Source organism: Phocaeicola sartorii JCM 17136 = DSM 21941 (assembly GCF_054653615.1).
Window position 1 is genome coordinate 807,025 of sequence record NZ_BAAIFW010000005.1, and the last position, 57,671, is coordinate 864,695.

The 57,671-nt window shown below is 44.4% G+C and carries 43 protein-coding genes and 1 tRNA gene (1 of these 44 running past the window's edge); 18 read left to right on the forward strand and 26 right to left on the reverse strand.

Annotated elements, in window-relative coordinates; translation table 11 throughout:
- The first annotated feature begins 754 nt into the window (after window positions 1-754).
- Complete coding sequence (gene hisS / locus ACYQ0C_RS03540; RefSeq protein ID WP_016278289.1) at window positions 755-2,119, forward strand: histidine--tRNA ligase; 1,365 nt, start codon at window positions 755-757, stop codon at window positions 2,117-2,119.
- Window positions 2,120-2,323: 204 nt separating this feature from the next.
- Here the strand turns inward: hisS and hydF are convergent, their stop codons facing one another.
- From hydF to ACYQ0C_RS03560, 4 genes are all read right to left on the reverse strand, one after another.
- Window positions 2,324-3,514 carry a [FeFe] hydrogenase H-cluster maturation GTPase HydF gene (hydF, locus tag ACYQ0C_RS03545; RefSeq protein WP_016278290.1) on the reverse strand — a complete coding sequence of 397 codons (1,191 nt, stop codon included), beginning with the start codon at window positions 3,512-3,514 and terminating at the stop codon, window positions 2,324-2,326.
- Between the two features lie 62 nt (window positions 3,515-3,576).
- Window positions 3,577-4,995, reverse strand: a complete 1,419-nt coding sequence (hydG, locus tag ACYQ0C_RS03550) for a [FeFe] hydrogenase H-cluster radical SAM maturase HydG (protein ID WP_016278291.1) — start codon at window positions 4,993-4,995, stop codon at window positions 3,577-3,579.
- A gap of 12 nt (window positions 4,996-5,007) precedes the next feature.
- A complete protein-coding gene (gene hydE / locus ACYQ0C_RS03555) occupies window positions 5,008-6,042 on the reverse strand; it encodes a [FeFe] hydrogenase H-cluster radical SAM maturase HydE (RefSeq protein WP_016278292.1) in 1,035 nt (344 codons plus the stop codon).
- 8 nt (window positions 6,043-6,050) lie between these two features.
- Window positions 6,051-7,517, reverse strand: coding sequence for a 4Fe-4S dicluster domain-containing protein (locus ACYQ0C_RS03560; RefSeq protein WP_016278293.1), 1,467 nt, complete (start codon window positions 7,515-7,517; stop codon window positions 6,051-6,053).
- Between the two features lie 380 nt (window positions 7,518-7,897).
- On the opposite strand from ACYQ0C_RS03560, the gene ACYQ0C_RS03565 reads away from it, so the two are divergent.
- From ACYQ0C_RS03565 to ACYQ0C_RS03585, 5 genes are all read left to right on the forward strand, one after another.
- The gene (locus ACYQ0C_RS03565; RefSeq protein WP_005842331.1) at window positions 7,898-8,170 is read left to right on the forward strand and encodes a co-chaperone GroES; all 273 of its coding nucleotides are present in this window, start codon (window positions 7,898-7,900) and stop codon (window positions 8,168-8,170) included.
- Window positions 8,171-8,211: 41 nt separating this feature from the next.
- On the forward strand, window positions 8,212-9,849 hold the full coding sequence (gene groL, locus ACYQ0C_RS03570) for a chaperonin GroEL (protein ID WP_016278294.1): 1,638 nt from the start codon (window positions 8,212-8,214) through the stop codon (window positions 9,847-9,849).
- 109 nt (window positions 9,850-9,958) lie between these two features.
- The gene (locus tag ACYQ0C_RS03575) at window positions 9,959-10,366 is read left to right on the forward strand and encodes a hypothetical protein (RefSeq protein ID WP_016278295.1); all 408 of its coding nucleotides are present in this window, start codon (window positions 9,959-9,961) and stop codon (window positions 10,364-10,366) included.
- Window positions 10,367-10,549: 183 nt separating this feature from the next.
- The gene (locus ACYQ0C_RS03580) at window positions 10,550-10,873 is read left to right on the forward strand and encodes a discoidin/SUN/FTP domain-containing protein (RefSeq protein WP_016278296.1); all 324 of its coding nucleotides are present in this window, start codon (window positions 10,550-10,552) and stop codon (window positions 10,871-10,873) included.
- A 90-nt stretch (window positions 10,874-10,963) separates the two neighbouring features.
- Window positions 10,964-11,839 (forward strand): AraC family transcriptional regulator, encoded by an 876-nt coding sequence (locus ACYQ0C_RS03585; protein ID WP_016278297.1) that lies wholly within the window; start codon window positions 10,964-10,966, stop codon window positions 11,837-11,839.
- Window positions 11,840-11,852: 13 nt separating this feature from the next.
- Here the strand turns inward: ACYQ0C_RS03585 and ACYQ0C_RS03590 are convergent, their stop codons facing one another.
- The 3 genes from ACYQ0C_RS03590 to ACYQ0C_RS03600 all read right to left on the reverse strand — a co-directional run bounded on the left by ACYQ0C_RS03590 (window position 11,853) and on the right by ACYQ0C_RS03600 (window position 13,896).
- Window positions 11,853-12,896, reverse strand: a complete 1,044-nt coding sequence (locus ACYQ0C_RS03590; protein WP_016278298.1) for an alpha-L-fucosidase — start codon at window positions 12,894-12,896, stop codon at window positions 11,853-11,855.
- A 39-nt stretch (window positions 12,897-12,935) separates the two neighbouring features.
- Complete coding sequence (locus tag ACYQ0C_RS03595) at window positions 12,936-13,241, reverse strand: hypothetical protein (protein ID WP_016278299.1); 306 nt, start codon at window positions 13,239-13,241, stop codon at window positions 12,936-12,938.
- Window positions 13,242-13,822: 581 nt separating this feature from the next.
- A tRNA-Thr gene (locus ACYQ0C_RS03600) sits at window positions 13,823-13,896 on the reverse strand.
- 148 nt (window positions 13,897-14,044) lie between these two features.
- Between ACYQ0C_RS03600 and ACYQ0C_RS03605 the strand changes: the two genes are divergently transcribed.
- From ACYQ0C_RS03605 to ACYQ0C_RS03615, 3 genes are all read left to right on the forward strand, one after another.
- Window positions 14,045-15,397, forward strand: coding sequence for an MATE family efflux transporter (locus tag ACYQ0C_RS03605; protein ID WP_016278300.1), 1,353 nt, complete (start codon window positions 14,045-14,047; stop codon window positions 15,395-15,397).
- A 35-nt stretch (window positions 15,398-15,432) separates the two neighbouring features.
- Window positions 15,433-16,014: a Crp/Fnr family transcriptional regulator gene (locus tag ACYQ0C_RS03610; RefSeq protein ID WP_016278301.1), complete on the forward strand. Its 582-nt coding sequence runs from the start codon at window positions 15,433-15,435 to the stop codon at window positions 16,012-16,014.
- A gap of 181 nt (window positions 16,015-16,195) precedes the next feature.
- Window positions 16,196-16,735 carry a beta-class carbonic anhydrase gene (locus tag ACYQ0C_RS03615; RefSeq protein ID WP_016278302.1) on the forward strand — a complete coding sequence of 180 codons (540 nt, stop codon included), beginning with the start codon at window positions 16,196-16,198 and terminating at the stop codon, window positions 16,733-16,735.
- 121 nt (window positions 16,736-16,856) lie between these two features.
- Here the strand turns inward: ACYQ0C_RS03615 and ACYQ0C_RS03620 are convergent, their stop codons facing one another.
- The 14 genes from ACYQ0C_RS03620 to ACYQ0C_RS03685 all read right to left on the reverse strand — a co-directional run bounded on the left by ACYQ0C_RS03620 (window position 16,857) and on the right by ACYQ0C_RS03685 (window position 36,537).
- Window positions 16,857-18,272 carry a Gfo/Idh/MocA family protein gene (locus ACYQ0C_RS03620; protein WP_016278303.1) on the reverse strand — a complete coding sequence of 472 codons (1,416 nt, stop codon included), beginning with the start codon at window positions 18,270-18,272 and terminating at the stop codon, window positions 16,857-16,859.
- 692 nt (window positions 18,273-18,964) lie between these two features.
- Window positions 18,965-19,465, reverse strand: a complete 501-nt coding sequence (locus ACYQ0C_RS03625) for an NUDIX hydrolase (protein ID WP_016278304.1) — start codon at window positions 19,463-19,465, stop codon at window positions 18,965-18,967.
- Between the two features lie 117 nt (window positions 19,466-19,582).
- Window positions 19,583-21,079, reverse strand: a complete 1,497-nt coding sequence (gene hutH / locus ACYQ0C_RS03630) for a histidine ammonia-lyase (RefSeq protein WP_257464078.1) — start codon at window positions 21,077-21,079, stop codon at window positions 19,583-19,585.
- Between the two features lie 34 nt (window positions 21,080-21,113).
- Complete coding sequence (locus ACYQ0C_RS03635) at window positions 21,114-21,737, reverse strand: cyclodeaminase/cyclohydrolase family protein (RefSeq protein ID WP_016278306.1); 624 nt, start codon at window positions 21,735-21,737, stop codon at window positions 21,114-21,116.
- 20 nt (window positions 21,738-21,757) lie between these two features.
- Window positions 21,758-23,002, reverse strand: a complete 1,245-nt coding sequence (hutI, locus tag ACYQ0C_RS03640; protein WP_016278307.1) for an imidazolonepropionase — start codon at window positions 23,000-23,002, stop codon at window positions 21,758-21,760.
- Window positions 23,003-23,016: 14 nt separating this feature from the next.
- Complete coding sequence (gene ftcD / locus ACYQ0C_RS03645; protein ID WP_025076918.1) at window positions 23,017-23,919, reverse strand: glutamate formimidoyltransferase; 903 nt, start codon at window positions 23,917-23,919, stop codon at window positions 23,017-23,019.
- An 82-nt stretch (window positions 23,920-24,001) separates the two neighbouring features.
- Window positions 24,002-25,999, reverse strand: coding sequence for a urocanate hydratase (hutU, locus tag ACYQ0C_RS03650; protein ID WP_016278309.1), 1,998 nt, complete (start codon window positions 25,997-25,999; stop codon window positions 24,002-24,004).
- Between the two features lie 247 nt (window positions 26,000-26,246).
- Window positions 26,247-27,278 carry a helix-turn-helix transcriptional regulator gene (locus ACYQ0C_RS03655; RefSeq protein WP_016278310.1) on the reverse strand — a complete coding sequence of 344 codons (1,032 nt, stop codon included), beginning with the start codon at window positions 27,276-27,278 and terminating at the stop codon, window positions 26,247-26,249.
- 21 nt (window positions 27,279-27,299) lie between these two features.
- Window positions 27,300-31,331 carry a type I restriction endonuclease subunit R gene (locus tag ACYQ0C_RS03660; RefSeq protein ID WP_016278311.1) on the reverse strand — a complete coding sequence of 1,344 codons (4,032 nt, stop codon included), beginning with the start codon at window positions 31,329-31,331 and terminating at the stop codon, window positions 27,300-27,302.
- A 94-nt stretch (window positions 31,332-31,425) separates the two neighbouring features.
- Window positions 31,426-31,632 (reverse strand): PDDEXK nuclease domain-containing protein, encoded by a 207-nt coding sequence (locus ACYQ0C_RS03665; RefSeq protein ID WP_235783142.1) that lies wholly within the window; start codon window positions 31,630-31,632, stop codon window positions 31,426-31,428.
- Window positions 31,622-32,023: a DUF1016 N-terminal domain-containing protein gene (locus tag ACYQ0C_RS03670; protein WP_016278312.1), complete on the reverse strand. Its 402-nt coding sequence runs from the start codon at window positions 32,021-32,023 to the stop codon at window positions 31,622-31,624. The genes ACYQ0C_RS03665 and ACYQ0C_RS03670 overlap by 11 nt, the downstream gene beginning before the upstream one ends.
- A 21-nt stretch (window positions 32,024-32,044) precedes the next feature.
- The gene (locus ACYQ0C_RS03675; RefSeq protein WP_016278313.1) at window positions 32,045-33,244 is read right to left on the reverse strand and encodes a restriction endonuclease subunit S; all 1,200 of its coding nucleotides are present in this window, start codon (window positions 33,242-33,244) and stop codon (window positions 32,045-32,047) included.
- Between the two features lie 11 nt (window positions 33,245-33,255).
- Complete coding sequence (locus ACYQ0C_RS03680; protein WP_016278314.1) at window positions 33,256-35,232, reverse strand: class I SAM-dependent DNA methyltransferase; 1,977 nt, start codon at window positions 35,230-35,232, stop codon at window positions 33,256-33,258.
- An 87-nt stretch (window positions 35,233-35,319) separates the two neighbouring features.
- Complete coding sequence (locus ACYQ0C_RS03685; protein ID WP_016278315.1) at window positions 35,320-36,537, reverse strand: S-adenosylmethionine:tRNA ribosyltransferase-isomerase; 1,218 nt, start codon at window positions 36,535-36,537, stop codon at window positions 35,320-35,322.
- A gap of 481 nt (window positions 36,538-37,018) precedes the next feature.
- On the opposite strand from ACYQ0C_RS03685, the gene ACYQ0C_RS03690 reads away from it, so the two are divergent.
- The 4 genes from ACYQ0C_RS03690 to ACYQ0C_RS03705 all read left to right on the forward strand — a co-directional run bounded on the left by ACYQ0C_RS03690 (window position 37,019) and on the right by ACYQ0C_RS03705 (window position 43,658).
- On the forward strand, window positions 37,019-40,276 hold the full coding sequence (locus ACYQ0C_RS03690) for a SusC/RagA family TonB-linked outer membrane protein (protein ID WP_016278316.1): 3,258 nt from the start codon (window positions 37,019-37,021) through the stop codon (window positions 40,274-40,276).
- A gap of 17 nt (window positions 40,277-40,293) precedes the next feature.
- On the forward strand, window positions 40,294-41,940 hold the full coding sequence (locus tag ACYQ0C_RS03695; RefSeq protein WP_016278317.1) for a RagB/SusD family nutrient uptake outer membrane protein: 1,647 nt from the start codon (window positions 40,294-40,296) through the stop codon (window positions 41,938-41,940).
- A 191-nt stretch (window positions 41,941-42,131) separates the two neighbouring features.
- Complete coding sequence (locus ACYQ0C_RS03700; RefSeq protein WP_016278318.1) at window positions 42,132-43,220, forward strand: DUF2027 domain-containing protein; 1,089 nt, start codon at window positions 42,132-42,134, stop codon at window positions 43,218-43,220.
- A gap of 27 nt (window positions 43,221-43,247) precedes the next feature.
- The gene (locus ACYQ0C_RS03705; protein WP_025018161.1) at window positions 43,248-43,658 is read left to right on the forward strand and encodes a PaaI family thioesterase; all 411 of its coding nucleotides are present in this window, start codon (window positions 43,248-43,250) and stop codon (window positions 43,656-43,658) included.
- Between the two features lie 80 nt (window positions 43,659-43,738).
- Here ACYQ0C_RS03705 and ACYQ0C_RS03710 read toward each other — a convergent pair whose 3' ends face one another.
- From ACYQ0C_RS03710 to ACYQ0C_RS03725, 4 genes are all read right to left on the reverse strand, one after another.
- A complete protein-coding gene (locus tag ACYQ0C_RS03710) occupies window positions 43,739-44,347 on the reverse strand; it encodes a histidine decarboxylase, pyruvoyl type (RefSeq protein ID WP_016278320.1) in 609 nt (202 codons plus the stop codon).
- Between the two features lie 414 nt (window positions 44,348-44,761).
- On the reverse strand, window positions 44,762-46,468 hold the full coding sequence (locus ACYQ0C_RS03715; RefSeq protein WP_016278321.1) for an acyl-CoA dehydrogenase family protein: 1,707 nt from the start codon (window positions 46,466-46,468) through the stop codon (window positions 44,762-44,764).
- A complete protein-coding gene (locus tag ACYQ0C_RS03720) occupies window positions 46,468-47,487 on the reverse strand; it encodes an electron transfer flavoprotein subunit alpha/FixB family protein (RefSeq protein WP_016278322.1) in 1,020 nt (339 codons plus the stop codon). Before ACYQ0C_RS03720 ends, ACYQ0C_RS03715 begins: the two co-directional genes overlap by 1 nt.
- A gap of 5 nt (window positions 47,488-47,492) precedes the next feature.
- The gene (locus ACYQ0C_RS03725; protein WP_016278323.1) at window positions 47,493-48,386 is read right to left on the reverse strand and encodes an electron transfer flavoprotein subunit beta/FixA family protein; all 894 of its coding nucleotides are present in this window, start codon (window positions 48,384-48,386) and stop codon (window positions 47,493-47,495) included.
- 206 nt (window positions 48,387-48,592) lie between these two features.
- Here ACYQ0C_RS03725 and ACYQ0C_RS03730 point away from each other — a divergent pair, with 206 nt between their 5' ends.
- The 5 genes from ACYQ0C_RS03730 (at window position 48,593) to ACYQ0C_RS03750 (ending at window position 56,297) form a co-directional block, all read left to right on the forward strand.
- Window positions 48,593-49,135, forward strand: coding sequence for a hypothetical protein (locus tag ACYQ0C_RS03730; protein WP_016278324.1), 543 nt, complete (start codon window positions 48,593-48,595; stop codon window positions 49,133-49,135).
- A gap of 131 nt (window positions 49,136-49,266) precedes the next feature.
- Entirely contained in the window at window positions 49,267-50,664 is a 1,398-nt protein-coding gene (locus ACYQ0C_RS03735) for an efflux transporter outer membrane subunit (RefSeq protein WP_016278325.1), read from the forward strand.
- Between the two features lie 66 nt (window positions 50,665-50,730).
- Window positions 50,731-51,852 (forward strand): efflux RND transporter periplasmic adaptor subunit, encoded by a 1,122-nt coding sequence (locus ACYQ0C_RS03740; RefSeq protein WP_016278326.1) that lies wholly within the window; start codon window positions 50,731-50,733, stop codon window positions 51,850-51,852.
- Between the two features lie 18 nt (window positions 51,853-51,870).
- On the forward strand, window positions 51,871-54,987 hold the full coding sequence (locus ACYQ0C_RS03745; protein ID WP_016278327.1) for an efflux RND transporter permease subunit: 3,117 nt from the start codon (window positions 51,871-51,873) through the stop codon (window positions 54,985-54,987).
- Window positions 54,988-55,103: 116 nt separating this feature from the next.
- Window positions 55,104-56,297: a mechanosensitive ion channel family protein gene (locus tag ACYQ0C_RS03750; protein WP_016278328.1), complete on the forward strand. Its 1,194-nt coding sequence runs from the start codon at window positions 55,104-55,106 to the stop codon at window positions 56,295-56,297.
- A gap of 112 nt (window positions 56,298-56,409) precedes the next feature.
- Here ACYQ0C_RS03750 and ACYQ0C_RS03755 read toward each other — a convergent pair whose 3' ends face one another.
- Window positions 56,410-57,671 carry the 3' portion of a sensor histidine kinase gene (locus ACYQ0C_RS03755; RefSeq protein WP_016278329.1) on the reverse strand. Its footprint extends 235 nt past the window's final position, so only the last 1,262 of its 1,497 coding nucleotides appear in the window; its start codon lies off the right edge, out of view; the stop codon is at window positions 56,410-56,412.

Consider the following 57,671-nt stretch of genomic DNA (forward strand, 5'->3'; position numbering starts at 1 on the left):
GTGGTGGTAGCATTTTTATTAGTGAGGGCATTGCCCTCACTAATAAGCGCTTAAAAATAAATTATTACAACCTTGTTGCATGATATACAGTACTTTTATTGCTGGTTTTTGGGGAAGTATTCAGTTTACAGCGAATGCGTGCGAATTAATTTATATTGTTGATTGACAGTCTTTCGCGCGCATGTCCTTGCAGATAATTGAAAATCTTCATGGGTGATCAGCCCTTCTTTGTTTCCCTCTGTAATATCGGAATAAAAGTGACATGCAAATAACTGCTCCAAAGGCGAATTTGCTCAATTCCGGTGTTGTTTTGTCGCAATACCTCCTCTTTTTCATCATTCAACGCCTAACGTTCGTCCTAATAAAGCGGCTTCATGGCTTGTGCATCTGCTTGGCGGTAGTCTATATGTGCATATTTCCCTGTCTCTTAGTTGTTTTCTCCCTTTCCTTTTCCTGCTTTTTATTGTTTGTAATTGCTTAGCCACCTAGGTGGCTAAGTCTAACCACGATAGTGGTTAAGGTTAACCACCTAGGTGACTAGACTTAACCACGTCTGTGGTTAACGAATATTGAACTTTCAATCATCAAAGAAGAACAGTATAACACAAGCTACGGTGGCCGCTATTTATGCCGCTTGTGTGAGGTAGGAAAGCTGAAAAAGCCGTGTCATTCAGTGCCATTTCTCTCTTTTTATTCGTTTATTACGTAGAATTGTCGTAATTTTGTGCCTCAAAATAAATTAAATAGAATCAGTATGGCAGCAAAACCAGGTATTCCGAAAGGAACGAGAGATTTTTCGCCGGTAGAAATGGCGAAACGTAACTATATATTCAATACGATTCGTGACGTGTTCCATCTTTTCGGCTATCAGCAGATTGAAACTCCTTCGATGGAGAATTTATCGACATTGATGGGGAAATACGGTGATGAGGGGGACAAGTTATTGTTTAAGATACAGAACTCGGGTGATTATTTCAGCGGCATTACCGATGAGGAGCTGCTGAGCCGCAATGCGGTGAAACTGGCAAGCAGATTCTGCGAGAAAGGATTGCGCTATGACCTCACCGTGCCTTTTGCCCGTTATGTGGTGATGCATCGCGATGAAATCAGCTTTCCGTTCAAACGTTATCAAATTCAGCCGGTATGGCGTGCGGATCGTCCTCAGAAGGGACGTTACCGCGAGTTCTACCAGTGCGACGCCGATGTGGTGGGCAGCAACTCCCTGCTGAATGAGGTGGAACTGGTACAGATGATTGACAAGGTATTCGGAAAATTCGGAGTACGTGTCTCCATCAAAATCAACAACCGCAAGATACTGACAGGTATTGCCGAGATCATAGGCGAGGCCGATAAGATTGTAGATATCACGGTCGCTATCGACAAACTGGATAAAATCGGTCTGGACAATGTGAATGCGGAACTGGCTTCCAAAGGTATTCCCCAGGAGGCGATTGACAAATTGCAGCCGATTATTTTATTGAGCGGAACCAATGAGGCGAAACTGGAAACGTTGAAGACGGTCCTTGCCGCCAGTGAAACTGGTATGAAAGGAGTGGAAGAAAGTGAATTTATATTGAGAACCGTGGCCGGACTGGGCGTGAAGAGTGAGGTAGAACTGGACTTGACACTGGCCCGTGGGCTGAATTATTATACAGGTGCTATTTTTGAGGTGAAAGCTTTGGATGTGCAGATTGGCAGCATCAGTGGAGGTGGCCGTTACGACAATTTGACCGGTGTGTTTGGCATGGACGGCATGTCGGGCGTAGGTATCTCTTTCGGTGCCGACCGTATCTTCGATGTGCTGAACCAATTGGATCTTTATCCCAAAGAAGCCGTGAACGGAACAGAACTGCTGTTTGTGAACTTTGGCGACAAGGAAGCGGTATACTGCCTGCCTGTACTTGCAAAAATGCGCGAGGCGGGGGTGCGTGCCGAGATTTATCCGGATGCCGCCAAGATGAAAAAGCAGATGGGATATGCCAATGACAAGCAGATACCTTTTGTTGCCATTGTGGGTGAGAATGAAATGAATGAAGGAAAACTGACCCTGAAGAATATGACTACGGGCGAACAGTCATTGGTTACACCGGATGAGTTGTTGACAGTGGTAAAGGCCTAGTTCTTTTCATCACCGATTGGAGCCTGCTTTCATTTTGTTCAGCTTTATTTTGAGCGATCTTATGGAAGAGGATTGAAACAGGCTCTAGACTGACTTATTGAAACTTTTATCAGAGCGTGGCCATTCCGGACGAAGTGAGGAATCTGGAAGAGGTTTGCAGATTTGCACGATGTCCGGAATGGCGTAACGAAACCGTTGGCTTTTTTAATAGGCTATCTTGTCCAGTATTCCGCTCAGATGCGCAATGGCCACCCCGTAATTGGTCATAGGAACCTGTTGGCTGCGGGCATTGTCTATGCGGCTTACTACATATTTTCGGTTGAACATGCACGCTCCGCAATGAATAATCAAATCGTATGCCGTCAGATCCTCCGGAAAGTCTGTCCCTGCAACGGTATCTATCTGCAACGCTTCGCCTGCCTTTTTACGCAACATGCGCGGAAGTTTGACTCTTCCTATATCCTCGGACAGAGGGGCATGGGTACAAGCTTCCGCTATCAGTACCCGTGACTGTGGGGTGAGGCGGTCTATGGCTGAGGCTCCTTCTATATAATAATGTATATCCCCTTTGTATCCTGCCATCAGTACGGAGAAAGAGGTGAGCAGGCTTTCCGCAGGCTTTTGTTCATAAACAGTATGAAATACCTGTGAGTCGGTTATGATCAGTTTGGGGGGATAGGACAGCGCCTGCAAGGTGGCGGTCATTTGGTCGGTCGTACAGCTCATGACCAGGCATTTCTTGTCCAGCAATTCGCGTAGGGTCTGTACTTGTGGAAGGATGAGGCGCCCTTTGGGGGCTTGTATGTCTTGTGGCATGACCAAGAGCACCAAATCTCCCTCCTTTACCCAATCTCCGGTGATGGTCTGTTGTCCGAAATCCGCCGGCAGCTTTTCCAGAATAGCTTGACGTATTTTCTCTATACCTGTTTGCTCTTTTGCGCTGATGATGAGGGGCTTTTGACCGCATTCCTTTTTGATACGGTTCTCGGCGGATGCTGTGTCTTTTCGTAAATCAGCTTTGTTCAGTATCAGGATGACCGGAATATTTCTTTCATTTAATTGCTTTATCCATTGCTTTTCGTCCTCACAATCACCGTCTTCGCAAAGAAGCAGAGCGATGTCTGTCCGCTCTATGGCTTTCAAGGTGCGGGCGATGCGCATTTCTCCTAATACACCTTCATCGTCAAATCCCGGAGTGTCGATAAAGAGGCAAGGGCCGATGCCTTGCATTTCCATCGCTTTGCTCACGGGGTCTGTCGTTGTACCGGGAATATCCGATACAAGGGCGGTGTCTTGTCCGGTCAAGGCATTGATTAAAGAGGACTTGCCACTGTTTCGTTTTCCGAACAGGGCGATATGGAGGCGGTTTGCTGTGGGGGTATTATTTAAACTCATGGTTCATTCTTCTTAAATTGGGTTTATGGTCCGCATGGAAATATCGTCCGGCTCAGGGGCGCTCAGAATCTGAAATCCCGCTTTCCTGCTTCTATCTCTTCCAGGTTGCGGGTTGCTATCTCTTTGATTCTCGGATTGGGAATATGCGCCAATTCTTCTCTGATCAGCCGGATTCCTTTGCTCCGTGTATCCGGTGTAGCATAGTCTTCCAGATATTCTTTCAGTGTCATCAGCGCATTGGGAGCACAGCAATTGGCTATCTGTCCCGATTTGACCAAGGACATGAAACGGTCACCGGTACGTCCTGCCCGGTAACAGGCTGTGCAGAAGCTGGGAATATGCCCCAGGTCGAGCAGCCAGTTCACGACTTCGTCCAGTGTGCGTGTGTCGCTTACATCAAACTGTGCGGAATTTTCTTCCGTTGGCTCGGGGGTGGCATAGCCGCCCACGCTGGTGCGCGAGCCTCCGCTGATCTGCGAGATTCCCAACTCCAACACCTTCCGGCGGGTTGCCGCCGATTCGCGCGTAGAGATGATCATTCCCGTATATGGAACAGCGATGCGGATGACCGCCACAAGCTTGCAAAATATATCATCTGAAATGGCATCGGGAAAGTCCTGTGTCGAAATGTCGTCGGCCGGACAGATACGAGGTACGCTGATGGTGTGCGGTCCTACTCCGAAAGTGGCTTCCAGATGTTCGGCGTGCATCAGTAATCCGGTGAAGTCATACCGGTAGGTGTTCAGACCGAACAAAACACCTAGTCCCACATCGTCTATCCCCCCTTCCATGGCACGGTCCATGGCTTCGGTGTGATAGGCGTATTTGCTTTTCGGCCCCGTGGGATGCAGTGCTTCATAATTCTCTTTGTGATAAGTCTCCTGAAACAAGATGTACGTACCGATACCTGCCTCTTTCAGCCTGCGATAGTTTTCCACGGTAGTGGCGGCAATATTGACGTTCACCCGGCGGATGGCCCCGTTTTTATGTTTGATGCTATAAATGGTTTGGATGGATTCCAGTATATATTCCATCGGATTCCGCAACGGATCCTCTCCGGCTTCCAGCGCCAGGCGTTTATGTCCCATATCCTGTAGGGCGATCACTTCCTTACGAATCTCTTCCTGTGTCAGTTTCTTGCGCGCTATGGTTTTGTTCTTCAGATGATAAGGACAATAAACGCATCCGTTCACACAATAATTGGAAAGATAGAGTGGCGCGAACATCACGATGCGGTTGCCATAAAACTTATGTTTGATTTCCTGTGCCAGCCGGAAAATGCGTTCTGTCAAATCCGGTTGGTCGCATTCCAATAGCAAAGCTGCTTCACGATGAGACAGCCCTTTGCATCGGGCTGCTTTGTCAATCAGCGACTCTATCAGGCCGCGATTGCTTTTATGGGTGCGGGCATAGTCCAGTGTGTCCAGAATCTCCTGGTGATCAATGAACTCTTCCGCAATCTTTGAATCTACTTTATACATGTTTGTTAGTGGTTAGTGATAGTCTCCTCTTTCTGTGGATATTTGGTAACCGATTGTCTCCAGCTGTTGTGCCAGGTTTCGCAAACCTTCGGCGGCTTCGGCGCCGAAAGCGGCTTTGTTGTCATACAAAGCATATTTTTCTCTTTGTTCCCGGGGGGAAAGGTTGGGCATTACTACATTGGCTCCTGCCAATATTCCTTTTTCCCGCCCGTCCGGTGACAAAGTGGCAAGGGCGGTGGTCGAAGGAATCAGGGCTGACGGGTGCATTAGCCGGAAAAGGGATAATAGCTTGAGAGTCATTTCTGCACTTCCGGCCGGTTCTGTTCCGAATGGTGTGTCATGGTGGGGGATAAATGGACCGATACCGATCATTTGGGGGCGGAACTGTTCTATGAACAACAGATCTTCCACCAGATGTGTCAGGGTCTGTCCCGGACTGCCTACCATGATTCCTGTTCCGGTTTGATATCCAATTTCTTTCAGTGCTTGCAGGCATTGAAGCCGGTGTTTCAGTGACATGTCCCCGGGATGTAATTTCCGGTAGTGCTGCTCGTTGTGTGTTTCGTGCCGGAGCAGATAACGGTTGGCGCCTGCCCGGAAGAAACGTCCGTATGCTTCCCGTGATTTCTCTCCTAATGAAAGGGTGATGGCACAATCGGGGTATTCATTGCGGATGGCGGCAACGGTTGCTTCTATCCATTCATCTGTTAAGGCCGGATCTTCACCGCCTTGCATCACGAATGTGCGGAACCCGAGCGCATATCCTTCGCGGCAACACTCCAGAATACTTTTACGGCTCAATGCGTAGCGGGTGACGGCGGTATTCCCTTTTCTTATTCCGCAATAATAACAATTGTTACGGCATCGGTTACTCACTTCGATCAGCCCGCGGATAAATATGGCATTCCCGAAATATGCCAAAGCAACCTCCCTGGCCTGTTGCTGTAAATATAATAAGGTGTCAGTATCCTGACAGGAGAGGAGGCTGGCGTATTCCTCACCTGTCAGACTATGGTCGTGACGTAATTTGTCAATCAGTCGCTTCATGCATACTTTTAATACGTTTCTTTCTGCTTGGCCAGTTCCTGTACCAACTGGCGTTTTCCGTTATTACTGCCACTGTGCGTGCTGGGACCTGTGATGCAGCCGCCTTCGCAGGCCATCACTTCGATAAATTGTCCGGGGGCTTTGCCCGATTTGGCGTAGGCGCGCAATGTCCCGATATTTTTTTTGTTTAAATCAGAGACTTGTATGGCGTTTATTTTGTCCGCCTCCATTTTCAGGAATGCTTTTACCGCTCCCATTACTCCGCCGGCTTGTGCAAATCCATGTGCTTCCCGTACGGAAGAGAACTCCATGGCGTATGGTTGGACAATATCCAGATTTACTTCGAATGCATCGAATATGGAAGACACTTCTTCGAACGTCATTACGAAATCTACTGCTTCATCGCGCTGTGCTTCCTTGCGCTTGGCCACGCAGGGACCTACAAATACTACTTTGGCATCGGGATACTTCTCTTTGGCAATCCGTGCTGCATAATACATGGGGGAGCCGGTGCCTGATACGTACTTTTTCATATCGGGCAGGTATTTGTTTACCAGTTCTATATAGGACGGACAGCAGGAAGTGGTCATGAACTTCTGTCCTTCTTCCAGTTTCTCTATCAGTTCATGCGCTTCGTGCTCTACGGTGGTCATGGCTCCTTGAGCCACTTCTATCACATCCGTAAAACCAATCTGGCGGAAAGCGCCATACACCTGTTCGATGGTGGTGCTGAACTGTCCCAAAATAGATGGTGCTACAATGGCTACTACCTGTTCTCCCTTACGGATGCGTTGCAGCACGTCGAAAGTCTGGGATATTTCGAAAATGGCTCCGAAAGGACAAGCATTCATACATTTACCGCAATAAATACATTTGCTTTCGTCAATGTGTTCTATGCCGTGCTCGTCTTTGCTGATCGCCTTGACGGGGCAGGATTCCTCACAAGGGACAGGAATATAGACAATCGCGTGATAAGGGCAGCTTTTGTGGCAGATGCCGCAACTGATGCATGTGTCATGGTCAATCCATGCCTTGCCGGTGTCGGCATGTACATGTACGGCTCCTTTGGGGCAATTGTACTGGCAACTGCGGGCGGTACATCCCCGGCACAAGTCGGTGATTTCATAATTGATCTGTACGCAGGCCGAACATGCCTCGTCTATAACGCACATGATGTTGTCTTTGGGTTTCCCGTTGTTGGCACGTTCTATAGCACGGGCGGCGTATTCGGACAGCGGAGTCAGTTCGTCGGTCTCGTCATTCATATCCAGTCCCAGCAGAGGGAGGGACTTGTACTTCCATACGGCGCGTTCTTTGTGTACGCAGCAACGCCCTGCATGTTTTGAACGTCGGGGGCTGAGTTCCAATGGCAGACGGTTTATTTTGTCTGTTGTCAGTTCTCCGTTTTTCCACAATTTCACAAGTTCTGTCAGCAATCTGTGGCGGACAATCATAATGTTGTTCGTAAATGCCATATAGTTAAAGGGGTTAGTTATTAGGTTTTGCAAAGATAGTGATAGTTTGTGTCCTATGGAAATATTAAAAAAAGAAAAATCACATTTTTCTCTTTTATCTTCCGGCTCGTTCTGCTGTTGTGGAATACGGATGACCGGTTTATGAATGAATCCTCTTGATAAAAAGAATGAAATCTCGTAAAAGGAACCGGTCATAGCAGGGGGAAGGAAAACATTTTAGTGGAAGGAATGTTATACCTGTGCCAATTTGGCAGAATAAGGCTGTCAATTTCTCCTTTTGCATGTTTGGCACGTTTTTCGCAAGATGTTTTGCGTCATTCTTCAAAAAGATGACGGATCATTGATATAATTAAAAGTATAACATATAAAAATTAAGAACTATGAACATTAAACCATTAGCAGACAGAGTATTGATTCTTCCTGCTCCTGCGGAAGAAAAAACAATCGGTGGTATCATCATTCCTGATACTGCAAAGGAAAAACCATTGCAAGGTGAAGTTGTCGCAATAGGTAACGGAACAAAAGACGAGGAGATGGTGTTGCATGTAGGTGATCAGGTATTGTATGGCAAATACTCGGGTACGGAATTGGAACATGACGGTAAGAAATACCTTATCATGCGTCAGAGCGATGTTCTCGCTGTTTTGGGATAATTAAATAGTACATTGTAAATCATTAAATTGTAAATAGAATTATGGCTAAAGATATTAAATTCAACATTGATGCCCGTGACGAATTGAAGAAGGGTGTAGACGAATTGGCTAACGCAGTGAAAGTAACTCTGGGCCCGAAAGGTCGTAATGTGATCATCGAAAAGAAATTCGGTGCTCCTCACATTACTAAGGATGGTGTAACTGTGGCAAAGGAAGTGGAATTGGCTGATGCGTTTCAGAACACAGGTGCGCAATTGGTGAAATCTGTTGCTTCAAAGACAGGTGATGATGCAGGTGATGGTACAACTACGGCTACTGTGCTGGCTCAATCTATCGTGGGTGTTGGTTTGAAGAATGTTACTGCCGGAGCCAATCCGATGGATTTGAAACGCGGTATTGATAAAGCTGTTGCCAAAGTGGTTGAGTCTATCAAGTCTCAGGCCGAGATGGTAGGTGACAATTATGACAAGATTGAACAGGTGGCTGCGGTATCTGCCAATAATGATCCCACTATCGGTAAGTTGATTGCAGACGCTATGCGTAAAGTTTCTAAAGATGGTGTGATCACTATCGAGGAAGCCAAAGGAACAGATACTACTATCGGTGTAGTGGAAGGTATGCAGTTCGATCGTGGTTATCTGTCAGCATACTTCGTTACTGACACGGAAAAGATGGAATGTGTGATGGAACATCCGTACATTCTGGTTTATGATAAGAAGATTTCTAACTTGAAGGATTTCTTGCCTATCTTGGAACCGGCTGTACAGAGCGGACGTCCTTTGCTGGTGATTGCAGAAGATGTGGATAGCGAAGCTTTGACTACATTGGTTGTAAACCGCCTGCGCTCTCAATTGAAGATTTGTGCCGTGAAGGCTCCGGGCTTCGGTGACCGTCGTAAGGCTATGCTGGAAGATATCGCTGTGTTGACCGGTGGTATCGTTATCAGCGAAGAAAAAGGCTTGAAACTGGAACAAGCTACACTGGAAATGTTGGGTACTTGCGATAAGGTAACTGTTTCTAAAGATAATACGACTATTGTAAACGGTGCCGGTGCAAAAGAAAACATCCAGGAACGTATCAACCAGATCAAAGCAGAAATCAAGAATACCACTTCAGATTATGATAAGGAAAAATTACAGGAACGTCTGGCTAAGTTGTCAGGTGGTGTGGCTGTCCTTTATGTAGGTGCTGCCAGTGAAGTGGAAATGAAGGAAAAGAAAGACCGTGTGGATGATGCGTTGTGCGCCACTCGTGCAGCTATTGAGGAAGGTATCGTTCCGGGCGGTGGTGTGGCTTACATCCGTGCTTCCGAAGCTTTGGAAGGTCTGAAAGGTGATAACGAAGACGAAACAACCGGTATCGAAATCATCAAGCGTGCCATCGAAGAACCGCTGCGTCAGATTGTGGCCAATGCAGGTAAGGAAGGTGCTGTGGTTGTTCAGAAAGTGCGTGAAGGCAAGGGCGACTTCGGTTACAATGCCCGTACGGATATTTACGAAAACTTGCACGCTGCCGGTGTGGTAGATCCTGCCAAGGTAACTCGTGTAGCTTTGGAAAATGCCGCTTCTATTGCAGGTATGTTCCTGACTACCGAATGTGTGATAGTAGAAAAGAAAGAAGATAAGCCTGAAATGCCGATGGGTGCTCCCGGAATGGGTGGCATGGGCGGCATGATGTAATCTTTGCCCCATAAATGATTGAAACTCCTTACTGGCGATAAAAAGTCAGTGAGGAGTTTTTTTATTTGGTACTAATCTCTATCTTTGTGAAAATCAATATTTTAATATTATGAATACACTATTGACTCACTGGAATAAGAAGAAGTTTTTCAGTTGCCTGCCGGATATATGGTTCCTGGCTGTTTTGTTGTTAGGCTGGGGCGGGTTCATGAGCACTATGTTGTTTGGTGCATGGCACACCGTAGGAATCGTGTTGGGCGTATTCCTTTTATTGGTTACAGGAATTTTAGTTAAACAATTGATTCGAAGGAATGGGGCAATAAGTGTTTTTATGGGGATTCTTTTTCTGATGTGTTCTCTTTTCTTTTCACTCGCTCTCTTTTCAGAACTTCGTGAATTTCCAAGTATTACAGAACCCAATGCAATACAATTGTTATTAGGAGGAGTAATCATTGTGGGAGGTTCACTGCTGATGTCAATTTGGATGATGTTGCGTGGACTGTCAGATCGGGCATGATTTTTCTTTTGAAGGATTGTTTGTGTTGAGAAACACGGATTCTGCAAAGAAAAACACGTATTTAGACGTTATGATAATGGATTAAAATCAAGACTTTTGCATAAAATTTTAATCTGAGAATCATGAGACAACTGACTTACATTTACAAGACAGCCTGTACCTTTTGTTTGGGAGCTATGCTATATGCTTGCTCTGCTTCCCAAAAAGCTGGACAGGTCGCAATTTATTACAACAGATGCCAAGGCTATGGCAGGTAGTGTACACAAGAATGATACTTTACACCATGGAGCTTCCTATGCCGTTGATAGTGACGTGAGTACTTCGTGGACAGCGGGTGATTCTTTGGCATGGATTACTGTGGCGCTGGATAGGGAAGCTACATTTGATAAATGGGGCTATGGCACAATTGAGTTCTCTTTGCCTGAACCATTGTTTACCGGTAGTTTTCGTATGAATATCCAGCAATCCAATGGTCGGCCGAGTATTTACTCAATACGTTTGAAATAGCAGGTATCCTGAAATAATAAGCAGGGAATATTTGCTTTTATCATAGAAAACAGCCATATTTGATGTATCTAATTGAAAGATTCGTTGAATATGGCTGTAACTGTATCTAATACTTATTCATTATCTATGATTTATGCGGGATTTAAGCGTGTAGGTACTTGGTGGAACTATAAAAATGTGATAAGTCCGTTTTACCGGTTATATTATATTGAAAAGGGGAATGGGAAAGTTTATATCAATAATATAAGTTATGAGCTTACTCCGGGTACACTGTTCCTGATTCCTAAATTTACTTTCCACAGTTATGAATGCGATGATTTTATGGATCATTATTACATTTGTTTTTTTGATGACCTGACCGGAAATGCGGGCATTCCGAATCCTATGCAGCTGAATCTGAAAGTGACGGCACATTCTATGGACTTTGATTTGATGAAACGTTATTTGGAGTTGAATCCGTATAAACATCTTATGGTGTCCGATCCGCAACGTTATGATAACGATCGAATGATTTATGAGTCACATGAGGAGAAGATTTCCTTTTGTACTGCCCGGTTAATGGAGAGCAATGGCATTTTGTTGCAGTTGTTTTCCCGGTTTGTAACCGAGGAGAGTATAAGGAAAGTGACGGCAAACAGTTTGTATGGGAAACTTGACTTGGCAATACAGTATGTGAATAAGAATTTGGATAAACGTATTTCAATAATCGAATTGGCCGACTTGATGTTCATTACCCCGGATCATTTTTCTAAAGTCTTTAAGAAAATAATAGGAATGCCTCCTTGTGAATATATTCAGATGAAACGTATAGAACGTGCTCAGGCACTGTTGCTGACTACCAATATGAGTATCATGCAGATTGCTGAAAGCGTGGGGATTTGCAACCCTTCCCAATTTACCCGTTTGTTCACAAAAATAGCTCAGTGCTCGCCCAAGGAGTATAGGGCAAGGCAGCTGAGCGTATAAGGAAGTAAATTGTTTAAAGGTTTAATCGTGTGCGCAATTCTTTTAATATATTGATATCCTCTGTCCTTATTTGTCCGTTTCTGTTGGGAGGGCAATTTAAGATCAGAATATTATCATTCTTGGTACATTGTTTGTAAAGTCTCTCCAATTCATCGATAGATTTGAATTTTGTATCTGTTGTGTTGTAAAACCAGCGCCCACTGATGCAAATGGTCGATTCCCAAGGCATATAGTAATCTTTTCCATCGTGGGTGAATGTCTTTGGATCATTGTCGGCAGGCAGATAAGGATCTCCCAATCTGAAATCGCTGGGGAAATAGCGGATAGGAAATCCTGCTTTTTGTTTGTCGGGATGAACAGGATGGGCGTCTGCATTTTCGGGTGAACCAATGCTCCAGTTGATGCCGATCTGGCAGTTTGGCTCTTTGGATTTTATTGTTTGGTAGATATCCATGACAGGCCAGCGGTAGTTTTGTTTCACCCACCCTCCGTCAAACCAGAACTCCACGATGTGCGTATGTTTTTGGGCTATGCTGATCAGCTCTTTTAATTGTTTGATCATATACTCATTGTAGGCAGCGTCCTGGCTTTGGTCTGCAACGTCTCCGTTTATCTTTCTGTCCCACAGCGAATAATAAAGTCCTAACCCTATGTTATATTTCTTGCAGGCTTTGGCTACAGCTTCTATCACATTGGTCTTATTGCCTGAGTTGGCAACATCATATTCTGTATATTTGCTATCCCATAGGCAGAATCCATCGTGATGTTTGGTTATCAAGATAATATATTTCATTCCGGCATCTTTGGCAGTTTTCACCCACTGTTCTGCATCTATCCGGGTTGGACAATAAGAAGAGGCCGGTTTCGAACCATCCGTCCATTCCTCATCATGGAAAGTGTTGATACCGAAATGGATAAACATTCCATATTTCCGGGCAATTTGTTGTTGTTGTGCTTTGTTGGGAGTTGTAGAAGGGGTAGGCAATATCAGTTTTTGCCCATAAATGCTTTGTACCGCCAAAATGGCTAAAAAATAAATAAGTAATCGTTTTTTCATGTGTTTTTTTATTTAGATATGAATATAAAATAGTTCATGCTATTCAAAATAAATCGGAGTCATTGAAATTGCTGACATATCTGCCTGTTCTCCTCCTTCGGGCATATTGACAGTTATTGTATGCCGGCCCGGTTTGTCAAAACGTATCCAGCCTATAGGCCTTTTGCAGAAAATGGATGAGGCGCTTTGTTGGTTTTGAGCCATTTGTCCTTCATCGGTCTCCACTTTCCATACAACTCGGCCATTGCCCCACATTTCATCCATTTTCTGTTGGGCTGTTACCGGTGTGGCAAGGAGGGTTAAGGCCATGCTTCCATATGCTATGTTTCTGAATAAGTTCTCCATAAATTGGGGGTATTATTATAAGGTTGCTTAATGGGACAAAGATACAAATACAATGCGGCTTAGAATTGACAAAAAACGTTTCTCTTTTGACAAAATAAGGGGAACGTAGGGATTTAGTGGGGATCGTTCCGTTTGTTTTCAAGAACTTCCATTCTTCATTTTATAATAATAAGTTGCATCCATTTATATTCTTATACCCTCACTCTTTTTTCTTACATGCTTTGCTTATCGCATTCATTCCATCTTAATAATTGTTTCTCGGTTTATACTTGGTTTCACTGACAATCACTTAAGTTCCGGTTGACCGTGAGATATTCCGTCAGTGTATAATGTTCCTGCCTCTTCTTTTTGCATTTACAAAATAAAATATCTGTTAAGCACGGCCGTGGTTAAGCAATTGTAATCAGTTTTTCCTAAAGCCATGTATTTACTTGATAAGCACAAGCATTATTTACTTTTTATTGATTGCCCCGATAGAATTGTTTCCTAATCCTCCATTTTGCCGATGAGCCGATAGTATGAGGGGATTGATAAAAAACGAAAAGCCGCTTCTGAATTTCAGAAACGGCTTTTATTGGGTGAGCCTCTTGTCGGATTCGAACCAACGACCCCGAGATTACAAATCACGTGCTCTGGCCAACTGAGCTAAAGAGGCAATGTTTTTGTTTTGCGGGTGCAAAGGTAGTGGTTTCTTCTTAATCTCGCAAATTTTTAAAGCAAAAAGTAACTGAAATTACCAAATGGTAATTTTTACCCTAAAATAACATCTTATCTTTGCAACCGGAAAAACAATGGATATAGGTATGAAAGATAGTATTGATTTTGGCAGTATGGAAATTCCGAAATTGTTTCGGAAATTGCTGATACCTACTGTGTTGGGGATGGTCTTTTCGGCTGTGTTTGTTATAACAGACGGAATATTTGTAGGTAAGGGAATTGGTAGTGATGCATTGGCGGCGGTAAATATTACGGCTCCACTGTTTTTGATAAGTACAGGCATCGGGCTGATGTTTGGAGTGGGGGCGTCCGTGGTTGCTTCCATTCATTTGTCACAGGGTAAGCAGAAATCAGCGCGTATTAATGTAACGCAGGCAGTGGTGGTTTCTTCTTTGTTCTTGGCATTACTATGGGGAGTGGTATGTATGTTTGCACCTCATGTGGCACGATTGCTGGGAAGTTCGGAACGCTTGTTGCCTTTGGCGGTAGAATATATGCATTGGTTTCTTCCTTTTCTGGTGTTCAGCGCACTGCTCAGTTCAGGTATGTTTTTTGTACGATTGGATGGTTCTCCTAATTACGCCATGTGGTGTAATGCTATTCCGGCAATGATTAATATTGTGCTCGATTATGTGTTTATCTTCATTTTCGGTTGGGAAATGATGGGTGCGGCACTTGCCACCAGTTTAGGTTATGTGGTTGGGGCTGCTATGATAATCATATATTTGAGCCGTAAGAAAAATGTTATCCATTTCTGCCGCGTAAAACTCAGCAGAAAGAGCATGCAGCTCACTTGGCGTAATGTGAAATATATGTGCCGGTTGGGGGCATCCACGTTTTTGTGTGAGGGAGCAATTGCCTGTATGATGTTTGCCGGTAACTATGTGTTTATTTCGTATTTGGGAGAAGACGGGGTGGCAGCTTTCAGCATAGCCTGTTATTTTTTCCCCATTATATTTATGGTATATAATGCTATAGGACAATCTGCCCAGCCCATTTTAAGTTATAATTTTGGAGCGGGCGACACCATGCGGGTACGTTCCGCTTTCCGCTTGGCACTGGGGACGGCGGTGGCTTGCGGACTTGTGTTTTTTGCATTGACGGCTTTGTTCAACCATCAGATTGTGGCTATGTTTATTAATCGCTCTTATCCGGCATACGATATTGCTGTGGAGGGGTTGCCTTTGTTTGCATCCGGCTTTATTTTCTTTGCTGTGAATATTGTTTCCATCGGCTATTTTCAAAGTGTGGAGCGGGCACGTCCGGCTATGATGGTTACGTTTTTGCGCGGGTTTGTTTTTATGGTGTTTTGCCTGTTTGGCTTGCCGTTGCTGTTGAAAGTGCCGGGAATATGGTTGGCAGTTCCTTTGGCGGAAGTACTTACTTTTTTAGTGATAATGGCGATTTATTATCGTAAACATCAACGGGGGGACAGATGATTTTTTACCTTTGTGGTAATTAATCGAGTGGATATATGGATGCATTCATACAGAAGTTTTGTAAAAAATATAGTTTGCCGGTAGCCTTGAGCTTGCAGCTGTTGGGCAATATGGAAAAGTTCACTTTTCGTAAAGGGGATTTTCTTGTACAGGAAGGCGGGCGGAATTCAAACTTCTATATTGTGAGTAAAGGAATCTGGCGCGGACATTATCTTAATGACGGGGTGGATGTTTCTGTCTGGTTTGCTTCTGAAGGTGAAACCATTTTCTCCTCTTGGGGATATGTGGAAAATACCCCTTCGCTGGTTTCTATCGAAGCGATGTGCGACAGTGAGCTTTATGGTATTTCGAAGGCAAGGCTTGAAGCGTTGTATGCCGGGTCTGTCGAGCTGGCCAATTTGGGAAGACGTTTGTTCGAACAGCAGTTTCTGGGACTTGAAAGTTGGATGATAACGGGCGGAAGCCCCCGTGCTGAAGAACGTTATCTTACATTGCTGGAGGAGAATCCGGAACTGTTGCAGTATGTACCTCTGAAGCATATCGCATCTTATTTATGGATTACTCCGCAGTCGTTAAGCCGTATCCGTGCCGGGCTGGGGAGAAAGAAAAAAGAATAACGACGAATATCAGTTTTATAGTGTTAGGTGTTTTTGTATGGAAACGCATTGCTCTCTTTGCTTTTTCCAGTATGGTTTATCCTTGTACGGAAAGCCGGTATCCGATAAATATTTATCTTAAAAGTGTCATCGTATTTTGTTTTTGTGTAAGTTTGTAGTAAATCCTAAAAAACTTATGGCAATGATAGATGATATTTTAGAGTTCAACAAGAAATTTGTTGAGAGCAAGGGATATGAGAAGTATATTACCAACAAATATCCTGATAAAAAAATAGCTATTCTTTCTTGTATGGATACCCGGTTGACAGAATTGTTACCTGCTGCTTTGGGCATCAGGAATGGTGACGTGAAAATTATCAAGAATGCGGGTGGGGTCATCTCGCATCCGTTTGGTAGTGTAATCCGTAGTCTGATGGTGGCTATTTATGAGTTAGGGGTAAAGGAAGTAATGGTTGTTGCTCATTCTGATTGTGGGGCCTGTCACATGAATAGCAATGAGATGATAGAACACATGAAAGCACGTGGCGTCAAGCAGGAAACCATTGATATGATTCGTTTCTGTGGCGTGGATTTTGGAGCGTGGCTGGATGGGTTTGAGGATACGGAGAAATCGGTGAAAGGGACTGTACGGGCTATTATGGAACATCCATTGATACCTAAAGATATTATGGTGAGAGGGTTTATTATTGATTCGGTGACGGGTGAACTGACAAAAGTATAAAATGCGAGTTTTCCTTTACACACATGATGCTTGTTGACTTCGTGATTATAAGAAAAAGAGGTACATCCCGTATCGGGAATACCTCTCTTTTTATTGAAGTATGTATTTATTTCATATCTTTTTATTGAGCGAAAGCATGATGATAACCATCCACTTTGTTCCAGCTGCCCCGGGTGAAGTCGGGAACGGCAACGGGTGCGCTTCCGTTTTCGATAGAAAGACGGGTCAAGTCGGCCATGCAGCACCATTCAGCTAAATCATAAACGTCCATGTCCAGAGGAAGTCCGTTACGTAAGCAATATACCAGGCGATAATCCATGATGAAGTCCATTCCACCGTGTCCTCCTACTTTCTTGGCTGTTTCTTCTAATTCCTGGTGGATGGGGTGTTTATATTGACTCATCAACGCCTCTTTTACTTTTTCGGGAACAGCCGAGTGCATACTCAGGTTTTCGTGATCGGGTATGCTGGTACTGTCAATCTGATCCGGACGGAAGCAATACTGTTCGATGGGATATTTGTTGGCAAAGCCTTTGGTTCCGGTTAGTTGATACATACGGCTGTAGGGACGCGGATTCATTACATCATGCTGTATGTGGATGGTTTTGCCGTTTTCTGTACGGATAAAGGTCATGGTATGGTCACCGTTTTGGAAATCGGATGCTTCTTCTTGCTGATATTGTTTTACCAGTTCGGGGCCGGTTACTGCTTTGGTGTCCATGGCTACCAGTGTTTTCATGCGGTCGCCTCGGTGAATGTTAAGTAATTGGCAGGCAGGACCCAGACCGTGGGTAGCATAAACGTCTCCACGGAATTCCCGGTTGTAGTCCAAACGCCAGTTGTTCCAGTAATAAGGCCAGAATTCTTCCAGATTATGGATGTATGAACCTTCTACATGGAGCACTTCGCCGAAAAGACCTTTTTGTGCCATATTCAATGTAGTCAGTTCGAAGAAGTCGTAAACACAATTTTCAAGTTGCATACAGTGTTTACGGGTCTTTTCGGAAGTATTGACAAGCGCCCAGATTTCATCCAGTGACATGGCTGCCGGAACTTCGATAGCTACGTGCTTTCCATGTTCCATGGCATAGATACCCATTTCGGCATGGTGTTTCCAGTCCGTTGCGATGTACACCAAGTCGATATCATCCCGGTCACACAATTGTTTCCATGCATCTTCGCTGCCAGAGTAGAGGGCGGGAGCATCCATGCCGGCATTGGTCACAATTTTTTGTGCTTTTTCCGCGTTGTCGGGCAACAAGTCGCAAAGGGCGATAATTTTAGTTCCCGGAATGTGTGTCCAGCGTTCTACTGCACTGGGCCCACGCATACCCAGGCCAATAAAACCTACACGGACAGTGTCAAGTTTGGGGGCGACGAGTTCGATAACGTCCTGTTGTCCGGTGGGACGTTCGGGAACGGTTACTTCAAGAGGTGTGTACTCTTTGGTGGCAACTGTTTCTTTGGAGGTTGGGGTACAGCCGGCTGAGCACAATAACGCGATACCGGCAAAAATGGTAAACAGTTTTTTAATCATGGCTCTGTTAATTAAAATTTATAGGTTAATAGTAGATTGTTACAAAAATAAGCAATATTTTTAATATGAGTATATTGCTTGTCGGATAAATTGATTCCACTCATACTGTATTCATAACAAAGAAGCAGCTTTGATTTCTCAAAACTGCTTCTTTATATAATTGTAATTCAATTCTCTCAATCAAAAAGTATGGTTCTTATTTAGCTCTGTAACCATACATTAATGCGGCATTGATTTCAATGGCCTTTATGTATTCTTTGAAAAAACTTTTTACTCTTTTCATTGTGCTATCCTTTCTTTTAAACGTTAAAAACTAATTCTTTGTACCTTTACTTTGTATCGTACCCCCAAGCACGGAGGGCGTCATTTCCCATATCTTTGAGACCTGCTTTGATGATCTCTTTCAACTTCTTCATAATGCTATCCTTTCTTTGGTTAAAAAAATAGGGAAGTTTACTTACTTAATCCCTATGCCCCAAGCTCTTACTTCGTTCTCACCCATCAAGGCAAGGGCTTTCTTAAAAATACTTTTTACCTTTTTCATAATCTCGTTATCCTTTCTTTTTATGTTTTACAACACAAAATTATACTGTTTTGTTTTAGATTGTACCCTGATAAGGGTAAAATATATGCGAAAGGGGCAAATTCTTGATGCAAGTCAAGAATTTGCCCCTTTTTATGAAAAAATGGTTTCAGAAGCCTAGCTTCTTAAATTCATTCTCGAAATTAGGTGTAAATATTTCTTTTCCAATGTTGGCTCTGATCTCTTCCAATGACCAAAAACGGCCGCCATCCAGTTCTTCGCTGGGGATAACGGGGGCGTCATAAGTGGTTTTATGTGAGAACACCAGTTCTTTTTCCCGGGTGGACTCGAATACATAGCTTGTCAGTAATTCGGGAGTAAAGCCGGTGATGCCCAGTTCTTCTTTTGCTTCGCGTTTCAAGGCTATTTCTACGCTTTCACCCAAGTCTATGTGTCCGCCTACGGCTGTATCCCATTTGCCCGGTTGGATATCTTTCCAGTCGGGACGTTTCTGCAAATAGAGTTCGCCTTTGCTGTTGAATACGTGCAAGTGGACTACTGGATGTAGTAATTTGCTTCCGTTATGACATTCTCCACGGGTTGCAGCTCCTGTTATGTTTCCTTGCTCATCGACTATGGGAAACATTTCTTCTTTATTGTCGTAATTCATCTCTGCTATTTTTTGTTCCTGCAAAGATATGAATTCGGACTCGGATTATATGAATCTTATAGTCTTTAATCGTAAAAAGATGCGTGAAATCCTTATAATCCGAGTCTAAAATACCTTTTAATAATTTACTTGATGCCGTTTTAGGAAAGCTACTGTTTTATGTATTTCCTTGTACATTACAATATCTTCCTTTATGAAAGGCACCTCATTGCGGTAGGTAGCGAGAAACTTCTCAATAAACGGTGAGCTGCGGAGCGGGCGGCGGAAATCTATACCCTGTGCGGCATTCATCAGCTCGATGGCAAGAATATGTTCCAGATTGTCCATTACTTTGTAGAGCTTGGTTGCGGCATTGGCTCCCATGCTTACATGGTCTTCTTGTCCGTTACTGGATACGATAGAGTCGCTGCTGGCTGCGTAACAGTACATTTTGTTCTGGCTTACCATGCTGGCTGCAGCATATTGGGGAATCATGAAGCCGGAGTTCAATCCCGGATTGGCGACCAGAAATTCGGGCAATCCTCGAAGTCCCATGATGAGTTGTGCTACACGTCGCTCGGATATGTTCCCCAGTTCGGCCATGGCAATGGCAAGATAATCATATACTAGTGCCAGCGGTTGGCCGTGGAAGTTACCTCCGGAAAGGATAAGGTCTTCGTCAGGGAAAATGGTGGGGTTGTCGGTTACTGAGTTGACCTCGGTCAACAGAACGGAGGCTACGTGGTTGATTGCATCTTTGGTAGCACCATGAACTTGTGGGATGCAACGGAACGAATAGGGATCTTGTACGTGTTGTTTGGGCTGTGCGATGATTTCACTGCCTTCTAGTATTCTTCGGAATGCGGCTCCTGTTTCTATCTGGCCTTTATGCGGGCGCATTTGCTGGATGCAGTCCATGAACGGGTCGATACGTCCGTCGAAAGCTTCCAGAGAAATGGCTGCGATCAGGTCGGCCTTTTTGGAAAGACGGAAAGCTTTGAGAATGGCATAAACTCCGTTGGCACTCATAAACTGTGTACCATTGAGCAGGGCCAGTCCTTCTTTGCTTTTCAGTTTGACCGGTTCCCAGCCGAATTCATCGAGTACACTGATGGCTTCGCAACGTTTACCTTTATAATACACGTCGCCTACACCGATCAGCGGAAGGAAGAGATTGGCGAGCGGGGCAAGATCTCCCGAGGCTCCCAATGAACCGCGGTCATAGACAATGGGCATTACATCGTTATTGAAAAAGTCGATAATGCGTTGTACAGTGATGACTTGTACGCCACTGTGTCCCAAAGAAAGAGCATGAGCTTTTAATAAAAACATCAGCTTCACAATGACATGGGGCATTTCTGAGCCTACACTGCAAGCGTGGCTTTTTACCAGGTTCTCTTGCAAGGCGCTCAGTTCGTCGGAAGAAATATTACGGTTGCACAAGCTGCCGAATCCTGTCGTGATGCCATAGAGGGGGACATCGGACGCCTCGATCTTTTTGTCCAGATAATCCCGGCATTTCTGAATGCGTTCCTTGGCTTCGGGAGCCAGTTCCAGTTTCAGATTTTCATTGATAATACGTTCGATGATGTCAAAAGTGAGATCACCCGAACCTATTTGATATACATTCTTCATGGTCTGATTCTTTTTTTAACCGCGGAGGTTGGGATTAAAAAATGGTTTTCACATAGTCCAGTATTTTCTGTTCTTCGGCAATGGTCGTCTGTGCTATCATATCGGCCTCTTCGCTCATCTCTTTGACGAATTTTTCATCTTTGATAGAAGTGAGGTTGATACGTACATTCAGCAAGGCTCCCAGAATGGCAGTCCGGGCACACATCATGGACACGCAGGCATCGGTTACAGCGTTGCTGTTCCCTTTTCTGGCTACCACATCAATCATAGGCAGAATGGAATGGACGGTACGTGCCACCTCCATAGGCACTTGGGCGGCATATTTGGTTTCCGTTTGTATGGTTTCACTACGGATCGCTTTTTCTTCATCCGTTTCTTTCGGAAGTTTGAATGCGGAGAAAACACGATCGTATGCTTCTGAGTCCCGGTCTACATCGGTTGTCAATTGGTGGGTGAGCTGTTCGAAGCGTACGGAAAGGTCTTCCATGATTTCGTTCACTTCTGCATATTTTTTGCGCCCTATGGTAAGATTGGCTACCATAGCTGCCAGTGAGGTGGCAAGGGCTCCATTGAGTGCCGAGACACTGCCGCCACCGGGGACAGGATCATTACTGAGTACTTTATTGATAAATTCTTTGATGGTAAGTTCTGTTAACATGGCTATTAGTATTTAATGGGTTAATTTGAATGTAGAACACGTCCTCCTTTGATGGTCAGCTTGACTGCGTTCATACCTGTATAATAAGGTAATATATGGGGGTTGTCGGTTCCCAGTAAAACAAGGTCTCCCTGTTTTCCGGCTTCTATGCTTCCGATGCGGTCGGCGCGTCCGAGAGCTGCCGCACCGTTCAGTGTGATGGCTGTGATAGCTTCTGCAACGGTCAGTTTCATATAGATGCAGGCCAGAGCAAAAGTCAGCGGGATGGAACCGGAGAAACAACTGCCTGGATTTAGATCGGTGGCAAGGGCTACGGCACAGCCGCTGTCTATCATTTTCCTGCCACGGGCGTAGGGCTCTTTTAGGGTAAAGGCAGTTAGTGGCAATAGAGTGGCTACTACATTATTTTGGGCCAGGGCTTTTATGCCTTCATCGGATGCTTGTAACAGATGGTCGGCGCTGAGGGCCTTCAATTCTCCTGCCAGTTCTGCTCCTCCAAAGCTGACAATTTCATCAGCGTGTAGCTTGGCACCGAAGCCTAGAGCTTGCGCAGCTTTCAATAACTTTCGAGACTGTTCCACAGTGAATACTCCTTTCTCACAGAAAATATCACAATTTTCGGCCAATTGTTTCTGATGAATCATGGGCAACATTTCGTTAATCAGAAAATCAATATATGCGTCACTTCGCCCTTTGTATTCTTCGGGTAAGGCGTGGGCACCTAAAAAAGTGGTGGCGATATCTACTTTCCGGTCGGGACATTCATTGACAGCTTGCATGACACTGAGCTGTTTCAGTTCTGTATCACGATCCAGGCCATATCCGCTTTTTCCTTCCACGGTGGTGACCCCCATCCGGCTCATGGTATCCAGAAACCATTCGGCTTTATGTTTCAGTTCTTCAAAGGAGGCTTCCCGGGTGGCACGTACAGTATTGATAATGCCTCCGCCACGTTCCATGATGCTCATGTAACTGTCGCCGTTGAGCCGCCAGATGAATTCGTCGGGGCGAAATCCTCCGAAAACCAAATGGGTATGAGAGTCAACGAATCCCGGCAACAATACATTCCCTCTGGCGTCAAGCACTTTATAGCCGGGCTTTTCATGGCTTATACGGTTTTCGCCAACATAGGTAATAATGCCGTCGGTTACTCTTACCGTTCCGCAAGGAATGTTGAGAAGTTCGTTCATGGCTTCTCCTTTCCGGGCGGTTCTGCCTTGTGGAGTAACGATGTGGGCATTGATGATAATCAAGTTGTTGCTCATAACTTTGTTCTTGTTTATTCCATGATACGTGCTTCCAGTACTTGTTGCATGGAGAAGTTCTCCAATCCCAGATAGTAAGAGGCAGTGTCTATCAAGGCCTCCATGGGAACAAGTCCTACGATTTCGCTGCCGATGATGCTTACTCCGTAGCGTTTGGCTTCAAAACGTACCATTTCGAATGCCCGGTAGATAGCGGTTTTGCTATAGTCGGTAAGATTCATGGATACCTGGGTGATACCCCGGTCCTTCAGTTCTACGCCCATGGCCTTGCAATAACGCAGTCCGCCACCGATAAAACGGATTTTCTTGGCAATGTCATGCGCTATTTCCAGGCTGGGAGTATTGAGATTTATATTGTAGGCAACTAAGGGCATACGGGCTCCGATGGCTACAGTTCCAGCAGTGGGGTGACGTTCCGCAGGACCAAAATCGGGATGCCATTCGGGTTGGTGAATCTTTTCCTTCATTCCCTCGAATTCTCCTTTACGGATGGCAGCAAGATTTTCACGATGTGGTGCACTGGCTGATTTTTCATACAAGAATACAGGGAGATTATATTGAGAGGCCACCCGTTGTCCCACTTCTTTGGACACCGTTATGGCATCTTCCATGGTACATCCTTTGATGGGAATGAATGGAACTACATCTACAGCTCCCATACGGGGGTGCTGTCCTTGGTGATGGTTCAGGTCAATCAGTTCTACTGCTATGCCGATAGCTTCTATTACCGCTTCTTTCAAGGCGTCCGGTTCTCCAACGATGGTAACTACCAGCCGGTTGTGGTCTTCATCGTTACTATAATCCAATAATTTTACGCCAGCCTTGGCACGAAACGGAGATACAATCTTGTCTATTTTCTGTAAGTCGCGGCCTTCGCTGAAGTTGGGGACGCATTCCATAATTTTTGTCCAGCTCATACTCTTTAGAATTTGGTTTATAGGAAACATTCATGGATGCGGATGAATGAAACAGTTGCATCCATGGTGTTCCGGTCTTTGGTTAGTTGATTCCTTTATTTTTCAATACTTTATTAATAAGCTCATCTTCCGCTATATGCGGCAGGGTAATATGATAACCATCGGCATGACTTTCATTGAACTCCGCCGAAGTTTCCATAGCATGTGGGTTGCGTGCCCACGAACGGCGTGCCACTCCTCCCATGACATCCCATAACATGGATGAGCGGAGGATACGGTCTACCCGTTCACTGCCGTCGCATACCATTCCGAATCCGCCATTGATGGCTTTACCTATACCTACACCGCCTCCATTGTGCAAAGCGACAAGGCTCATGCCCCGGGCACAATTTCCGGCAAAGCATTGCACAGCCATATCTGCCATTACATTGCTGCCGTCCTTGATATTGGAAGTTTCCCGGAAAGGAGAGTCGGTACCGCTTACATCGTGGTGGTCACGTCCCAACATGATAGGGCCTACCTCGCCCCGGCGTACCATTTCATTGAAACGCAGTGCGATATTCATACGTCCCAGTGCGTCTTGATACAGAATTCGTGCTTGGGTCCCTACCACCAGGTTATTCTTTTCGGCGTCGCGAATCCATATCCAGTTGTCCATATCCTGTCCACGGCGATCTTTAGGGATACACTCCATAGCAGCGCGGTCGGTCTTTATCAAATCTTCCTTTTTTCCGCTCAGGCATACCCAGCGGAAGGGACCGTAACCATAATCGAAAAGTTGGGGTCCCATGATATCCTCTACATAGGACGGCCAGATGAATCCATCCTTCTCGTCTGTTCCATTGCGTGAGATTTCTTTCACTCCGGCGTCATAAATCGCTTTCATGAAAGAATTGCCATAATCGAAGAAATAAGTGCCCCGTGCCACCAGTTCCTTGATAACATGGAAATGGCGGCGCAAAGTTTCGTTCACCATTTCATCAAAAGTTTCTCTGTCTTCTTTCAGCATACGGGTACGTTCTTCGAAGGAAATGCCTGCAGGACAATAGCCGCCTTCGTAAACGGCATGGCAGGAAGTCTGGTCACTGAGAAGTTCGATGTGGATGTCGTGATGCAGCGCATACTCCAACAGATTGACTACATTGCCATGGTAGGCTATGGAGCAGGGGATTCGTTGCGTCATGGCATCGGCAGCCAGTCGGTAGGCTTCAGACAAATCGGATGTGATATGCTGTACCCACCCTTGACGGTGGCGGGTTTCTATGCGTGAATAATCTACCTCGGCTATAATGGCCACTGCTCCGGCTATCTCGGCCGCTTTGGGTTGGGCACCGCTCATTCCTCCCAATCCGGAGGATACGAAAAGATGGCCGTTCAGGTTACCGTCCTGCGGTATGCCTAATTTCATGCGTCCTGCATTTAATAGGGTATTGAACGTGCCGTGTACAATGCCTTGCGGCCCGATGTACATCCAGCCTCCGGCGGTCATTTGTCCATAGTTGGCTACTCCCATCTGTGCGGCTATTTCCCAGTCTTTCTGGTTGTCGAACATGCCTACCATCATGGAATTGGTGATAATAACACGGGGAGCTTCGGGATGTGATTTGAATAATCCCAACGGATGGCCGCTTTCTACGACCAAGGTTTGTTCGTTGGTCATTACCTCCAGATACTGCTTGATAAGCCGGTATTGCATCCAGTTCTGACAAACTTGTCCGGTTTCGCCGTAGGTCACCAGTTCGTAAGGGTAAAGGGCGATATCAAATGAAAGATTGTTGTCTATCATGACTTGAAATGCTTTTCCTTCGATGCAATTCCCTTTATATTCGTCAATGGGCTTTGCTTTCAAGTCGCCTTCGGGCCGGAAACGGTAACCGTATATTTTGCCCCGGGTGAGCAGTTCATCCATCAATTCGGGAGCAAGTTGCTCATGCAGTTCCACCGGAATGTATCGCAATGCATTCCTCAATGCCGTTTCCGTTTGAGCGGGTGTCAGGCGGTAGCCCCGGTCGGGAGCACGGCGGATGCCTTCCGTGAATGTGGGATAGGCAGGTAAATCAGTAGATAGAGTGATAGTCATAGTATGCAAGTGTTTTGTCACAAAGATAGGAAAACTATTGGAATACTATGGGTTTGAAGATATGTTTCGTGACATAAAGTAATATAAACTTTATATAATAAACTGTCGTTTTTTAGAAATATAGCCATAGCAGATACTATGGGAGATTTTTCGGATTTGTTTTAAGTTGATTATTATTAAAGACTATAAGAAGTCGAATAGTGATAGATGGCGTTTACAGGTATAGTGTCTTTCATAGTATATAGATTTAGTCGTTATACATTTGGAATACACGCTGTGCCATTTCTTTCATTTCTTGGCGTAAGGTGGCTGGAGCTATTACTTCAACACTATCGCCAAAAGAACGTAGAAGCGAACGTAATTCATAGTTGTCTTGTACTTTCAGTCGAACTTCCCATTTGCCGTCGGCTTGTTTGCTGTTTAGAACAGATTGAGACTCATGCAGCGGCTTTGTTGTAATATAATTCCACGCCTTGTCGGTAACTCGCAGAATGACATTTTCCACGGGGGCGCCTTCAACTATGGAAACACCGACCACGTCACTAAAGAACTCTTCGAAATCAAAGTCATCATCTAGAGGCTCAAATGTTTGGGACTTTTCCTTTATTCCTTCAATTCGGTCTATCGCATAGTTGGATATTTTATTGAAGTCTTTGCGTTTCGCCACCAAGAACCAGCGATTGTTGTACTGTTTCAAATGATAAGGGCTCACTATTACTGTTCTAACATCTTTACCAAATGGATGGTAACTTATTTCTATTACTTTTTTTGCTACAATAGCTTCAAATATGGGCTTATACCACTTGTCTATACCTGTAAGGTATTGGTTGTGCTGGAAGCTAACTGCCTTTTGAGTTGCATTACCTAGTTTTGAAGTAGTATAAAGTTTCTTTTCCAAATCGTCCAGCCAGTCGAACTGAGGAATCCCTTCAAAGCGTTTCATGATGGCGGCAGCCTCAAGTATGCAATCCATTTCTTCTTGAGAAAGACCCGCTTCGACCATCGTTTTTGAGTCGACTGCGTAGCGGTAATATTTTTTATGACCGTCTTGGACTCTGTCGATAATGACTCCGTACATCAGTTCCATGTCGTTCATATCGTCAAAGATTTGACGACGCTGTACTCCTTCGGCACCCTTGGAACCGCTATCACCATTCTGATGTTCAAGTGCCATACGACAAGCTTCAATGAGATCGTCCATGTAATATCTTCTAGTTCTACTGCTAAAGCATTTGTCCAAAGCTCTGTATCGAACAATCGCATTTTTATTTGTTGCCATCTTTTCTGTTTAAATTAGTTTTCAGACTTGTTCCTTATGGCTAATCTCATTGATGATTTCGCCGAATTTCTCTGCAGTTTCTTTGATATCTGTGAACTCAGATAGTTTCATACCGCTTAAACCGGTACTTACCCATTCACTGAGGTCATCAGCGAAAACGCCTTTGTCCATATGGGCCAGATAGTTGGCGGATAAACCATCAGGCATATTTTTTAGTTCCATCAGTCCGATACGCTGTATAAAGTATGTGTAGTCGCCATCGATGATGATGTTCTTGTGCGCTGCCATCTTGTAAATTGATATCCAATGACGTTTTTTGGTAAATAGCGGAGTGTAACTTTGTGCTTTCAGAATACTGCGCTTCAAGAGGTCTATCTTTTCTTCCTCGTTCATTTTGTCAATAGGACGCTCCGCTACCTTTTGGTCTTTAGAATCATCTCTGCCAAGATCAGCCATTGTAGTCATTTTATAAGGGATTATAGGAGCGGAAGGACATACATCAGGAACAGTAACTCCCGAATTGTCAAGTTCGCAACCTGCCATCTCTAGCTCTGTAATGCTGACCATCACGGCATAGATGTACATGCTAACCACCATGTGGATGGCTGGAGCGACCTCTGCATCGGCTAGTTCCGGAGCAAGGTGAACGTTCTCGTTTCTCCACTTTGAAATACACTTGTAGTAGGTTTCAAAAGTGTTCAACTTCGGATTTTTGCCATGATTGTAGTAGAGTTTATTTATTTCATGGAAAGTCTTTACGATAGCTACCCAACCAGCTACACCGCTTGCAGGCACAAATTGTTCTCCCTCTTTTAGGTAATACAGTTTGAGGAGGAATGCCTCGTACTTAGGCAACAATGCTCCGAATATTACTTTTAAGTCTACCGGCTCGTTCTCGCCACGATAGAACTTGTTCAATTGATTTGGAATTATGGTGTTCAGACCATCCAAGTTCTTCACTGTATGGGTTTTCAAGATGGCGAAAAGACAATCGAGCACTTCTTCAAGTTCACGATAGCCATGTCCGCAGAGTTCACTGAAAGTGTCTTCAAGTTTCTCAAACATCACATCCTTAAGCAACTCCTCATTATATTCAAGCACCTTACTTGTATGGAAGCTTTGCCCCAGGAAGGTTACCAGCATATTTAAGAATTCTTCATTGAAAGCTTGATTGCTATTGAGCAGTTTCTTCAAATTAATATACTTGCCTAACTGTGTCGCGACTTTTTTGTTGAACTCCTTTTCTACCATCTTCAACAGGCTGGAGTGGGAGTTTTCTGCGCTGAATGCTTGCTTCAAGTTTGGGTCATTTCTCAACTGACGCAGCAACTCAAGGATTATTTGGTCATTTTCGTTGAGGAAACCTTCATAAGGCTCATTTATCATGTGGATGAGATGATCGAGATTGTCAAACTCCTTCTCCTCACCGCTAATGCCGGCAGTATTTGGAGGTGTCAGTTTGCCACCTTCTCCCTCTAATGTGATACAGCCCTGTTCTGCTAATTGAATACGATACTTGTCGAGGTCAATCTTTTCCAAAATGTCCAGTGGCAAAGTCTCCTTGGTATAAGGCAGATATTTGTAGTAGAGCTTGCAGAACATGTAGAAACGTTCCAAGTCAGGGTCAAGGAATTTCATTAGCTGAGCAAGCAATCCGTACTGGCGGATGTAACGATTCACCTCTTTGCGGATGAGTTCCTGTTCTTCCTCAGGTAACGGCTTTACATATTCGTTTACCAGTTGTCCTAAGATAGATGGAATACCGGCTATCTGCTGTTCGTCTTCGCAAAGCAATAAGGTTACAACTTTATCTACATCGCTCTGTGTAAAGAGTTTCCTGCGCTCGATGTCGTTCTTATATTCATAGATGTTCGATGGATCATAGTTTCCTTGCAACCATGTGGCATCATAATAGTCTTCGAACGCTGCCTTTATGTCCTCGTGTTTGTTTACGAAGTCGATAATCAGGGTATCTTGCTTGTCGGGATGGCAGCGGTTCAAACGACTTAGTGTTTGGATGCACTGCACACCGCCTAATTTCCTGTCTACAAACATGGTATGGAGTAAAGGCTGGTCGAATCCTGTCTGGAATTTGTCAGCTACGACTAAAAATTTTTGGTTGGGCTGTTTGAATTCAATGGCAATACCATTATCTTTGATTCCGAAGCCGTTTATTTTTTCCTCAGTATATTTGTTGCCATTGATTTCTACTTCACCACTGAATGCCACAAGTGCTTTTACATCACCATTGTATTTCTCTTTCAATCGGCGTGTGATGGCTTGGTGGAACAATATGGCGTTGGCGCGGCTGGAAGTCACGACAATGGCTTTTGCTTGCCCTTTCATTTTTTGGGCAGAGTGTTGCATGAAGTAGTCTACCACCATATTGGCTTTGTAGTTGATGACGTATGGGTGCTGGTTCACATATTGCATCATCAAACGGAGTGCGTTCTGCTTTTCGTATTCTGGTGTGTCTTCAGGAATATCTACCTTACTTACCAGTTCAAACATGGTCTGGAAGGTAGTATAGTTTTTCAGCACGTCAAGGATAAAGCCTTCCTCGATGGCTTGTTTCATGGAATAGGTGTCGAATGCCTTTCCGTTACGGCCATAGAGTGCAAAAGTCTGTGACTTTGGTGTGGCTGTGAAAGCAAAGTAACTGATATGACCGCTATTGATGCTGCGGGCAGCTTGCAGTTCGGCCAACATTTGGTCTTGCATATTGTTCTCGGCTTCACGGCTCTCAATACCGAACTCTTCTACCGTTTCGCGAAGCTCACTCTTGTCGGTGAGAACTTGACGTACATCGTGCGATGCTTGCTTGCCAAAGGCTGTATGCGCTTCGTCTATGATGACAGCGAAGTGTGAACCGGCAGCCTCCTTCAACTTAGGTAATGCAAAGCTGAACTTTTGTTCAGTGGAGATGATGATGCGGTGACCGCCTTCTGCTAATGCCTTTGCCAGATTACGTGAACCTTTGCGGATGTCTTTTACAGTACCGGCTACTTCTTCCATTCCTTTTATTTCATCGGCAATGTTCCGGTCGAGCACAATGCGGTCGGTAATCATGATAACCGAATCGAATACTGGAGTGTTGTCTATATTCTGAAGGTTTGCCAGTTGGAAGGCCAGCCATGACATGCTCTTTGTTTTGCCTGAACCTGCAGAGTGATGCACGAGATAGGTTTGACCTACGCCTTTCTCGCGCACGTCGCTAATGATGTTGCGTACGCAACGCAACTGGTGATAACGGGGAAATATATAGAACGCTTCACCCTTCTTAGGTGTAATGCGTTTAATGAAATGCTGAATGAGATTTAGTAAAGAATCAGCTTGCAGCACCTCTTTCCACATATAGCAGGTTGGATAATCTCCCTCTACTTGTGGATTTACCGTTTCTTTGTTGAATGGTAGGAACTGTGTGTTATCGCCGGCCAGCTTGGTGGTCATCATCACTCGGTTGTTATCCATGGCGAAGTGCACTAGACAGGTGCGAAGCATACGGTTCTGCGGATGACGGTTGGTCTGATATTGGTGCATGGCGTTCACCACAGTCTGACCGGTAGCTTCGTTCTTCAGCTCCAGGGTAATGATAGGCAGACCATTTAACAAGATACAGAGGTCAAGTTCATTATTTTTATCGAAACCTAGGGTGCTGTACTTCATCTGGCGAACCACGCTGAAGATATTTTTCTGGTAGAGGTAGTCAGCAGCAGCATCAAGAGTCATTTCCGGTTTGAAAGCTGCTAACCGGATGCGTCGGCCTTGCAGCATGAAGCCGTTCTTCAACAGTGACAGTAAACTCTCACCACGGTTAATTTTCGTGTTGATGGTTTCAATCACAATGTTTAGTGCGTCTTGTTCGTTAGCGAAGCCTTGATTGATAAGTTTCTGCCACATAGGTTGCTCGCGTAAGAACTGTAAAAGCATATCTGAGTCCACCAACTTTTGAATATTGAAATCCTTTGGTGTACGCTGATTGTACATCTTGCTTTCTGCAAGATATTCTGCCATGTGTTTCTCAAAGAGAGTTTCGTTTAGTAGTCCAAACATATCGGTTCCTATTTTCGTTTTATGATAGCAAAGCTCGTGTATAACAGTGCAGTGTTTCTGCACAATTTACTCTTCTATTGCATTTTCTATGTTTTCAATACTTGGCAGTTTCTCTGCCAGTGTTTTTTTTCAGTACTTCATCAAGCTCATAGGTTGCTATTCCCTGTGGTCGGTCGATGCCTTCAAAAGCCCATTTAACCACGGTCTCGTTTTTCGACTTGCATACCAGCAGTCCTATACTGGGGTTGTCATTGTCATCTTTCAAAAGACGGTCTGCTGCCGTGATGTCCCTAGGGCACAAGAGCGAATTTTTGTGGCATAGATAATTCGCCAACAAGTTGTTGGCAAATTGCCTCCTTATCGTTTGTATAGAATCTGAACCACTGTGCCACATATCGCAAGTTGGTGTATGACAATCCTTTCATATCAGGAAACTCATCTCGAAAATCAAAGCTAAGCTGTTGCAAAACAATACTTCCCCATGCTTGTTCCGCTTTCATCTTTACAATGTTACGACCTAAGTTCCGATAGAACTCCAGCAGTGTACTGTTTACTTTGATGGCTGCTTTTATCTGACTGTTTCGCAAACGAGATTTGATATCGGCAAACCATTGCTTATATTCTGCGGTTATGGCAAATTTATCTCGCTTTACGAAATGAGTTTCTTCTTCCTTGTTATTGCTTGCTTTCATGGTCTTATATTCTATAATGTATCAGCTTACTTTTATCTTGCCTGTCACTACATTGGTGATAAGGCTTTGTTTCAGTTCTTGAAGGTAAGCAATTTTTTTCTTTTGGGTAGCAATAATGTGGTCAATCTTTGAACATTTTATGTCAAGGTAGGTGGCGATTTGTTGTTGTTCGGAAATAGGAGGTATTGGAATCTTTGTTTTATTCATATCACTCATTGTAATGTGCATCATTGTACTTCCATGCATATCGCCCATTTTTTGATTTGTCACTGCTCTTAATAAATAATATGAATACATTTTATCCATTGATGTGGCCAGTTGCACTTTCCATATATGGTAATGATATATAGTTTTTGCTTCATTCCAAATATATGGGCCAACAGAAGCTGACCAAGCATATAGTAAATCATCCTTATCACAATACTTGTCGGGTCCTAGTTCCATATTTGAATAGTACCACGAATCATTTGTGAAGAAGTTTCCAACACGAAGTACCTTGTATTTTCCACTTGGTAGCAATTCGTTTTGTGAATACGCACGTCCGTTTATAAGTTTTAAGAAGAAACGTAAACAGGCGATGTCCCAGTGTATAGGAATATCGCCAATCCACTTTACTTCACTATTTTTTAGTGGTGCATTGGGATTCAGTCCTCGTGTCACGGCACGAGTGATAACTGATTGTTTAAGTTTACCAAGATATTCTATTTTCTTTTTTGCCTTAGCAATCATCTTGTCAATTTTCTCCGTCTTGGTATCGAGGTAGGAGGCAATTTGCTGCTGTTCTGCTAATGGTGGGAGTACAATGGGATTATTACATAAATCCGATTGTGTCATACTGGGCAGTGCAGTTGATGTTGAATATAAGTTAAATGGAAATATTGTTGCTTGATAGTATATATATTTGCCACATACAGCTTTACGAGGTATGCAGTAAAACATCGTGTCGACAGACCAAAACTTTCCTTTAAAATATAAAGGTTTATTGATAGTTCCCTTTCGTCCCATCAAAATTACCTCGCCATCATAAAGATAGTTACTCGCTTTGGCAAATTCGCCGCCTGATCCTATTACAGGAAAACCTCCTTCATTTACTTGAACATCCTTATAATCTTTGCCGTTTTTTATTATAACAGCTCGCTTGTATGGTGCAATATCCCAATGATTAGGTACATTTTCCAACCAAGCGATATCACTATCCTTATAATTATCGTACTGTTCCATTACCTATCTTTTTAATCATTCAACAATGAAGATAATTCCTGTTCCTCCTCTTCTTCAAGTGCTCGAATATCCGCAAGGATATCCTCTACTGAGCGTAGCGGCTGATATTCATAAAACAGTTTTGAAATAGGGAACTCGCAACCTATCTTGTCTTTTTCTCTATCCATCCATGCGTCAGGAGCAAAGCGAAGAACTTCGTTTTGAAAATACTCTTGAATATCCGTCTTGAATGGAATCGACTCATAGTCACGTAAATTAGTGTCAGCAACTAAGTCGCTGCTATCATCAAGTGGTATGACATGAACCTCGGGAGCGGTTTCAGATACTTCACCAAAGAAGGTGCGACAATCTTTGATAAGTTTTGCGGTAGTCTTTACCTTCTTCGACTCCAAGTAAGCAAAGAATTCAGCATCGGTGCGTTCTGTATCAATATTGTCCAACGCAACGATGTTTGCCAAAGCTTCGCTCTGCTTCTTTTTATCGAGCGTAGTATACTTCGTCTTTACATCCTTGTATGTAAGGCGGAGAGGGCGCTCAACGGTAATATAAGTGTAGAAGAAATCATCCTTATCCATGAGTTTTGCGTTGTCGCAAGTCTCAAAATCATGGTAGATACGACATATTTCACTTCGACCGTAATCGCTGACCAAGACATTTTTCATACCGAGATTCTTGCGCATGGGCTGGACGTACTCGTCTTTAGCTGCATTTATCAGTAGCACTTTATTCTTGTGGCTTTCGGGCTTCTTGTTATCAAATATCCAAAGGTAGGTAGCGATACCTGTGCCATAGAATAAACCGCCGGGTAAAGCAATGATAGCATCAAGTAAATCATTATCAAGCATGTGCTTGCGAATATTGCTCCAACCGGAACCTGCACCACCGTTAAATAATGGTGAACCATTAGAGAGAATGCCTACGCGGCTGCCTTTGGGGTCCATCTTATGAAGCATGTGCAAGGTGAAGAGTAACTGACCATCGCTCTTGTCGGGCAGTCCCGGAGCAAAGCGACTGCTTTTATCTTCCGCTTCGGCAGAAACAGAATCGTATTCACGTTTCCAGTCTACACCGTATGGAGGGTTCGCCAGCATAAAGTTGAATTTTTGGTCGCGGAACTCATCGACGAGAAGCGTGTCACCTACAGCGATACCCTTTGCTTCGTCTCCCTTCATGATAATATCACTCTTGCAGAGTGCGTATGTTTTGTCATTTAACTCCTGACCAAATAGGTTGACGGTTACATCCACTCTACGCTCTTTTGCCGTTTCCTCTATAGTATCTTTGGTCAACGTCAAGATGCCACCCGTACCACAGCAGGGGTCATACACAGAGATTATCTTCCCATCCTGGTAAATCTTATCTTCTTGGCCGAGCAAGGTAATCTCCGTCATCAAGCGGACGATGTCACGAGGAGTATAGAATTGACCGGCACCGATACCTACAGATTCTTTTGCGTAACGAATGACAATTTCGAAAACAGTGCCCATCATGTGGTTGTCTACTTTGTCGGGACTGAGGTCGATGTCCAGCACAAAAGCTTTAGTTACTTGAAGCAGAAGATTCTTGCGGGCAAGGTTTAAAAAAATATCGCTCAGACTCGCATTTTCACCTTTACCGGTGAAGTTTTTCAGAATTTCACGGATGTTCGGACTAAAACCTTCAAGATAGGTCTTGAAGTTATTCGTCAGGTCGGCGGGAACTGTTATCAACTTAGAGAGTGACAGACCGCTCGTATTGTAGAATTTGTAGCCGGCAGCATCCATGAGCATCGGCATCATATTGTCGATATCTTCTTGTGAGGTCTGACCCAGTTCTTCAAGTTGCTTCATGTTGGCTGCCACAAGGTTTTCTGAACCTACAAGTACGCAGTCCAGACGGCGAAGGAGAGTGAACGGAAGGATTACATCCTCTACGTCCTTATTGTCATATACATTGCGAAGGAGTTCCTTCACGTTCCATATCATTTGACCTAATTCTTCTGCTGTCATATTGAGTTTTCTGTTGTTTGTTTTTACTGATAAGACTAAATTTCGACAATGAACTCTTGTTGTACAGTATCTATCCGTGATGAAGTCTTAGGGTATCAGCAGTGAACTGTCTCCGTAGCTCAGAAACCTAAAATAATGGCCCAGTGCATAGTCATAAATCTTCCGCCAGTTTCCTTTCACAAAGGCGGAAACCAATAGCAGCAATGTACTTTGCGGCTGATGGAAATTAGTGACCATTTTCTTGACTATTTTGTATGTATATCCCGGCGCGATGATAATCTGAGTACTGCTATGCAACGCTTCCATTTCGTGCCGGTTCAGATAATCCAGAATCTGTTGCAGAGCTTCCACCGGAGTCAGTTCATTCTTATCTTCGTAGGGCATCCATTGCTGTACATGCAATTCGTCCTGAGTGGCATCGGGGTTGTGGTTGATAAGGACGCCGATATAATAAAGACTTTCCAAGGTACGTACCGAAGTGGTTCCTACCGCAATAGCTTTTCCATTATGGGCGATTAATTTTTCAATCGTAGACTTGCTTACAGAAATGTATTCCGTATGCATTTCATGTCCTTCTATCTCTTCACTTTTTACGGGCCTGAAAGTACCTGCACCTACGTGTAAAGTCAGTTCCTCACGGTCGATTCCCCGTTCATCCAGCGCTGCCAGTACTCTTTCCGTAAAATGAAGCCCTGCGGTGGGGGCGGCAACAGAACCTTTTATCTTGGAATAAACCGTTTGATAAGTTTCCTTGTCGCTTTCTTGTGTCTCACGGTTCAGATAGGGGGGGATGGGCAATTCGCCTACCACTTCCAGCAAGTCGGCGAAGGTGATTGTGTCATCATCCCATGAGAAATCAATCCAATGACTGGTTCCCCTGCACTCTCCACGAGTGGCGGACAGCACTATTTGTTTTCCTTTTACATCTACAGTACGGCTCAGCGTGCCTTCTTTCCATTTTTTCAGATTGCCTATCATGCATAACCAGCTGCATTGGCGTGTTTGCTGGAAGTTTAACACATAGTCATTGGGCTGGACAGGTTCCAGACAGAATACTTCTATTAATGCTCCGGTTTCTTTACGGAAATGCAGACGGGCTTGAATCACTTTGGTATTATTGAATATCATCAGTTCTCCGGATTCCAAGTATTGTGGCAACGAAGTAAAGACGTCTTCGCTCACTTCGCCGTGGCGGTAAACTAACAGTTTGGACTGATCGCGTGTGGCGAGGGGGAATTTGGCAATCCGTTCATCGGGTAGCGGGTAGTTGAACTCACTTATTTTGATATGTTTGGTATCTTCCATCTGAATCTATATCTTTTTCTGCGCAAAAGTACTGATATTTATTTGACGCGCTGAAAGCCAGTGTATTATAACTAAAATGTAGACTGGCTTGTACTTGTACACTTCTTATCGAACTTGACAAAGGTAGTGATTATTTTTTATTTAGCACCATCTTCTTTTAATTTTTTCCTTCCTTTCCAATACGTCCAAAACCTTATATATAAGAAAAACTTAAAGAATAATGAACCTTGAAATGAAATGTGTATAATTTTAACTATTCTTAACTAGTAATAAAATTAAGAATTTTATCTAATCTTTCTTTGTAGTACTTGATAATGAATGACTTCTAGTTGATTTTCTATATTGTTTATGATACAGTCTATAATCCGTATTTCATGTACAATTTTCCATGTGTTTGTACAAAAATACATTCTTTAGTATAACTTTTGTTATTTTATTTGCAGCGTTGTTTGCATAAAAATTAACTTTAATTGATTACGAAATGAAAAACTTAAAAGAAATTGTAGTGAAATGGCATCCAGGCTTTCAGAGGATGTTCGCTTTCGGCATCCTTGTTATGTTCACTATGATATTGTTTGCACAAGGAAAGCATATTTCAGGAACTGTGTGTGATAAAAATGGAGAATGTATTATTGGTGCCAGTGTGTTAGTCAAAGGTACTACCAATGGAACTATTACTGATTTTGACGGTAATTTCACCTTGAATAATGTACCGGACGATGCGGTCTTACAGGTTAGTTTTGTCGGATATGAGACATTGGATATTCCCACAAAAGGTCAGAATAATCTAAAAATAGTCATGACAGAAGATACGGAAACCCTTGACGAAGTTGTGGTTATCGGTTATGGCTCTGTTAAGAAGAGTACCCTGACGGGAGCGGTGACCAAGATGGATTCCAAGGGAATAGAGAACCGTCCGTTGGCGCGTGCTGAAACAGCTTTGCAGGGCCAGCTGGCAGGTGTGCAGGTCCGGACAACAACAGGTGAACCGGGTGCTGATCTACAAATTCGTGTACGTGGTGCAGCTTCTGTCAATGCTAGTTCCGATCCGTTATATGTGGTTGATGGTGTTCCGATGTCAACCTTAAGCGGTATTAATCCGTCTGATATTCAATCTATTGAAGTCTTAAAAGATGCCGCATCTGCCGCCATTTATGGATCTCGTGGTTCCAACGGAGTCGTAATGGTCACAACCAAGACAGGAAAAAGCGGCAAGCCCAAAATCTCATTCAATGCCAGTTACGGTGTTCAGCAACAGGAAAAGAAGATGGACTTGTTAAGCTCTACTGAATGGATGGAGTTCAAATTGAAATGGCTGGACGCCAATTACTTGGCTCAGGCAAAAAGCAAGGGGGTGACAAATGCCAGCATAGCGGATAGTAATGAGACGCGTTTGGCCAATCTCGGAATTCAAGCCGGCACCAGCGCATCATACAACTATGCTTTTGATGAACGATGGTTTAAATATTTGAGCAAGGATATACAGGGCTCGCATACTTATACGAATAATCCGGAGGAGCTGTGTCTGCTTGACTGGCAGGATGAATTTTTCCGTAATGCGATAGTACAGGATTATAGTCTGAGTGTTTCCGGTGGAACAGAAAATACCTCCTATCTCTTTTCCGGAGGATATATGGATCAGGAAGGTATTGCCACCGGAACTAATTATGAACGTTACTCTTTCCGTACAAATCTGGAATCTAAGATAAACAAATACGTGACTGTTGGTATGAATCTGGCTCCGACTTATATTGTACAGCAGGGCTCGGGACTTGCTAATGGCAAGGACTCCCAAGTGCATCAGGTATTGACATCCACTCCGGTTTCGGAGCCAGGAGTGGGGTATACGACCAATGCGAATGGCAATCTTAGATACAACTGGGCTGGCAGCGCTTCAAGTCCTATTTATTATATGGAAAACAATACGAATGAAAACCGTATCATGCGCATGACCGGTAATGCATTCCTTCGGGTTACTCCAGTTAAAGACCTGCGTATAGAGTTTTCTGGTTCCGCACAATATTATGACAAAGATGCCAATACTTATTATATGACCGCTGCTTCCGGTAACTGGGCGCAAGGAGAAGGTGCGAAATCGTCGGGGTCTCATCTGACAGAAAGAACCTGGGAAACATTGTTACAAGCGGTCATAAACTATGATCTCAATTTAGGGGGACATGCTTTCAATATCATGGCCGGTGCGTCCTCGGAAAAAAGTAACACGGGATTCTCCACGAATCAAAGTTTTTCCGGTCCTTTCCCCAATGATGCGATTCAAGGATCTTTTGATGGATCCAAAGTAAGCGTGAAGACCAATACCGTTACAGAAAAAACTCAGAAGAATCTGGCATCCGTTTTTGGTCGTCTGCAATACAATTACAAAGAAAGATACATGTTTTCCGGAAGTTTGCGGTATGATGGATGTTCTATTTTTGGAACCAATAACAAATGGGGTGTCTTCCCCGCAGTATCCGCAGGATGGATGGTTTCCAATGAGGATTTCTTTAAGAAGCTCAATCTGCCATGGTGGAACTCTTTGAAATTCAGAGTAAGCTATGGTGAAACGGGTAATAATAATATCAGCAACACGGCCGCCTATGCTACTTTGTCAGCTATAACCTATGCCGGACAAGCAGGTTACAAAGCCAACTCTCTAGGCAATCCGGATCTGGGATGGGAAAAGACCAAAAGTACGGATTTTGCAGTTGATTTGGGATTTGCGAACAATCGCATTCAGTTGTCATTGGATTATTATACCAAACGGACATCCGATCTGCTTTACCAGGTTCCTGTACCAGGTGCTTCCGGTTTTTCCACAGTATGGGATAACTTGGGTGATATCGACAATAAGGGATTTGAAATAGAATTGAATACAAAAAATCTGACAGGAGCCTTCTCATGGAGCACTTCGCTGAACATCTCTTATAATAAGAATACTGTAAAATCATTGGGCGTGGACGACACCCCCGTTTATTCGGGCTTTAGCAGCGGGCAGAATTCAAATGTGCTGATGGTAGGTAAACCTATCAATACTTTCTATATGTATGATGCAATCGGTGTTTGGAAGACACAGTCTGAAATTGACGCTTATAGCGCGGCTCACAACGGAACTCCGGTCACTTTTCAGGGAAGCACGGTCAAGCCGGGGGACATCCGTTATGCAGACCTTGACAATAATGGCTATATTGATGCGAATGACAAGGCCTATCTCGGACAGCCAACTCCTAAATACGTGTTTGGTATGACCAATAATTTCAGTTATAAGAATTTTGATCTTTCCATCCTGTTGACCGCACAGACAGGTGGTAAGATATTCGGTGTGTTCGGGCGTGCTTTCGACCGTCCGAGTATGGGGGCCAGCAGCAACGTATTGGGACGTTGGCGGAATGCATGGTGGTCTGAAACGGAGCAAGGAGACGGAAAAACTCCGTATATTCTAAGCACTACAACGGGGACGACCTTGGATTCCAGATGGCTGTATTCGTCTGACTATCTGCGTATCAAGAATTTGACGCTTGGTTATAAAATTCCTATTAATCCGAAATTCATCTCATACGCGCGTGTCTATGTTTCCATTGAGAATCTGGCCAGATGGGACAACTACTATGGAGGTTACTCGCCGGAGGCAGCCAATACTGCATCCAGTTCCTCTCCCGGAGGACAAAGTGCTGTAGGGCTGGATTACGGAGGCTATCCTATTCCGCGTATATACACAATCGGTATCAATGTTAATTTCTAAATAAAAAATACAGAGTCATGTTTAAGTTAAAGAATATATTATGTTTGGGCGTTCTTGCATTGTCCGCCGTTTCCTGCGATGATTTTTTAGAGACAGCTCCTTCCGACTTGCTTTCCTCCGATAGTTTCTACCAGACAGCTGCCCAGTCGGAACAGGGTGTTATAGGTGTATATGGTGATCTTGATCAGATTTCTAATTATGTATACCTGTATATGTCTGAGTGCCGTTCCGACAATGCATGGGTGGAGCCTAGGCCCAATGGTTTGAGGGAATATGCTGAAATTGGTACTTTTCGTGCTGGCGAGGACTTGGGCATGTTCAACAGTGTATGGAATCTTTTGTACAAAGTCATTTACGACGCCAATGTAGCACTGGCGAAAATGGAAGGTTGTGACTTTGGCGGCAATACAGCCATCAAGGAACAGTTTCTGGGCGAAATGCATTTTATGAGGGGATGGTGTTATTTTGAACTAGCCCGGTTATGGGGAAATGTCCCTTTGATCGTTACTCCGGTATCTCCTTCCGAGGTGAAGGGGATAGGGCAGTCCACTCCACGTGAAATTATAGAGAATGTTGTCATCCCTGATTTGACCGAGGCAAAAAACAAACTGCCTTACAAGGAACGGATGGTGAATGCCTCCGGAACTTCAATCTCCTCCGAGGGACGTGCTGATAAGATGGCCGCTGAAGCAATGCTGGCACGTGTTTATATGACACTGGCCGGTTCACCCTATAATGATGGAAATGCCAAAACTCTGGCCAAGACCCAGTTGGAAAATGTGTTGAATTATTCAGCTTCTAATGGAAACAAGTATTGGGCTCCTACTTTGGACGAATGGAGAAAGCAATGGATGCCAAGTACGGATTATTATAATAAATATTCAATCTTTGCAATCCAGCATAGAACCAATGAGAACCGTAATTATCTCATCTTTAATTTCAGTCCGGGGCTTCCCCCTTCGTATACAAGCAAAAGAATTTTTGGAAATTCCATTTGGGTGGAAAAGACTTTGGAGTATGAGTTCGAAAGAACTTTCTCTAATGGCGGAAAAGACGGGCGTGGAGTAGGTTTCACCACTTTGGAAGGCTATGAGGAGGAACCCAACTATCCAGCATACACCAATGACCGGGATAATGTGACTTTGGAAGACGGTACGATAGTGGAGGTATATACCAAGACCATGTTTTATAAGTATTTACCAAGTAAGCACAAACTGGCAGAACTGGGCATGTCTTTTGATGAAAATTCAATGGCGGGTGATTATGATTGGCCGGTGAACTTTCCCATACTTCGTTTGGAGGATATGATGTTGCTGTATGCGGAGATACTGGCAGGTGAAGGCAATGTGGCAGGAGCGATGGAGTATGTCAACAAAATCCGAGAACGTGCCGGTTGTGATCCGGAAACAGCTTCCAGTAGTGCAGAGGCGTTGCGGTTTATAAAACGCGAGCGGCGTGTGGAATTGGCAGGTGAGGGGATACGCTGGTTCGACCTTGTCCGGTATGGAGAATGGCAGTCTGCCATTACAAGAATGTTCGATAATTATAACAACCCTGACGGGACAGACAAGAGTGAATTAAAGAACGGACGATATCTTTATCCTATACCTTTGGATCAGATGAATGCCGTCCCTGGACTTTATTCCCAAAATGAGGGATATTGAAATAAATATCAAGTTAAACAAAAGTAATTTATTAGGGCAACAGCTGGTCGGGATGACTGGCTGTTGTTTTATTTCAATATGCACCAGTTTGAGTTCGGTTAATTTGAAAGCCGCCTACAGTATATCTGGGCAAATCTTTGTAAATTCGAACAATTGTACCGATATTTGCGCTAACTAAAAAAGAAAAGAGTATGAAAATAGGAGATAAAGTCCGTTTCCTTAGTGAGGTAGGGGGCGGTATTGTGACCGGATTTAAAGGAAAAAATATGGTGTTGGTAGAAGATGCCGATGGCTTTGATATTCCGATGCCCGTCAAAGAATGCGTGGTGATTGATACGGATGATTATAACATGAAGCGTAAACCTGTTGCCCCGGCTCCTAAACAGGAGATTGCTGGTGCGAAGGCAAAAGGAGTGTCAGTCAAGGTGCGTCCGGATGAAGAGGAAGACGAACGCCCTGTCACTTATCGCCCGGCCGAGCGGAAGGGGGGAGATATACTGAATGTGATGCTGGCTTTTGTGCCGCAGGATCTCAAGGCCATTTCCGCGACAGCCTTTGATGCTTATCTTATCAATGACAGTAATTTCACTTTGTACTTTACTTATCTTACTGCCGAAGGAAGCAACTGGCGGGTACGTAGCCATGGCACGGTGGAGCCGAATACGAAATTTTATATCGAGGAGTTCGATAAAAGCGTTTTGAATGAATTGGAACGGGTGGCTGTGCAGTTTGTCGCTTTTAAGGATAACAAGAGCTTTTTGTTCAAGCCTGCTGTCTCTGTGGAATTGCGCATAGATACCGTGAAGTTTTATAAACTGCATACTTTCCGTGAGAGTATTTTCTTCGAGGAGCCATCGCTTATTTATGATATCGTGAAGGATGATGTTCCGGTGAAACAGGTGTTTGTGTCGGCAGAGGATATAAAGGACGCATTGTTGCAGAAGCATGAACCGGAACCGCGCGTTTCAAAGCCTTCCCGGACGAAAGTAATAAAAAATGATATATTGGAAATAGATCTTCATGCCCATGAGTTACTGGATACGACTGCCGGTATGAGTAACAGCGAGATATTGAATTACCAATTGGATGTCTTTCGTAAGACCTTGGAGGAATATAAGAACAAGAAGGGGCAGAAAATTGTCTTTATTCATGGTAAGGGAGATGGCGTGTTACGCAAATCTATCTTGCAGGAGTTGAAGTATAAATATAAAAACTATGAAAGTCAGGATGCTTCGTTTCGTGAATATGGTTTCGGGGCTACCATGGTGATTGTTCATTAAGACTTTCTCATTCATATGGAGGGTGGTATGGCAACATTAAAAGAATTTTTGAAATCGGATCGTTTTGCTACTTGTGCGGGAGTGGAGCTTCTTGAGATAAAGCCGGGCTATGCCCATGCGCGTATGGAGGTGACCGACCGGCATCTGAATGGGGGAGGAGTATGTCAAGGCGGTGCCTTGTTTACATTGGCCGATCTGGCTTTTGCCGCTGTGGCGAACAGCCGTAAGAAACTTACACTTTCAGTAAATGCCAATATTACTTTTCTCCGTCCCGCTAAGTTGGGTTACGTGTACGCTGAGGCTGTTGAGGTGTTTAATCATCACCGTATTCCTTTTGTCGAAGTAAAGATAACAGACGAACAGGGGGAACTGATAGCTGTTTTTACTTCATCGGGGTATCGTAAAGAGTCTGATTTGCCGGTAGATGCATTAGAATAATTCATAATAGATAAAAGCCTGTTGTCAAAAAAGGCAACAGGCTTTTTTAATGATAGTTATCAGTGAAGGCAATGGTTGTCTTATCCTTCTTTGACTTTAGCTTTTCCTATTCTTCCCGGTTCTACGAACAAATATTTGTAGCCTGCGCGGATACTTGCCAGATGTAGTTTTTCCAAATGTGCACGGCGGACAAGCAAAGCTGTCATTTCATGAATACGTCCGTTAGCATAACCTATCATTTCGTCCTCGGTTGTATCCTCAGAACCGTAAGAGCCTGCTCCTTGGACGATCATAAAAGGTGATTCGGTACCTGCTTGATCCATACCGACAGCAATGGCGACATAAATCCACATAGGTCCGTGAGCAACTACTTTACGTGCTGTGGCCGTGCGGCTTTCGCCTTTTGTCAGCGTTTTGTGGCAACAGCCTTCTACGGATTGAATTTTCTCTCCTAAATCGTATACGGCTACTTTGTCATCGGCGGCATCCAAAGGTTGTTCAAACAGAACGGTGTCTTTTTTCCCCGGATAACTGATATGATAACATTCATATTCCGGTTGCATTCCTCGGGGTTCGTCATCCCCTACGGAACCTGCTACAAGTTTAACTTCTAGAAATGAGCCGTTCAGGGCGGTTTCATATACCGCATCCGTCAAAGCGGCGTTACTGGTTAATTCTAATTCTTTCATAAGTCAAGGTTTTTTTAATAAGTTTCCCTCATAACATTGGGTGAAAAGAAAAGTTCGTGATAGTTTGATAAGGAACAAAAACGGGTGTTAATAGATGAAATAAGGGGATTGGTCGATTACTCTTGTTCACATGATGATAAAGCCTTAACTTTACTACTGGAAAAAGAAAAACTCTGAGAATCAAGATAGAAAAGTAGAAAGGCACCCGGATTGTTGGTCAGTCTGGATAAAAGGGTCGTTTTATAAATACGTTAATAATAAGTTTGTTAGTAAATAAGGTCGGATAAGGCTTTGTTTATAAGGAAAACGCTCGTTGCGAAACGGGCGTTTTTTTTTGATTGTGTTTATAAGAAAATCTTATAAAAAAAACGTTCTACTCCGTGAAGAATAGAACGCTTTTTTATGGAATGGAGTTTACAAACGATAGTCAGCTAAATCATCTGCTTTAAATTTACGGATGAAATTGAAATGCTTTTCTATTTCAGCTTCAGCATAGTTTACATATACATGGGCTGACTTGGCGAACAACTCAGGTGCTTTTGTCGCATCTTGGATAAGGAGATGTGACATGATACATACGGCAGCCATTTCATAAAGACGGCGTGCTACGAAATCAAGCAACTCTTGATTCTGGGCTTCTTTTACCGCATTGGTGCATGCGTCAAATTTGTTGGCCATTTCTTTCACACGGTCCATCAGCGGTTGCATTTCTTCACTGCAAGGAATAGCTTCGTAATTACGCAAGGTTGCGATATAAGAACCGTTGGTTACATAACGGATAGCGGCTACAGTCTGTAGCTGGGTGGTACCTTCGTAAATGCTGGTGATGCGTGCGTCGCGATAGATGCGCTGGCAAGCATATTCCATCATGAAACCTGAACCACCGTGAATCTGGATACAATCGTATGCATTCTGGTTGGCATATTCAGAGTTCATTCCTTTAGACAACGGAGTGAAACTGTCAGCCAATTTGGCGTACGTCTTCTGTTCCTGACGTTCTTCAGGAGTCAGTTTACGTTCGCGGGCAATATCGTCCAATGCTTTGTAAATATCCACATAGCGTGAAGTTTGGTAAAGCAATGCACGGCCTGCATCCAGTTTGGCTTTCATGATAGCCAGCATGTCATATACTGCCGGAAAATCGATGATGGCTTTTCCGAACTGCTTACGCTCTTTGGCGTATGCCAGTCCTTCGTTGTAAGCAGCTTGTGATAAACCTACTGACTGGGCAGCGATACCCAGACGAGCGCCGTTCATCAATGCCATTACGTATTTTATCAAACCGAGTTTACGGTCACCGCAAAGTTCGGCTTTTGCATTCTTGTAAACCAGTTCGCAGGTAGGAGAGCCGTGGATACCCAGTTTGTTCTCGATACGGCGTACATCCACACCTCCTTCGTTTTTGTCATAGATAAACATAGACAAGCCACGTCCGTCTTTGGTTCCTTCTTCGCTACGTGCCAATACCAAGTGGAGGTTGGCGTCACCATTAGTGATGAAACGTTTCACACCGTTCAGGCGCCAGCAGTTGTTGGCTTCATCGAAAGTAGCTTTCAGCATCACAGACTGAAGGTCGGAGCCGGCATCGGGTTCGGTCAAGTCCATAGACATGGTTTCTCCGGCACAAATACGGGGAATGAAACGGCTGTGCTGGTCTTCGTTTCCGAATTCATACAGTGTTTCGATACAGTCCTGTAAAGACCAGATGTTTCCGAAGCCTGCATCGGCGGCAGCAACAATTTCCGCGCACATGGTATACGGAGTGATGGGGAAGTTCAAACCGCCGAAACGACGGGGCATGGTCATGCCGTTCAGTCCGGCTTTGACCATCGCATCCAGGTTCTGCTTGGTCCCTGAAGCATATTCCACACGTCCGTTTCCGCAGTGAGGGCCTTCTTCGTCCACGCCTTCGGCATTGGGAGCGATGGTTTCACCTGTGATTTCACCGGTGATTTCCAGAATCTTATCGTAAGAGTCCATGGCATCGGCATAATCCTGCGGTGCATAGTCGAACTCGTCTTTGTCTCTATAGTCGCGCTCTTTCAGTTGGCAGATGCGCTCCATCATCGGATTGTTCAAGTGATACTTGAGTTCCGGTATATCGGTATAAAAGTTTGCCATTACTTACTGTTCTTTTTATAGTATTTAATCAATTTTGGAACGACTTCTTCCACAGTGCCGTTAATCACATAGTCGGCAATGGTGTTGATCGGAGCGTTCGGGTCACTGTTCACAGAGATGATAATACCTGCGTCCTGCATACCTGCGATGTGCTGGATTTGTCCGGAGATACCGCAAGCGATATACAGTTTGGGGCGGACGGTCACACCGGTCTGGCCAATCTGGCGGTCATGGTCCGCATAACCTGCATCAACAGCCGCACGGCTGGCTCCCACTTCGGCGTGAAGTTCTTTGGCCAGTTCAAACAGTTTGTCGAAACCTTCTTTAGAACCCATGCCATAGCCTCCGGCAATCACGATAGGTGCACCTTTCAGATTATGTTTGGCTTTTTCTACATGGCGGTCGATGACTTTCACTACATAGTCTGTCTCAGGAACAAACTTGGCTACATCGTGGTTCACCACTTCACCCTTATAATTTTCGTCCAGAATCTCTTTTTTCATCACGCCTTCACGAACGGTCGCCATCTGCGGACGATGTTCGGGATTGACGATCGTTGCAACGATGTTACCACCGAAGGCGGGGCGAATCTGATACAACAGGTTTTCATAAGTGATACCGTTCTTTTTGTCTTCGTGAGCACCGATTTCCAACTGGGTACAGTCGGCAGTCAGTCCGCTGGTCAAGGCGGAAGATACACGCGGCCCTAGGTCGCGGCCGATAACGGTAGCGCCCATCAGGCAGATTTGCGGTTTTTCCTCTTTGAACAGATTCACCAAAATAGAAGTGTGAGGCAATGAAGTATAGGGGAACAGGCCCGGAGCATCGAATACGTGCAGTTTGTCTACTCCGTAGGGCAATACTTGTTTTTCAATTCCTGCAAGGCCGGTTCCGGCAGCGATTGCCTCAAGCTGGCAGCCTAACTGATTAGCTAATTTACGACCTTTGGTTAAAAGTTCGAGACTCACATCGGCCACTGTCGTGCCTTCAATCTCGCAATATACAAATACATTATTCATAATCGTTATCCTATTGTATGGTTAGCTAACAGTTCTACAATCAATCCTTCCACATCCTGGTCGCTTCCTGTCATGGTCTTGCTTTCTTTTGCCTGGAAGATGATGTTTTCAATCTTCTTCACTTTGGTGGGAGAACCCGACAGACCGCACTGCTTGGTGTCTCCTTCTACATCGGCCACACTCCATTCAGTGATATTCAGGTAAGGGAATTTTTCATATAGTTCAGCGTAGGGAAGTGCAGCACCTTCTTTGGTGATGGCTGCTTTTTCCTGTGCGCCCAAAGCGCGTTTGTATTTCTGTAACAATTTGGCATTACGCGGACGGCAGGGAGCTGCACTTCCGTTTACCGTCAGTACAATGGGCAGCGGGCCTTCCACTGTTTCCACTCCGCCGTCAATGTGGCGTTTTACGGTGATGCGACGGGCATTTTCGTCCACGTTCAGAATTTCTTCGGTGTAAGTGATCTGGCTCAATCCCAACTTTTCTGCTACCTGCGGGCCTACCTGTGCGGTATCGCCGTCGATAGCTTGGCGTCCGCCGATTATCAGGTCATATTCGCCTATTTTGCGGATAGCCGTAGCGATGGCGTATGAAGTGGCCAACGTGTCAGCGCCGGCAAAAGCACGGTCAGTCAATAAATATCCATTGTCTGCTCCTCTGTATAAACCTTCACGAATAATTTCGGCAGCGCGTCCGGGGCCCATGGTCAGGATGGTTACCGTAGAGCCGGGATGTGTGTCTTTCAGTCTGAGTGCCTGTTCCAAGGCGTTCAGGTCTTCCGGATTGAAGATGGCCGGAAGTGCCGCACGGTTGATGGTACCGTCAGCGTTCATGGCATCTTTCCCCACATTACGTGTGTCGGGAACTTGTTTTGCCAGTACTACAATTTTTAAACTCATATACTTTAATATATTTGGTATTAGTAATATTCCGGTGGCAAATTTACTTAAACAATTTGAGTGACAAAAGGATATGAGAAGAAAATATGCACAAAGTTATGCTGTTTGCGCAATGATTTTGTTGTTTTATTTGTAACTTTCGGCACAATTAGTGGATACTTATAGCGTTTTGTTTGTTATGATTTAAAATAAATAAAAAAGGAATTATGAAGAAAGTATTGTTTTTATTCGCCTTGTTGCTTCTGAGTATGGGGGCTATGGCGCAAAAAGTAATTTATGATGAAACCAACCAGACCGGCGTGCGTACAGTGGTATGCGAGGGCATGAATCTGGGTGTTTCCAATAACATGGACGTATATGTGGCACTCGCTGGATTTCAGTATAAAAGTACCATACGTTATTCGTTGGCTGTTACTATCGGGTCGGGGCATGAGGTGGAAATTCCTAATGACAGTAAGTGTGTCTTGACGTTGGATAATGGAAAGACATTAGAGCTGCCTACGGTAGCAGGCGGCGCTTCCGTATTGCAGCATGTAGATGTGGAGATGAGTGATGTGTATCAAAGTTTCCGCCGTTTTGCCTATTATAATATAAAGGCTAAAGAATTGAAGAAAACCGGCAAAAACGGTATCGTACAAATGGATATACAGTTATCTCCCGGAAACTATTCCATAGCATTCAATCAGGATGTATTGGGAAGTATGCTGACCGGTTCTATGTCATTAATAAATAATATGTTTGGTAAATAACTTCTCTTTTCATATTTTATGGTGCAGCCTTTTCTTCTCAGAAGGAGAGGCTGTCTTGTTTTTGAAAGTCAAAGGGTTAAACAAAACGTTGCTTCATGTGTTTTCCTAATGTTTTTTAATGTGATAAACTTATGAGGAAAATACGTAGATGGGGAGTATGGCTCCTTTTAATCATTCCTTTGGCACTGAATGCCCAGCAGCGGGCCGAAAAATTATTGAATGTACCTTTGCCGGAACATTGGCAGGAAGAGGATGCGATGTTTCAACAACTGCTTCCGGTGGATGACCATTGGTGGACTGTATTTCAGGATGCCACACTGGATTCATTGATTCATGTGGCTGTCAGGCAGAATCCGTCTGTCCTTACTGCCTTGAACCGTATAGATATGGCGAAAGCGAATCTGAGGATAGCCAGAGGAAGCTATTATCCGGCTTTGTCATTGGATGCCGGGTGGAACCGCCAACAGACTAGTGGTAATACCACTACGGGACAGCCTCAATCCAGAGTGGGGTATTATGATGCAACGGTTAATATGAGCTGGCAGGTGGATGTGTTCGGTTCCATCCGCCAACGGGTGAAAGCGCAGAAAGAAAATTTTGCGGCAAGTCGTGAAGAGTACAATGCGACGATGGTAAGTCTTTGTGCAGAAGTGGCGTCGGCCTATTTTAATTTGCGTGAGGCCCAACAGGAACTCAGTGTATTACAGCGCAATGCTTTATCTCAAAAGGCGGTGGTAGATATAACTGAAGTGCGTTATAATACCGGATTGGCTTCCAAACTGGATGTGGCTCAGGCTAAATCGGTTTATTATAGTACATTGGCTTCTATTCCTGCTACAGAATCCGGTATTATTCAATATATGAATGCGTTGGCTGTATTGCTCGGGCTTTATCCTCAGGATGTGACGGCTGCACTGGAAACAGGAAAGCCGTTACCCGATTATATAGAACCGGTAGGGATCGGTCTTCCCGGACAATTACTCTTACGACGTCCCGATGTACGAGTTGCCGAACGTCAAGTCAATGCACAAGCAGCCCTGTTGGGAGCTTCCAAGACCGATTGGCTTCCCTCATTTTTTCTGAACGGTTCCTTTGGCTATGCTTCACATGATATGAAAGACTTTACTAAACGTCGCAGTATGACATGGAGCATCGCTCCTTCTATGAGCTGGACGATTTTTGATGGTGGCCAGCGTGCGAATAATGTACGTTTGCAACGTGCACAACTGGATGAGACCATCAATCAGTTTAATACTACGGTTCTTACAGCGGTGCAGGAGGTGGATAATGCCATGAGTAGTTATAAGAATTCCATCAAACAGATTGTGGCATGTCGTGAGATGCTGAATCAGGGGAAAGAGGCATTCAAACTTTCATTGGACTTATACAAACAGGGGCTGAGTCCTTTCCAAAATGTATTGGATGCACAGCGTTCGTTACTGTCCTACGAGAATTCATTGGTGCAGGCACAGGGGTATTCATTGCTTTGTCTGATTCAGATGTATCAGGCATTGGGTGGAGGATGGTAGGCTGTGACGGAAAAGCTGTTGGTGACCTTCATGAACGATAGAAATAATATAAACCTAACCCAAGATATGAAAAAAATAATGATAACTTTCGCATGGACGGTATGTGTATTGACCGCCTGCGATAAAAATAAACCTTCTCAGGCAGGAATGCAGGCATTGCCTGTAGATGTAGCGAAACCTTTGGTGGAAAATGTGACGCTGACCAAAGATTACCCCGGTTATCTGGAAGCGGAATCCACGGTGGATTTGGTGGGACGGGTCAATGGAACCTTACAATCCAAGAATTTCGCACCTGGTTCCCGGGTACGTCAGGGACAGGTATTGTTCGTTATAGAACCGACACTGTATGAAAATTCAGTGAAACAAGCGGAAGCTGAATTAAAAACGGCCAAAGCTAATCTGGAATATGCTGTCAGCAGTTATCAGCGTATGAAAGAAGCGATAAAAAGTGATGCCGTGAGCCGCATACAATATTTGCAGGCGGAGAGCCATGTCACTGCTTGTGAGGCTGCCGTAAGTAATGCCGAAGCTGCTTTGAGAACTGCGCGTACCAACTTGAGTTATTGCTATGTCAAAGCTCCTTGTGACGGAGTGGTTGATATGTCGGCTTATTCGGTCGGGGCATACATCGGTGGTGCTTTGCAACCGGTTAAATTGGCTACTGTTTATAAGGACGACCGCATGTATTCCTATTTTAATATTGCAGATAACCAATATCTGACATACGAACTGACCCGGGAGACTGCCAGTAAGATTCCTGCGGAAACTCATTTTGTAACCTTGCGTTTGGGGACTGACGGGGAGCAGACATGGAAAGCCAAGCTCGATTATCTTTCTCCTGATGTGACGTTGACTACAGGTACTCTCCGCCTGCGTGCGGAATTGGATAACCCGGACGGGCTGCTCCGTCCCGGATTGTTTGTCAGTGTCACATTGCCATACGGTGAAGCGCGGAATGCGGTGTTGGTTAATGACGCCTCGATCGGAACAGACCAGTTGGGTAAATATTTGTATGTGCTGAATGACAGTGATATCGTGAATTACCGGCATATCGAGGTCGGTCAATTGGCGGATAATAATATGCGTATTGTCAAAAGTGGTTTGTCACCGTCCGAACGTTATGTCACCAAAGCATTGCTGAAAGTGCGCCAAGGCATGAAAGTGACCCCATTAATTACTAATCACTAACCATTAACCACTAACCACATGTTTTCAAAATTTTTCATAGAACGGCCTATATTTGCCACGGTACTGGCTTTGTTATTCGTGGTGGCCGGACTTGTAACCCTAAACATATTGCCCGTGGCGCAATACCCCGATATTACGCCGCCTACCGTGCAAGTCAGTGCGGTATATCCGGGGGCCAATGCTGAAACTGTAGCACAAACTGTCGGTATCCCCATTGAACAGCAAGTGAACGGTGTGGACGGAATGTTGTATATGAGCTCCAATTCCTCCGCATCGGGCGCTTATTCGCTGACCGTGACTTTCGAAGTAGGGACCGATATCGATATGGCGACTGTGATGGTACAAAACCGGGTCAGCGTAGCGTTGAATTCTTTGCCCGAAGCAGTGAAGGTGCAGGGAGTGACGGTGCAGAAGCAGTCCTCCAATATTGTGATGATGCTTACACTGAGTGGTGACAGTATTTATGATGGTCTTTACCTGACCAACTTTGCCAACCTGAATCTGGTAGACCAGTTGACCCGTGTGCCGGGAGTGGGAGCGGTGAATGTCATGGGAGCCGGTGATTACTCCATGCGTGTATGGTTGAATCCTGAAACAATGCGTATCCGCCATATTACTCCGCAACAGGTGTACGCTGCTATTCAAAGTCAGAATATGGAGGTCTCAGCCGGTTATGTGGGGCAGCCTGTCGGTAGTTCGGCCAATAATGACTTTCAATATACGTTGAATGTGAAAGGACGTCTTTCTACTCCTGAAGAGTTTGGAGACATCATATTGAGAGTGGAAGATCAGGGGAAGGTGCTCCGTCTGAGGGATGTTGCCAAAATTGAGTTGGGAAGTGCCGAGTATGGAGTTGTTTCCAGATTGAAGGGACAGCCTACGGCAGGCATTGCCGTCTATCAGTTGCCGGGGAGTAACTCATTGGATGTGTCCCGGGGAGTTCGTGCACGTATGGCGGAATTGGCTGAAACATTTCCGGCAGGGGTGAGGTATAATGTGACATTGGATACAACGGATGTGGTTCATGATTCCATTGATGAAGTGATGAAGACCTTTGTGGAGGCGATCATTCTGGTGGTGCTGGTTATCTTTTTCTTCCTGCAAAGCTGGCGGGCGGTTCTTATCCCCTGTCTTACTATCCCTGTCTCCCTTATCGGAACACTGGCGGTAATGGCCGTTTTAGGCTTTTCTATCAATACCTTGACACTGTTCGGCTTGATATTGGCTATAGCCATTGTAGTGGATGATGCCATTGTGGTGACCGAAAATGCCACCCGTATTCTGGATGAAGGGAAGCTGGACGCCCGGGAGGTTACCGGGCAGGCGATGGGAGAGATTACCGGACCTATTGTCGGAGTGGTGCTGGTACTGCTTGCTGTGTTTATCCCTACTACGCTGATTAGTGGAATTTCCGGGCAGCTTTATAAACAGTTTGCATTGACTATTGCGGCTTCTACAGTCATAAGTGGCTTCAATTCATTGACATTGACTCCGGCGGTCTGCGCTTTGTTGCTCCGTCCCACTCCGGCGCATAAGGCGCGTTTGTTCCGTTGGTTTGATAGTATGAATGACTGGATGCAGCGGATTTATGACGCTTCGGTAAAGTGGTTGTTGGCACGTCCGGTCATTGCTATCGGTTCTTATATCATAATATCAGTCATTGCTATTCTGATGTTTGTAAAATGGCCCAGTACCTTCATTCCCGAAGAAGATGACGGATATTTTATGATTGCCATCCAGCTTCCGGCCGCTTCTTCTTTGGAGCGTACGCAAATGGTAGGTAAGCAGATTGATGCTATTTTGTCAGACTATCCCGAAGTGAAGACTTATTTGGGCGTAAACGGATTCAGTATTATGGGAGGCGGTCAGTTGCCTAATGCGGCCACCTATTTTGTGGTGCTGAAGAATTGGAAAGAGCGTGCAGGTAAGGAGCATACCGCTCAAGCGGTGGTTAACCGTTTTAATGGACAGGCATACGCCATGATACAGGAAGCTCAAGTCTTTGGTATTATTCCTCCCGCTATTCCGGGCATGGGCAATACAGGTGGTTTGCAACTCGAGCTGGAGGACCGTAAGTCTTTGGGCTCGGAAGAACTGCAAAAGACGGTTGAGGCTTTATTGGCTAGTTATCATAATGAGCCGGCTGTCGCTTCCATGAGCAGTATGTATCAGGCGGATGTGCCTCAGTATTTCCTGAATATAGACCGGGATAAAGTGCAGTTGATGGGTTTGCAGTTGAATCAGGTTTTCTCTACATTAGGGTATTACATGGGGCAGGCGTATGTAAATGATTTTGTGGAATTCGGCCGTATCTACCAAGTGAAATTGGAGGCTGGCGAACAAGCCCAAAAAGTGATCGATGATGTGTTGAAACTGAGTGTGGTCAATTCGAAGGGGGAGATGGTGCCTTTCAGCAGTTTTACGCAGATAGAGCATAAGCTGGGAATGGATCAGATAAACCGGTATAATATGTACTCGGCTGCTTCTATCACTATTACTCCGGCTGAAGGGAGCAGTTCCGGGCAGGCGATAGAGGCTGTGGGGAGTTTGATAAAAAATCAGCTGGGTGGTGAGTTCGGATATGAATGGACTTCTGTTGCTTATCAGGAAACTCAGGCAGGTAATACCACTACCATTATTCTGATTATGGCATTGCTGGTGGCTTATCTGGTGTTGGCGGCACAGTATGAAAGCTGGACCAGTCCGGTGGCTGCTGTGATGGGCCTGCCGGTTGCTATCTTGGGTGCGATGCTGGGCTGCTGGGTGATGGGTGTTCCGGTGAGCATTTATACACAGATCGGTATTATCCTGCTGATAGCCTTGTCTGCGAAGAATGGTATTTTAATTGTGGAGTTCGCCCGTGATTATCGTAAAGCCGGCAATTCTATCCGTGAAGCGGCATACGAGGCGGGACATGTTCGCTTGCGCCCTATTCTGATGACCTCATTTACTTTCGTGCTGGGGGTGATGCCGTTGTTGTTTGCCACAGGCGCCGGTGCCGGTAGCCGTGTGGCATTGGGAGCGGCAGTGGTATTCGGTATGGCGGTGAATACGATTTTTGCTACGATCTATATTCCTAACTGGTATGAGGTGATGCAGCGTATCCAGGAGAAATGGCTGACAAAGAAAAAATAATTGTTGGGTTTCACCACAGATTGATCGGATTTGTACAGACAACTTTATTTAAAAACTGTATGGATCTGTGTGAATCTGTGGTGAATTTCCGTATCTTTGCTGTAAACACGTAGAATATGGATACAATAAACAACGATCTTACTAATTTATTGGAACAGATGGGGGTGCATCAGGAGAGTTTGGATGTCACTCAGCGTATTATCATTATAGCGGGGATTCTGATCATCGCTTTTGTAGCGGATTATTTTTGTAGAAAAATAGTGGTTCCTGCTATAAAGAAACTGACGGCAAGGACACAGGCTAGCTGGGATGACTATTTATTCAATGATGCTGTATTGAATAATATGTGCCACCTTATTCCCCCTATCATATTGTATGTACTGCTCCCTTTTGCTTTTCCGCATGAGCCTGTGACCTTGACGTTCATTCTGAAACTGTGCTGGGTTTACATCACGGCTGTGGCCATGAAGTTGATCTGTTCTTTTCTGACTTCTCTTTATACTATTTCAAGCGAACATGAGAAGTTGAAGAACCATCCTCTGAAAGGGGTATATCAGATGGTAAAACTGATTGTGATTTGTGTAGGGGTGATCATTATAGTCAGTACCTTGATAGATAAAGATCCTGTGAATATTCTAACCGGACTGGGTGCCTCTGCGGCTATCTTGATGTTGGTTTTTAAAGATACGATTATGGGACTGGTGGCCGGAGTCCAGCTTTCCGCCAATGATATGCTCCGGCCGGGAGATTGGATTACCATGCCGAAATATGGAGCGGACGGTACAGTGATAGAGGTGACTCTTACCACTGTAAAAGTACGTAATTGGGATAATACCATAACTACAGTCCCACCCTATGCATTGGTCAGTGATTCGTTCCAGAACTGGCGTGGTATGCGGGAAAGTGGTGGACGCAGAGTGAAGCGTGCTATTAATATAGATATGAATACAGTCCGTTTCTGCACACCGGAGCAGATGGCGGAGTTTGAGAAAAAAGTTTGGATGTCAGGCTTTGAAAGAACGGGAAAAGAGGAGGTGAATCTTTATGTGTTCCGTCACTATCTGGAATATTATTTGTGCCATAATCCTCGGGTAAATACAGAATTGATTTTGATGGTGCGTCAATTACAGCCTACACCGCAAGGATTACCCATAGAACTTTATTTCTTCTCAGCCAATAAAGACTGGATTCCATACGAACGTTTGCAAGCAGAGGTTTTTGACCATTTGCTGGCCGTTCTTCCCGAATTTGGATTAAGGGTTTTCCAAAGCCCATCAGGATTGGATGTGTTGGCTTTTTCTTCCCATTGATTATTTATAATCTCACTAGCGGAGAGATACAGAAAAACATCACAGGTTAACACGGATTAGATCAAGTTTATTACAAAATGAATAATCCGTGTTAACCTGTGGAATCTATATATTATACATGAAGTTCCAGTATGAACCGGGTTCCTTTCTTATAATCAGTATCCAAAGCCAGTGTTCCATTTAACTTATAAGCGATAAGGCTGCAGGTGGGGAGTCCTAATCCGTTCCCTTGCGTTAAATCGCGTATTTCAGCAAATGGTTTGAACAGTTTCTCACGCGCTTCAGCCGGAATTCCCGTTCCCGTATCAGTTAATATGAACTGATGTGTATGAGCGCTTCGTTTTTTAAATTCCAGTGAAATTTTACCGCTTTCCGTATATGCCGCCGCATTGTTCAGTAAATGGTTTAATATGCGTTCCAATTCTTCTGCATTTGTCTTGATATTTACACGTGGAACGTTTACCACGGCTTCTACTCCGGACTTGAAATTTATCTTCGCTTTCTCCATGATACTTTCACATAGCGTATTTATGTTCAGTTCCTTTAGCGGATAATGTTCTTCGCGTGTCTCTTCCAGTGAAATATACGTCTGGATAGCTGTCATCAGTTCTTTCAGTGCCTTGATGTTTTCATGTAAGACCGGAGTGGGGGTTGTTTCCTTTGCAGCTTCATCTATTGTATTCAGGCTTGGTTCGATCTGGGCGCTGATGTTGCCGATAAACTTGGACTTCTGTTCATTGTTTTCATTTGCTATCTGCAAGCTGTTTTTCAATTTCTTTACCTGGCGGATGTGTTTGAATAACAGGGCGGCCAAGAACAATAATCCGGCGGCCAGTATGGCCGATAACACACATAGTGCAATGATAATAATTAGATTTGTAGTAATCTTGTCTTCTTTTATCCGTAGATTTTTTTGACTGGTCTCATATTTTTGTTGCAGTGTGTTTAGCTCATTGGCTGTTTTGACTGCTTTTATGGAGTCTTGCCATGAAGTATAAAGTTTTCTCATGGCAATGGCCAGTGGGGCGTTATTGTTCTGCTCCGCATATCCCAGCATGTCTTTATAACATTGGTCTATTCCCTTTTCGTCTTTACCGGCAGAGCGCTTTTGGAACAGGCTTTTGTAACATTCCAGGCTTTTGTCTGTCATGCCGAAAGTTTGATAATAATTGGCTTCCGTCATCAGAAGTTCTTCTTGTAAAGAATCTGATTTTAACTGGTCAGTGTAGGAATGAAGTTGTTGCAAGAGTATCTTGCACTGTTCTGTATTCTTCAGATTCGTATACATACGCAAGCGTTCTTTGCCCACCATGAAACGTAATTTGTATTCAGGGGATTTTTTTTCTTGCTCACTATGATAAATCAGTGCGTCCA

Bases quoted from the DNA above. Each gene is read 5' to 3' on its own strand.
- hisS (WP_016278289.1), top strand. From the start codon at position 755: ATGGCAGCAAAACCAGGTATTCCGAAAGGAACGAGAGATTTTTCGCCG.
- hydF (WP_016278290.1), bottom strand. From the start codon at position 3,514: ATGAGTTTAAATAATACCCCCACAGCAAACCGCCTCCATATCGCCCTG.
- hydG (WP_016278291.1), bottom strand. From the start codon at position 4,995: ATGTATAAAGTAGATTCAAAGATTGCGGAAGAGTTCATTGATCACCAG.
- hydE (WP_016278292.1), bottom strand. From the start codon at position 6,042: ATGAAGCGACTGATTGACAAATTACGTCACGACCATAGTCTGACAGGT.
- ACYQ0C_RS03560 (WP_016278293.1), bottom strand. From the start codon at position 7,517: ATGGCATTTACGAACAACATTATGATTGTCCGCCACAGATTGCTGACA.
- ACYQ0C_RS03565 (WP_005842331.1), top strand. From the start codon at position 7,898: ATGAACATTAAACCATTAGCAGACAGAGTATTGATTCTTCCTGCTCCT.
- groL (WP_016278294.1), top strand. From the start codon at position 8,212: ATGGCTAAAGATATTAAATTCAACATTGATGCCCGTGACGAATTGAAG.
- ACYQ0C_RS03575 (WP_016278295.1), top strand. From the start codon at position 9,959: ATGAATACACTATTGACTCACTGGAATAAGAAGAAGTTTTTCAGTTGC.
- ACYQ0C_RS03580 (WP_016278296.1), top strand. From the start codon at position 10,550: ATGCTTGCTCTGCTTCCCAAAAAGCTGGACAGGTCGCAATTTATTACA.
- ACYQ0C_RS03585 (WP_016278297.1), top strand. From the start codon at position 10,964: ATGGCTGTAACTGTATCTAATACTTATTCATTATCTATGATTTATGCG.
- ACYQ0C_RS03590 (WP_016278298.1), bottom strand. From the start codon at position 12,896: ATGAAAAAACGATTACTTATTTATTTTTTAGCCATTTTGGCGGTACAA.
- ACYQ0C_RS03595 (WP_016278299.1), bottom strand. From the start codon at position 13,241: ATGGAGAACTTATTCAGAAACATAGCATATGGAAGCATGGCCTTAACC.
- ACYQ0C_RS03605 (WP_016278300.1), top strand. From the start codon at position 14,045: ATGAAAGATAGTATTGATTTTGGCAGTATGGAAATTCCGAAATTGTTT.
- ACYQ0C_RS03610 (WP_016278301.1), top strand. From the start codon at position 15,433: ATGGATGCATTCATACAGAAGTTTTGTAAAAAATATAGTTTGCCGGTA.
- ACYQ0C_RS03615 (WP_016278302.1), top strand. From the start codon at position 16,196: ATGATAGATGATATTTTAGAGTTCAACAAGAAATTTGTTGAGAGCAAG.
- ACYQ0C_RS03620 (WP_016278303.1), bottom strand. From the start codon at position 18,272: ATGATTAAAAAACTGTTTACCATTTTTGCCGGTATCGCGTTATTGTGC.
- ACYQ0C_RS03625 (WP_016278304.1), bottom strand. From the start codon at position 19,465: ATGAATTACGACAATAAAGAAGAAATGTTTCCCATAGTCGATGAGCAA.
- hutH (WP_257464078.1), bottom strand. From the start codon at position 21,079: ATGAAGAATGTATATCAAATAGGTTCGGGTGATCTCACTTTTGACATC.
- ACYQ0C_RS03635 (WP_016278306.1), bottom strand. From the start codon at position 21,737: ATGTTAACAGAACTTACCATCAAAGAATTTATCAATAAAGTACTCAGT.
- hutI (WP_016278307.1), bottom strand. From the start codon at position 23,002: ATGAGCAACAACTTGATTATCATCAATGCCCACATCGTTACTCCACAA.
- ftcD (WP_025076918.1), bottom strand. From the start codon at position 23,919: ATGAGCTGGACAAAAATTATGGAATGCGTCCCCAACTTCAGCGAAGGC.
- hutU (WP_016278309.1), bottom strand. From the start codon at position 25,999: ATGACTATCACTCTATCTACTGATTTACCTGCCTATCCCACATTCACG.
- ACYQ0C_RS03655 (WP_016278310.1), bottom strand. From the start codon at position 27,278: ATGGCAACAAATAAAAATGCGATTGTTCGATACAGAGCTTTGGACAAA.
- ACYQ0C_RS03660 (WP_016278311.1), bottom strand. From the start codon at position 31,331: ATGTTTGGACTACTAAACGAAACTCTCTTTGAGAAACACATGGCAGAA.
- ACYQ0C_RS03670 (WP_016278312.1), bottom strand. From the start codon at position 32,023: ATGAAAGCAAGCAATAACAAGGAAGAAGAAACTCATTTCGTAAAGCGA.
- ACYQ0C_RS03675 (WP_016278313.1), bottom strand. From the start codon at position 33,244: ATGGAACAGTACGATAATTATAAGGATAGTGATATCGCTTGGTTGGAA.
- ACYQ0C_RS03680 (WP_016278314.1), bottom strand. From the start codon at position 35,232: ATGACAGCAGAAGAATTAGGTCAAATGATATGGAACGTGAAGGAACTC.
- ACYQ0C_RS03685 (WP_016278315.1), bottom strand. From the start codon at position 36,537: ATGGAAGATACCAAACATATCAAAATAAGTGAGTTCAACTACCCGCTA.
- ACYQ0C_RS03690 (WP_016278316.1), top strand. From the start codon at position 37,019: ATGAAAAACTTAAAAGAAATTGTAGTGAAATGGCATCCAGGCTTTCAG.
- ACYQ0C_RS03695 (WP_016278317.1), top strand. From the start codon at position 40,294: ATGTTTAAGTTAAAGAATATATTATGTTTGGGCGTTCTTGCATTGTCC.
- ACYQ0C_RS03700 (WP_016278318.1), top strand. From the start codon at position 42,132: ATGAAAATAGGAGATAAAGTCCGTTTCCTTAGTGAGGTAGGGGGCGGT.
- ACYQ0C_RS03705 (WP_025018161.1), top strand. From the start codon at position 43,248: ATGGCAACATTAAAAGAATTTTTGAAATCGGATCGTTTTGCTACTTGT.
- ACYQ0C_RS03710 (WP_016278320.1), bottom strand. From the start codon at position 44,347: ATGAAAGAATTAGAATTAACCAGTAACGCCGCTTTGACGGATGCGGTA.
- ACYQ0C_RS03715 (WP_016278321.1), bottom strand. From the start codon at position 46,468: ATGGCAAACTTTTATACCGATATACCGGAACTCAAGTATCACTTGAAC.
- ACYQ0C_RS03720 (WP_016278322.1), bottom strand. From the start codon at position 47,487: ATGAATAATGTATTTGTATATTGCGAGATTGAAGGCACGACAGTGGCC.
- ACYQ0C_RS03725 (WP_016278323.1), bottom strand. From the start codon at position 48,386: ATGAGTTTAAAAATTGTAGTACTGGCAAAACAAGTTCCCGACACACGT.
- ACYQ0C_RS03730 (WP_016278324.1), top strand. From the start codon at position 48,593: ATGAAGAAAGTATTGTTTTTATTCGCCTTGTTGCTTCTGAGTATGGGG.
- ACYQ0C_RS03735 (WP_016278325.1), top strand. From the start codon at position 49,267: ATGAGGAAAATACGTAGATGGGGAGTATGGCTCCTTTTAATCATTCCT.
- ACYQ0C_RS03740 (WP_016278326.1), top strand. From the start codon at position 50,731: ATGAAAAAAATAATGATAACTTTCGCATGGACGGTATGTGTATTGACC.
- ACYQ0C_RS03745 (WP_016278327.1), top strand. From the start codon at position 51,871: ATGTTTTCAAAATTTTTCATAGAACGGCCTATATTTGCCACGGTACTG.
- ACYQ0C_RS03750 (WP_016278328.1), top strand. From the start codon at position 55,104: ATGGATACAATAAACAACGATCTTACTAATTTATTGGAACAGATGGGG.